The following is a 54,928-nucleotide window of genomic DNA, read 5'->3' as shown; positions in this document are numbered from 1 at the left end:
CGAAGAGCCCGCTCCCGCTCTGCTTGACGCACTCGTTGACGGCCTTGAAGTTCACGCCCGGGACGGGAATGTGCGCGCCCACCCGGAAGATCACCATGATGCCCAGCGTGAACAGCAGCTTCTTGCGCAGGTCGGGCGTCTTGAACGCCCGCGCGAACGCACTGAGCACGGGTGCCTCCTGCGCCTCCCGCACGTCGTCGGCGGGAGGGTCGGTCCAGATGGACGTGGTGTATGTCGGTCGGCCCCCGGGTTCCTCGACGCCCGGTCGGGGCGTCAAGATACAAGGGAACTCCAGGGACTCTAACAGCGTGTGGCCACTCGGCAGAAGCGCCGCAGCCCGGGGGTTGCCGAACGCACGGCCAGATGCCCGGTTTTGGCCGTGCTTGCACGGAAAAGCCGCCCCGATCACCAGATGAAACGCCAAGAGCCCCGTCCCTCTAACGAGGGACGGGGCTCAACGGCACTGACGTGCCGTCAGACCGCTTTTCTCATCTGCCCCGCCTCGGAAAAGAGGGGGCTCAGACGGAACGGGTCAGACCAGCTCGGTGACGGTGCCGCCGGCGGCCTTGATCTTCTCGGCGGCGGAGCCGGAGACGGCGTCAACCGTCACCTGCAGCGCGACCGAGACCTCGCCGGTGCCGAGCACCTTGACGAGGGAGTTCTTGCGAACCGCACCCTTGGCGACCAGGTCCTCGACAGTGACCTCGCCACCCTGCGGGTAGAGCTCGGCCAGCTTGTCGAGGTTGACCACCTGGAAGGTGATCTTGAAGGGGTTCTTGAAGCCCTTCAGCTTCGGCAGGCGCATGTGGAGGGGCATCTGGCCACCCTCGAAGCGCTGCGGAACCTGGTAGCGGGCCTTGGTGCCCTTGGTACCACGACCGGCGGTCTTGCCCTTGGAGCCCTCACCGCGACCGACACGGGTCTTCTCGGTCTTGGCACCCGGGGCCGGACGCAGGTTGTGGATCTTGATCGGGTTGTCAGACATGATCAGTCCACCTCCTCGACCGTGACGAGGTGACGGACGGTGTGGGCCATCCCGCGGATCTCGGGACGGTCCTCCTTCACGACCACGTCGTGCATGCGCTTGAGACCAAGCGAACGCAGGGTGTCACGGTGGTTCTGCTTGCTACCGATGTAGCTCTTGGTCTGGGTGATCTTCAGGCGAGCCATCAGACACCCGCCCCGGCGGTCGCAGCAGCGGCGGTGCCGGCGGCGCGGGCGCGCAGCAGGGCAGCCGGAGCCACGTCCTCAAGCGGCAGGCCACGACGGGCGGCGATCTCCTCGGGGCGCACGAGGCCCTTCAGAGCAGCCACGGTGGCGTGCACGATGTTGATCGCGTTGTCCGAGCCGAGCGACTTCGACAGGATGTCGTGAACGCCGGCGCACTCCAGGACGGCACGCACCGGGCCACCGGCGATAACACCGGTACCGGGGGACGCCGGCTTCAGGAGCACGACGCCGGCGGCCTTCTCACCCTGGATCGGGTGCGGGATGGTGCCCTGGATACGGGGGACCTTGAAGAAGTTCTTCTTGGCCTCCTCAACACCCTTGGCGATGGCGGCCGGAACCTCCTTCGCCTTCCCGTAACCGACACCCACGGTGCCGTCACCGTCGCCCACCACGACCAGCGCGGTGAAGCTGAAACGACGACCACCCTTGACAACCTTGGCGACACGGTTGATCGCGACAACGCGCTCGACGTAAGCAGTCTTCTCGACGGCGGGGGCGTTGCCCCGGTCGTCCCGCTTACGGTCGCGCCGCTCGCCACCGCCGGTGCCGCCGCCGGCGCCGCTACCGCGGCGCTGGGGTCCAGCCATTGGAATTACCTCTCTCGATTACGTCCGCCGACAGAGTCGACGAGCGGCTTAGAAGTCGAGCCCGGCCTCGCGGGCCGCGTCCGCCAGGGCGGCGATGCGGCCGGCGTACCGGTTGCCCGCGCGGTCGAAGACGACCGACTCGATGCCGGCGGCCTTGGCGCGCTCGGCGACCAGGCTTCCGACCTTCTTGGCCAGCTCGGTCTTGTCGCCCTCGACGCCCTTGATGGACACGTCGAGGGTGGACGCCGACGCCAGAGTGTGGCCCTTGGCGTCGTCGATGACCTGGGCGACCATGTGCCGGTTCGAACGCGTCACGACGAGGCGCGGACGCACCTCGGTGCCGGTGACGCGCTTGCGAACACGGATCGCGCGGCGCTTGCGGGCAGCAGCCTTGTAGCCGTTGCCCTTGCCGATCTTGACAGAGACGCTCATGGCTTACTTACCACTCTTTCCGACCTTGCGGCGGATGACCTCGCCCGCGTACTTGACGCCCTTGGCCTTGTACGGGTCGGGCTTGCGCAGCTTGCGGATCTTGGCGGAAACCTCGCCGACCAGCTGCTTGTCGATCCCGTCCACGTGGAACTTGGTGGGCGACTCGACCACGAAGGAGATGCCCTCCGGGGCCTCGATCAGGATCGGGTGGCTGTAGCCGAGCGAGAACTCCATCGCGGAGCCCTTCGCTGCGACTCGGTAACCAACACCGCTGATCTCCAGCGACTTGCGGTAGCCCGCGGTCACGCCGGTGATCATGTTCGCCACCAGCGTGCGGGAAAGGCCGTGGAGGGCCTTCGACTGACGCTCGTCGTTCGGGCGAGTGACGACCAGGGTGCCGTTCTCGTCCTTGCCGATCTCGATCGGCGCGGCGACAACGTGGGTGAGGGAGCCCTTGGGGCCCTTCACCGAGACCGCCTGGCCATCGATGGTGACGTCCACGCCGGCGGGAACCGGGATGGGCAGCCGTCCAATGCGCGACATTGCTGTACCTCCGTTTCCCGAATTACCAGACGTAGGCGAGAACTTCTCCGCCTACGCCCTTCTTGGCGGCCTGCTTGTCCGTGAGGAGACCCGAGGACGTGGAGATGATCGCCACGCCCAGGCCGCCGAGGACCTTCGGCAGGTTGGTGGACTTTGCGTAGACCCGCAGGCCCGGCTTGCTGATGCGCTTGATACCAGCGATCGAGCGCTCGCGGTTGGGACCGAACTTGAGCTCGATGGTCAGCTTCTTGCCGACCTCGCCCTCGGTCGGCTCCTCGACCTTCCAGCTGGAGATGTAACCCTCCTGCTGCAGGATCTGCGCGACGTGCGACTTGATCTTGCTAGCCGGCATCGCCACGGTGTCGTGGTACGCCGAGTTCGCGTTACGCAGACGCGTGAGCATGTCTGCGATGGGGTCGGTCATGGTCATGATGGCCTCAGGCCTCTCTCGCCGTGGTTTCTCCGCGCCAGGTCCCCCTGCCGCACTCCGGGGAGTGCGGCAGGGGCACAGACGCAGGGGACCTGCGGCGTTAGTAAGACTGGGTGCGAGCCCCTCCAAAGAAGGGCCGCGAGCAGCTATGGAGCTGCCGCGGCGGGGGCCCGACCCCACTACCTTACGGGAATCCGTACAGAGACCCAAAAGGGAGGGGCCGGGCACCTCTGCTTCGCAGTTGTGCGCCGAGGGCTACTGGCTTACCAGGAGCTCTTGGTCACGCCCGGCAGCTCGCCGCGGTGCGCCATCTCACGGAGGCAGACACGGCAGAGGCCGAACTTGCGGTACACCGAGTGCGGACGGCCGCAGCGCTGGCACCGGGTGTAGGCCCGCACGCCGAACTTCGGCTTGCGCTCGGCCTTCGCGATGAGGGACTTCTTCGCCATGTGGTTACGCCTCCTTGAACGGGAAGCCCAGAGCGCGCAGGAGCGCCCGGCCCTCGTCGTCGGTCTGGGCGGTGGTCACGACGGTGATGTCCATACCGCGCTGACGGTCGACCTTGTCCTGGTCGATCTCGTGGAACATGACCTGCTCGGTCAGACCGAAGGTGTAGTTGCCACGGCCGTCGAACTGCTTCGGGGAGAGGCCACGGAAGTCACGGATACGCGGCAGGGCCAGCGACACCAGACGGTCCAGGAACTCCCACATGCGGTCACCACGGAGGGTGACGTGGGTGCCGATCGGCTGGCCCTCGCGCAGCTTGAACTGCGCGATGGACTTACGAGCCTTGGTCACAGCCGGCTTCTGACCGGTGATCGCGGTCAGGTCCTTGATGGCACCCTCGATCAGCTTGCTGTCACGAGCGGCCTCGCCGACACCCATGTTGACCACGACCTTGACCAGGCCGGGGATCAGCATGACGTTCTCGTACGAGAACTCCTCCTGCAGCTGGCCCTTGATCTCGGCGTTGTAACGCGCCTTGAGGCGGGGGGCCACCTTCTCGACGTTCTCGATGGTCGTCTCAGACATCAGATGTCCTCACCGGTTCGCTTGGCAACGCGGATCTTGTTGCCCTCGTCATCGAAGCGGTAACCAACGCGAGTGACGACCTTCTTGCCGTCCTTCTCGACGACCAGCTGCACGTTGGAAACGTGCACCGGGGCCTCGACGGTGATGATGCCACCGGCGGTGCCCTGGCCGGGCTTGGTGTGCTTCTTGACCCGGTTCACACCCTCGACGAGGACCTTGTTCTCGGCGGGCATGGCCTGGATGACCTTGCCCTGCTTGCCGCGGTCCTTGCCGGTGATGACCTGAACCAGGTCACCCTTCTTGATCTTCATGCTGTTCGCCATGGGTTAGAGCACCTCCGGCGCAAGCGAGATGATCTTCATGAACTTCTTGTCACGCAGCTCGCGGCCCACCGGGCCGAAGATGCGGGTGCCACGGGGGTCACCGTCGGTGTTCTTGAGCACGACGGCGGCGTTCTCGTCGAACCGGATGTACGAACCGTCGGGACGACGGCGCGACTTCACGGTACGGACGACGACGCACTTGACGACGTCACCCTTCTTGACGCTGCCGCCGGGGATCGCGTCCTTGACGGTGGCGACGATGACGTCCCCGATACCGGCGTAGCGGCGACCGGAGCCACCGAGAACGCGGATGCAAAGGATTTCCTTCGCGCCCGTGTTGTCGGCGACGCGCAGTCGCGACTCCTGCTGGATCACAGCTTTCTCCTGATCGTCAACGAGAGTCGACGGGCCGGCCGCTGCTCACAGAGGCGTTCCCTGGGGAACCCGCTGCACATACGGCCGTACCTCATCGGCTTCGTTACTTGGCCTTCTCGAGGATCTCGACGACGCGCCAGCGCTTCGTCGCGGACAGCGGGCGGGTCTCCGCGAGGAGGACCCGGTCGCCCACGCCGCACGCGTTCTGCTCGTCGTGCGCCTTCAGCTTGTTCGTACGGCGGATGACCTTGCCGTACAGCGCGTGCTTGACGCGGTCCTCGACGGCGACGACGACGGTCTTGTCCATCTTGTCGCTGACGACGAGACCCTCACGGGTCTTGCGGAAACCGCGCGCCTCAGTGTCGTTGGTGGTGTTCTCAGTCATCAGGCGTTCTCCACCGTCTCGATGCCCAGCTCGCGCTCGCGCATCAGGGTGTAGATCCGCGCGATGTCCTTACGGACCAGCCGGAGCCGTCCGTGGTTGTCGAGCTGTCCGGTCGCCGCCTGGAAGCGGAGGTTGAACAGCTCCTCCTTGGCCTCGCGGAGCTTGGCAACGAGACCCTCGTTGTCCAGCTCGCGCAGCTCAGCAGCCTTGGTGCCGGCCGACATCAGCTCTCACCTGCCTCGCGCCGGACAATCCGGCACTTCATCGGGAGCTTGTGAGCAGCGCGGGTGAGCGCCTCACGAGCAACCTTCTCATTGGGGTAGGACAGCTCGAACATGACCCGTCCCGGGTGAACGTTGGCGATCCACCACTCCGGGGAGCCCTTACCGGAACCCATGCGGGTCTCGGCCGGCTTCTTGGTGAGGGGACGGTCCGGGTAGATGTTGATCCAGACCTTGCCACCACGCTTGATGTGACGGGTGATGGCGATACGAGCGGACTCGATCTGCCGGTTCGTCACGTAGGCCGGGGAAACGGCCTGGATGCCGTACTCGCCGAACGCGAGCTCGGTGCCACCCTTGGCAGCGCCACGGCGCTTGGGGTGGTGCTGCTTGCGGTGCTTGACCCGACGGGGGATCAGCATGAGGGTCAGGCCTCCGTTCCGGTGCTCTCAGCCGCCGGCGCCTCGGTCACAGCCGCGGCCGGAGCCTCGGTGTTCGCGGGACGACGACCGCCACGGGCGCCACCACGCTCGCCGCCACGGCCACCGCGCTCGCCGCCACGCGCGGGGCGGGCGTCGTTGCGGGCCGGACGGTTGCCCGAGCGGGCAGCAGCGTTCTCAGCGCGGACCTCGGCGATGTTCTTGACGTCGCCCTTGTAGATCCAGACCTTCACGCCGATGCGGCCGAAGGTCGTCTTGGCCTCGAAGAAGCCGTAGTCGACGTTCGCGCGCAGGGTGTGCAGCGGCACACGGCCCTCGCGGTAGAACTCCGAACGGCTCATCTCGGCGCCGCCGAGACGACCGGAGCACTGGACCTTGATGCCCTTGGCGCCGGACTTCATGGTGCCCTGCATGCTCTTGCGCATGGCACGGCGGAACGACACGCGGGAGGACAGCTGCTCCGCGACGCCCTGAGCCACGAGCTGGGCGTCCAGCTCGGGGTTCTTGACCTCAAGGATGTTCAGCTGGACCTGCTTGCCGGTCAGCTTCTCGAGGTCGCCGCGGATGCGGTCGGCCTCGGTGCCACGGCGACCGATCACGATGCCGGGGCGGGCGGTGTGGATGTCGACGCGGACGCGGTCGCGGGTGCGCTCGATCTCGACCTTGGAGATGCCGGCGCGCTCCATGCCCTTCGTCATCATGCGACGAATGGCGACGTCTTCCTTGACGTAGTCCTTGTACAGCTTGTCGGCGTACCAGCGGGACTTGAAGTCCGTGCTGATGCCGAGGCGGAACCCGTGCGGGTTAACCTTCTGGCCCATTACCGGGTCCCTTCCTTGCTGCTGACGACCACGGTGATGTGGCTGGTCCGCTTGCGGATCCGGTAGGCACGGCCCTGGGCGCGCGGACGGAACCGCTTCAGGGTCGGGCCCTCGTCAACGTACGCCTCGCTGATGACGAGGTCGTCCACGTTGGAGTGGTTGTAGTTGTGCGCGGCGTTGGCGATAGCGCTGTTCAGCACCTTGCCGACCGGCACGGTCGCGGCCTGCGGAGCGAAACGCAGGACCGCCTGGGCCTCCGTGGCACTCATGCCACGGATGAGGTCCACCACGCGGCGGGCCTTCATGGGCGTGACGCGGATGTACCGCGCCTGGGCCCTGGCTTCCATGGTTGTCCCCTTGCTGGTGTCAGTCATAGTCGTTGCTTTCAGCCGGCGACTAGCGACGCTTCGACTTGCGGTCGTCCTTGACGTGACCGCGGAACGTACGCGTCGGCGCGAACTCGCCGAGCTTGTGGCCGACCATCGACTCGGTGACGAACACCGGGACGTGCTTGCGGCCATCGTGCACCGCGATCGTGTGACCGAGCATGCTCGGGCTGATCACGGAGCGACGGGACCAGGTCTTGATGACGTTCTGAGTACCCGCCTCGTTCTGCGCGTCCACCTTCTTGATGAGGTGGCCGTCGATGAAGGGGCCCTTCTTGAGACTGCGCGGCATCTGACCTGCTCCTAGCGCTTCTTGTTGGTCTTGCGGCGGCGCACGATGAGGGCGTCCGAAGCCTTCTTGGCCTTACGGGTGCGACCCTCCTTCTGACCCCACGGCGAGACCGGGTGGCGACCACCAGAGGTCTTACCCTCACCACCACCGTGCGGGTGGTCGATCGGGTTCATGGCGACACCACGCACGGTCGGGCGAACGCCCTTCCAGCGCATGCGGCCGGCCTTGCCCCAGTTGATGTTCGACTGCTCGGCGTTGCCGACCTCGCCGATCGTGGCGCGGCAGCGCACGTCGACCAGGCGGATCTCACCGGAGGGCATGCGCAGGTGCGCCATGCGGCCCTCACGGGCGAGCAGCTGGATGCCGGAGCCGGCGGAGCGGGCCATCTTGGCACCGCCACCGGGACGCAGCTCCACCGCGTGGATGGTGGTACCGACCGGGATGTTGCGCAGCGGCAGGTTGTTGCCCGGCTTGATGTCGGCCGTGGGGCCGTTCTCAACCCGGTCACCCTGCGCGATGCCGCGGGGGGCGATGATGTAGCGCTTCTCGCCGTCCGCGTAGTGCAGGAGCGCGATGCGCGCGGTGCGGTTGGGGTCGTACTCGATGTGTGCGACCTTGGCCGGCACGCCGTCCTTGTCGTGACGACGGAAGTCGATCACGCGGTAGGCGCGCTTGTGTCCGCCACCCTGGTGGCGAGCGGTGATACGACCGGCGTTGTTACGGCCGCCCTTGCTGTGCAGGGGGCGAACCAGCGACTTCTCCGGCGTGGACCGCGTGATCTCTACGAAGTCGGCCACGCTGGAGCCACGACGGCCCGGCGTAGTCGGCTTGTACTTGCGGATGCCCATTTGGCTCTCTCGTCCTCGTCCTTATCGACGATCACGATCTCCGTTAGGAGACCGGACCACCGAAGATGTCGATGCGGTTGCCCTCAGCCAGCGTCACGATGGCGCGCTTGGTGTCCTTGCGCTTGCCAAAGCCCGTCTTGGAGCGCTTGCGCTTGCCCTGACGGTTGAGCGTGTTGACGGACTCGACCTTGACCGAGAAGACCGCCTCGACGGCCTGCTTGATCTGGGTCTTGTTGGCACCGGGCGACACGACGAACGTGTACTTGTTCTCGTCGAGGAGCGCGTAGCTCTTCTCGGAGATGACCGGCTTCACCAGAACGTCACGGGGGTCCGTGAAGGTCTTGCTCGTGATGTCTGCAGCCATCAGGCGGCGCTCCCTTCGAGCTCGCCCTCAGCAGCCACAGCCTTGGCGGACGCGACGGGACCCGCCACGAAACGCTCGAAAGCAGCCTGGGTGAAGACCACATCGTCGGAGACGAGCACGTCGTAGGTGTTCAGCTGACCCGCGTCCAGGATGTGAACGTGCGGCAGGTTGCGGGCGCTCTTCAGACCCAGCTCGTCGGCACGCTCGACGACGAGGAGGATGTTCTTGCGCTCGGTGATCTTGCCGAACAGGCCCTTGGCGGCCTTGGTCGACGGCGCCTCGGTCGCGGTCACGCCGGTGATGACGTGGATGCGCTCGTGGCGGGCCCGGTCGGTGAGCGCACCGCGCAGGGCGGCGGCGATCATCTTCTTCGGGGTCCGCTGCGAGTAGTCGCGCGGCACGGGACCGTGCACGACGCCACCGCCCGCGAACTGCGGCGCGCGGGTCGAGCCCTGGCGAGCCCGGCCGGTGCCCTTCTGGCGGTACGGCTTGCGGCCGCCGCCTCGGACCTCGCCACGGGTCTTGACCTTGTGGGTGCCCTGACGGGCCGCAGCGAGCTGCGCCACGACGACCTGGTGCATCAGCGGAACGCTGACCTTGGCGTCGAAGATCTCAGCGGGCAGCTCAAGGCTGCCGGCCTTGTCGCCGGAGGGCGACAGGATGTCAATGGTGCTCATATCCTTCACAGCCCCTTCGCCGCGGTGCGGACGAGGACGAGGCCGCCGTTCGGGCCCGGGACCGCACCCTTGATCAGGAGCAGACCCTTCTCCGCGTCAACCGCGTGCACGGTCAGGTTCTGGGTGGTCACACGCTCGTGACCCATCCGGCCGGCCATCTTGAGGCCCTTGAACACACGGCCCGGGGTGGCGCAGCCACCGATGGAACCGGGCGAACGGTGCTTGCGCTGCACGCCGTGACCGGCGCCGAGGCCCTTGAAGTTGTGACGCTTCATGACACCGGCGAAGCCCTTGCCCTTGGAGGTGCCGGTCACGTCGACCTTGACACCCGCCTCGAACAGCTCGGCGGTGATCTCCTGGCCCAGCGTGTACTCGGAGGCGTCCGAGGTACGCAGCTCGACCAGGTGGCGGCGCGGGGTGACACCAGCCTTGGCGAAGTGACCCGCGAGGGGCTTGTTCACCTTGCGGGGGTCGATGTCGCCGAAGCCGATCTGCACGGCGTCGTAGCCGGCAGCGCTGTCAGCGGTGTGGACCTGGGTCACGACATTGGGCCCAGCCTTGACGACGGTCACCGGAACGATCCGGTTGTTCTCGTCCCAGACCTGGGTCATGCCGAGCTTCTCGCCCAGGATGCCCTTAATCTGCTTAGCCATCTTCGGTGCGCCTCTCAGAGCTTGATCTCGATGTCGACACCAGCCGGCAGGTCGAGACGCATGAGCGAGTCAACCGTCTTCGGCGTGGGGTCGAGGATGTCGATCAGACGCTTGTGAGTACGCATCTCGAAGTGCTCGCGCGAGTCCTTGTACTTGTGCGGCGAGCGGATGACGCAGTACACGTTCTTCTCAGTGGGCAGCGGCACCGGGCCCGCGACCTGCGCACCAGTGCGAATGACGGTCTCGACGATCTTCTTCGCCGAGGAGTCAATCACCTCGTGGTCGTAGGCCTTGAGCCGGATGCGGATCTTCTGTCCCGCCATGGCTACTCAGTAGTCCTTTGTGTCGTCTGCTGCTTCTACTGCCGGATTGAGCCGGGTGGCTTGGTCCGGTGGCGGCCCGGGTGGTTCCCTCCGGTCCACGCGCTCGGGCGTGTCGCGCCTGCGCTTAAGAAAAGGGAAAGAACCCTCTTCAGTGGATCCTGGTCGGCCTTGCACCCATGGACGCCGGATCGAGGCCCCGCCCACGCTTCCCGGAAGATTCCCGTACGTCCGCCCCGCAGCTGCCGCGGTGTCGCTTACACACCACTACCCCCACATACTGTCCGTGGGGATATGAACGGCCATCACGGGAACGACGAGTACCTGGGACTCGCTTCCAGTCCTCCCGGCGGGAGGCGCGCAGCATCGGCACTCAACCGAGCAACTTGGCTATCTTGCCATATCAGAGGCGTTTGACGCCAATCAGGCAAGGGTACGCGGGCTGATCGCCTGTCAATTCCCCGGCCGACGGGGTCCATCGCCTCGTTCGAACATGCGAAAGGGTCCCGGACCCCGCTCTCGCGAGCGGGCTCCGGGACCCTTTTCGAGCTAGGCCTTCAGACCGTCAATTACTTGAGGATCTTGGTGACCTGGCCGGCGCCGACGGTGCGGCCACCCTCACGGATGGCGAACTTGAGGCCCTCCTCCATGGCGATCGGCTGGATCAGCACGACCGTCATGGCGGTGTTGTCGCCCGGCATGACCATCTCGGTGCCCTCGGGGAGGGTCACGACGCCGGTCACGTCCGTGGTACGGAAGTAGAACTGCGGGCGGTAGTTGTTGAAGAACGGGGTGTGACGGCCACCCTCGTCCTTCGACAGGATGTAGGACTGGGCCTCGAACTCGGTGTGCGGGGTGACGGTGCCCGGCTTGATGATGACCTGGCCGCGCTCGACGTCCTCGCGCTTGATGCCGCGGAGCAGCAGACCGACGTTCTCACCGGCCTGGCCCTCGTCGAGCAGCTTGCGGAACATCTCGATGCCCGTGACCGTGGTGGTGGTCTTGGTGGTCTTGATGCCGATGATGTCGACGGTCTCGTTGACCTTGAGGACACCACGCTCGATGCGGCCGGTGACGACGGTGCCACGACCGGTGATCGTGAAGACGTCCTCGATCGGCATCAGGAACGGCTGGTCGGTCAGGCGCTCCGGGGTGGGGATGTTCTCGTCCACGGCCGACATGAGGCCGAGGAGCTTCTGGCCCCACTCGGCGTCGCCCTCGAGCGCCTTCAGCGCCGAGACGCGCACGACCGGCAGGTCGTCGCCCGGGAACTCGTACTCCGAGAGCAGCTCGCGGACCTCGAGCTCGACGAGCTCCAGGATCTCCTCGTCGTCCACCATGTCGGCCTTGTTCAGGGCGACGACGATGTAGGGGACGCCGACCTGGCGGGCCAGGAGGACGTGCTCCTTGGTCTGCGGCATCGGGCCGTCGGTGGCGGCGACGACGAGGATCGCGCCGTCCATCTGGGCCGCACCGGTGATCATGTTCTTGATGTAGTCGGCGTGACCCGGGCAGTCGACGTGGGCGTAGTGACGCGCCTCGGTCTGGTACTCGACGTGCGCGATCGAGATGGTGATACCGCGCTGACGCTCCTCCGGGGCCTTGTCGATCTGGTCGAACGGCGTGAAGGGGTTGATCTCCGGGTACGCGTCGTGCAGCACCTTGGTGATGGCCGCGGTCAGCGTGGTCTTACCGTGGTCGATGTGACCGATGGTGCCGATGTTGACGTGGGGCTTCGTCCGCTCGAACTTCGCCTTCGCCACTGCAGTCCTCCTGAGGACAGTTCTGTACGCCGTACGACGTCAGTTGGTCTTTGATCGGGTTGTGGTACGGGGTGGTTCGACCCACCCCATGCCGTCCCGCGGATGGGGGGCGGAGGAACCGGCGGGGTCGGGTGGACCCCGCCGATTTGCCTCCTATCAGCCTAAGGCTTGCGATTCGTCCCGTTTCCGGGTGAATCACGGACCGGACCAGCCGGTCTTACTCGCCCTTGGCCTTGGCGATGATCTCCTCCGCCACGTTCCGCGGAACCTCGGCGTACGAGTCGAACTGCATCGAGTAGCTCGCGCGACCAGAGGTCTTGCTGCGCAGGTCACCGACGTAGCCGAACATCTCGGAGAGCGGCACCAGCGCGTTGACCACGCGGGCACCGTGACGCTCGTCCATGGACCGGATCTGGCCACGACGAGAGTTGATGTCGCCGATGACCTCGCCCATGTAGTCCTCGGGCGTGGTGACCTCGACGGCCATCATCGGCTCGAGCAGGGCCGGGGAGGCCTTCTTCGCGCCTTCCTTGAACGCCATCGAGCCGGCGATCTTGAACGCGAGCTCGGAGGAGTCGACGTCGTGCGAGGCACCGTCGAGCAGGATCACGCGGACGCCCTGGAGCGGGTAGCCGGCGAGCACGCCGAACTCCATGGCCTCCTGGCAACCGGCGTCGACCGAGGGGATGTACTCCTTCGGCACGCGGCCACCGGTGACCTTGTTGACGAACTCGTAGCCCTCGCCGGCCTCGATCGGCTCGATCGCGATCTGGATCTTCGCGAACTGGCCGGAACCACCGGTCTGCTTCTTGTGCGTGTAGTCGATCCGCTCGACGGCCTTGCGGATCGTCTCGCGGTACGCGACCTGCGGCTTGCCGACGTTGGCCTCGACCTTGAACTCACGCTTCATGCGGTCGACCAGCACCTCAAGGTGCAGCTCGCCCATGCCCGCGATGATGGTCTGGCCGGTCTCCTCGTCCGTGTTGACCTGGAAGGACGGGTCCTCCTCGGCGAGACGCTGGATGGCGACACCCAGCTTCTCCTGGTCGCCCTTGGACTTGGGCTCGATCGCGACGCGGATGACCGGGGCCGGGAAGTCCATGGACTCCAGGATGACCGGGTTCTTCTCGTCGCTCAGCGTCTCACCGGTGGTGGTCTGCTTGAGACCCATCACGGCGATGATGTCGCCGGCGCCCACCGACTCGATCTCCTCACGCTTGTTCGCGTGCATGCGGTAGATCTTGCCGATGCGCTCCTTCTTGCCCTTCACCGAGTTCAGCACCGAGGTGCCGGACTCCAGGCGGCCCGAGTAGACCCGGACGAAGGTGAGCTTGCCGAGGTGCGGGTCCGACATGATCTTGAACGCGAGCGCGGCGAGCGGCTCGTCGTCCGAGGCCTTGCGGACGATCTTCTCGTCGGCGTTGCCGGGCTTGGTGCCCTCGATGCCCTCGATGTCGAGCGGCGACGGCAGGTACTTCACGACCGCGTCGAGCAGGGGCTGGACGCCCTTGTTCTTGAACGCCGAGCCGCAGAAGATCGGAGTGAAGTCCGAGTTCAGCGTGCCCTTGCGGATCGCGGCGACCAGCATCTCCTCGGGGATGTCCTCGCCCTCCAGGGCGAGCTCCATCACCTCGTCGCTGACGTTCGAGACGGTGTCGATCAGGGCCTCGCGGTACTCCGCGGCCTTCTCGGCCAGGTCGGCCGGGATCTCCACGGTGTCGTACATCTCGCCCTTGGGGGCGTCCGCGGACCAGACCAGGGCCTTCATCTTCACCAGGTCGACGACGCCGGCGAAGTCGCCCTCGGCGCCGATCGGCAGCTGCATGACCAGCGGGGTCGCCTTGAGGCGGTCCACGATGGTCTGCACGCAGAAGTAGAAGTCGGCGCCCGTGCGGTCCAGCTTGTTGATGAAGCAGATGCGCGGGACGCCGTAGCGGTCAGCCTGCCGCCACACGGTCTCGGACTGGGGCTCGACACCGGCGACGCCATCGAACACCGTCACGCCACCGTCGAGGACACGCAGCGAACGCTCCACCTCGACGGTGAAGTCAACGTGGCCCGGGGTGTCGATGATGTTGATCGTGTTGTCAACGCCGTCGAGCGTCCAGTGACAGGTCGTCGCGGCCGACGTGATCGTGATGCCGCGCTCCTGCTCCTGCTCCATCCAGTCCATGGTGGCAGCGCCATCGTGGACCTCACCGATCTTGTACGAGACACCGGTGTAGAACAGGATCCGCTCGGTGGTGGTGGTCTTGCCCGCGTCGATGTGCGCCATGATCCCGATGTTGCGGACCTTGGCGAGGTCAAGGGAGGTTGCAGCCATGGTGGCTCGTTCTCTCTCTGTCTAGTGACGGGGTTGGGACTACCAGCGGTAGTGCGCGAAGGCCTTGTTGGACTCGGCCATCTTGTGGGTGTCCTCGCGACGCTTCACGGAGGCGCCGAGGCCGTTCGAGGCGTCGAGGATCTCGTTCATCAGACGCTCGGTCATGGTCTTCTCGCGACGGGCGCGGGAGTAGCCGACCATCCAGCGCAGCGCCAGGGTGCTGGCACGGCCCGGGCGGACCTCGACGGGCACCTGGTAGGTGGCGCCACCGACACGGCGGGACTTGACCTCAAGCGCCGGCTTCACGTTCTCAAGCGCGCGCTTCAGGGTGACGACCGGGTCGGAGCCGGTCTTCTCACGGACGCCCTCAAGGGCGCCGTAGACGATCCGCTCGGCGGTGGAGCGCTTGCCGTGCAGCAGGATCTTGTTGACCAGCGAGGTCACCAGCGGGGAGCCGTAAACCGGGTCGATGATGACCGGGCGCTTCGGGGCGGGGCCCTTACGAGGCATTCTTACTTCTCCTTCTTGGCGCCGTAGCGGCTGCGAGCCTGCTTGCGGTTCTTGACACCCTGGGTGTCGAGCGAACCGCGGATGATCTTGTAGCGGACACCAGGAAGGTCCTTCACACGGCCACCGCGGACCAGCACGATGGAGTGCTCCTGCAGGTTGTGGCCCTCGCCCGGGATGTAAGCGGTGACCTCGATCCCGCTGGTGAGGCGCACACGGGCGACCTTGCGAAGCGCCGAGTTCGGCTTCTTCGGGGTGGTCGTGTACACACGCGTGCAGACGCCGCGACGCTGGGGCGAACCCTTCAGGGCGGGCGTCTTGTTCTTCTCGACCTTGTCCTGCCGGCCCTTTCGGACCAGCTGCTGGATCGTAGGCACCGTTTCTCCGTTTTCTGTGTGCCAAGGCTTGGTGAAACTAACCTGCGGTGTTCCCGAGCGGACCGCCCAGCTCACGCCGACCCCCGAGGTCGGGTGTGTTGGGCCTCTCACCGGAGAGGATCACGCGGAATCCCATGGGCTGACGCACAGCGACGGCACGGGCAGGGCGGGTTGAACCTCGCCACTGCGATGGCCGGTGTGCTGGCACGCACAAGGACCCGGGGACACCCCAGGCACAAGGTCAGAGCGTACCTAGCGCATCGAGCGCGGTCAAAACAAATGGAGTGCCGCAGGTCGTGGCGGATCCGGCCGCCGCCCGGGAGGAGCCGCGGCCGGCACGGGCCGTGCCGGGCCGCTACCCGTGCGCCACCACGGCCAACATGCCGAGCAGGAGGAACATCGACCAACCGGCCAGCGAGAGGTAACCCAGAACCATCCCGAACGTCGCCATACCGTCACCGCTCTCCTTGGTGCGGCGGATCTGGCTGCGGGCGATGTGGCCGGTCACCACGGCCGGCAGGCCCGCGACGCCCATCGTCGGCACGCACAGCAGGCCGAGCACCAGGGAGGCGATCGCCACCGAGTTGTTCGGGGCCGGCCGGGTCGGCGGCGGCAGGAAGGTGGCGGGCACCGGGGCGATCGGCACGGCCATCGGCACGCCCACCGGGCCCAGGCCCGGACCGGCCGGCAGGTCGGCGACCAACTGGGCCAGCTGGCCGTACGTCTGCGCGCTCTGCGTCGCGTCGAAGCGCTCGCCGTACTCGGCGGCGGAGAGCCGGCCTTCGGCGTAGGCGGCCTTCAGCACGTCCACCGTGCGCTCGCGGTCGGTGTGCGCGGCGCGCATCCCGGCGTGCGGCGAGCCGAAGGCGGGCGGCGCCGGTGCGGCGTAGGGCGCGGGGGCCGGGGGTACCGGAGCCGCTGCGGGCTGCCGGGGCGGCCAGCCGCCGGACCACGACTGCACGTCACCCATCCGGACTCCTCCCTCGGTTCTCTCCCCAGCATGAGGACGAACGCGCCCGCGATCGGGTTCCGCCCCGACGCTCATCATGCCCGCTTCGCGGCTCCGGCATCATGGCCGGGTGAGCAACGATTCGAGCCAGACGGCGGTACGGCTGTGGGAACGGGCGCTGGACGGGCTGCTGGGTGCCCCGCCCAAGCGGGCCGACCGGGCCCTGGACGACGGCGCGTCCCTGCTCGCCGCCTCCGCCGACCAGTGGCCGCTGACCGGCCAGGCCCTGCTGGTGCTGGGCGAGCGCTCGCTGGGCTCGCTCTGGGCCCGCGGCTGGCGCCCGGCCGACCTGGCCCGGCTGGTCCGGCGTGACCTGGCGGGTGATCACCTCGCGCTGCTGACCGGCCTGGTGGCCGGCGAGGCCCGTCGGCACGCCCCGGCCGCGCTGGACCGCCGCTGGCGCGAGCAGCTGCAGGAGCTCGGTGCCGAGCAGACCTGGTGGGACGGCGACGAGCGGTTCCTGCCGGAGTTCGCCGAGCGGCACCGGCTGGACCGGTTCGCGCTGGCCACCACCGCGCTGGAGCTGCTGGCGCTGCTCGCCCGGCTGCCGGTGCTGGCGCCGGTCGGGCCGGTGCCGGGCGGTGCGCAGCGGGCCGAGCACCGTTCGACGGTGCCGTCGCCGGACGAGCCGCGGATGCTCGGACGGATCCGCGCGCTGCTGGCCAAGGCGGAGTCCACCGAGTACCCGCAGGAGGCCGAGGCGCTGACCGCCAAGGCCCAGCAGCTGATGGCCCAGCACAGCATCGACGAGGCGCTGCTGGCGGCCGGCCGGCCCCCGGGATCGGAGGGGAGCGCGACCCCGGGCGCGGTGCGCCTCGGGGTGGAGAACCCGTACGAGGGGCCGAAGGCGATGCTGCTGGACGCGGTGGCGGCGGCCAACCGGTGCCGGGTGGTCTGGGCGAAGGAGTTCTCCTTCTGCACCGTGATCGGCTTCGACCCGGACCTCGACGCGGTCGAACTGCTCTACACCTCGCTGCTGGTGCAGGCCACCGCGGCGATGCACAAGGCCGGCAGCCGCCAGCACCTGGACGGCGCCTCCCGCACCAGGGCGTTCCGGCAGTCGTTCCTGGTCTCGTACGCGGCCCGGATCCGGGAGCGGCTGACCGAGGCGACCGAGCGGACCACCCGGGAGGCGGCGGCCGGCCGGCACCTGCGCGAGGACGGCACCGCCGAGCAGCTGCTGCCGGACAGCCGGCTGCTGCCCGCGCTGGCCGCCCGGGAGCAGGCGGTGGACTCGGCCACCGAGCAGATGTTCCCCAAGCTCACCTCGCAGCGGGTCCGGGTGAGCGACGGCGAGGGCTGGGCGGCCGGCCGGGCCGCCGCCGACCGCGCCGCGCTGCACCCGCGCAAGCGGCTGCGCTGACCGGCCGTCAGTCCCAGAGGGCGCCGAGCGCCAGCAGCTCCGGGCGGTACTCGATCCGCTCCGCCCAGTCGGCCGGCCAGGCCGCAGCGCCCAGGTACGCACCGGCGAAGGCGCCGGTCAGGCAGGCCAGCGAGTCCGAGTCGCCGGAGGAGTAGGCGGCCCGGCGGATCGCCGTGACCGGGTCCTGCGGGAAGAGCAGGAAGCAGAGCAGCGCGGTGGCGAAGGCCTCCTCGGCGATCCACCCCTCGCCGGTGACCAGGCACGGGTCGGCCTCCGGGTCCGGTGCGGCCAGTGCCCGGTCCAGCCGGTCCAGCACGCCCAGGCACTCGTCCCAGCCCAGCGCGATGAACTTCTCCGCCGAGTGGTGGTGGGACCTGGTCCACAGGTCGCCCAGCCAGTCCTCGCGGTACCGGGTGCGGTTGGCCAGCGCGTGGGCGCGCAGCCGGGCCGGCAGTTCGGCCGGGGCGACGCCATCGACCAGCAGTCGCACGGTCAGCGCGGTCAGCTCACTCGCCGCCAGGCCGGTCGGGTGACCGTGCGTCAGGGCGGCTTGCAGCTGGGCCCCGCCGGCCAGCTGGTCCGCCGTCAGCTCGCGGACCAGCCCGAGCGGGGCCACCCGCATGTTGGCGCCGCAGCCCTTGGAGCCGATCCGGCTGGCGTCCTGCCAGAGCACCCCGCGCCGGCTCAGCTCGGCGCAGGCGCTCATGCAGGTGAAGCCCGGTGCCCGGTTGTTCTCCGGCGAGCGCCACCACTCGACGAACTCCGCGCGCAGCGGCTCGGTGAATAGCGCCGCGGTCAGTGGCCCCTGGGCCAGCGCGGTGCGCAGCGCCCGGCCGACCGAGAGCGTCATCTGGGTGTCGTCGGTGACGATCGCTTCCTTGCGCAGCGGGAGCTGCCGCCAGTCCGGGTAGCTGCGGGAGAGCATCTCGACGGACTGGAACTCGGTCGGGAAGCCGAGCGCGTCGCCCAGCGCGAGGCCGAGCATTGCGCCAGTGGCACGGAGCATCAGGTGGTCACCAGGAGTTCGGTCAGGCCGCGGATCACGTATCCGGGCTGCCACGCCGGTTCGCGCAGCAGCGTCAGGTTAGGCACCCGTCGCAGCAACGCGCCATAGGATTCCGCGAGTTCGAGCCTGGCCAGCGGGGCGCCGAGGCAGAAGTGGATGCCCGCGCCGAAGCTGATGTGCGGGTTGTCGGTGCGGCTGACGTCCAGTCGGTCCGGGTCGGCGAACCGAGCTCCGTCGCGGTTGGCCGAGCCGAACAGCAGGGCGAGCTGACTGCCCTTCGGCACCGTGCTGCCGGCCACCTCGATGTCCTCCAGGACCCAGCGGGTGAACATCTGCAGCGGCGTGTCGTAGCGCAGCAGTTCCTCGATCGCGGTGGGCAGCACGGTGTCCACGTCGGCCCGGAGCCGGGCCAGCTGGTCGGGGTTGCGGAAGAGCGCCCACCAGCCGTTGCCGGTGGTGTTGACGGTCGCCTCGTGGCCGGCGTTCAGCAGCAGCGCGCAGGTGGAGACCATCTCCTGCTCGGAGAGCTGGTCGCCTTCCTCCTGGGCGGCGATCAGCGCGGAGACCAGGTCGGGGCCTGGGGTCGCCCGGCGCTCGCGGATCAGCGCGCGCAGGTAGTCGGAGAACTCGACGCTGGCGTCCACCGCGCGCTTCGCCGCCTCTGGCGTGGGGCTGGGCTCGAACATCCCGGTGATCGCGGCCGACCAGGGCCGCAGCAGCGCCCGGTCGGCGGCGGGCACGCCGAGCATCTCGGCGATCACCGCCACCGGCAGTGGTTCGGCGACCGCGGAGATCAGGTCGCCGCCGCCCTCGGCGAGCAGGCCGTCCACCAGTTCGCCGGCCAGCCGGGCCACCGTCGGGCGCAGCCCCTCGACCATCCGCGGGGTGAAGGCCTTGGCGACCAGTCGGCGGATCCGGGTGTGGTCCGGGCCCTCCAGGTCGAGCAGGCCGTTGTCGTTGAGGGTGTGGAAGGGCTCGTGCGCCGGGTCGGGCGCGCTGCGGCCGAACTCCTGGTGGCTGAACCGGTGGGTGTAGACCCGGCCCAGCCGGCGGTCCCGCAGCAGGGCGCTGACGTCGGCGTGCCGGGAGACCAGCCAGCTCCCGGTGGCCTGGTGGAAGACCACCGGGGCGTCGGCCCGCAGCTGGGCGTACACCTCGTAGGGGTGTGCGACGAACTCGGCGGACCAGGGGTCGAATCGGGGCGTCATCCGGTCAGCGTAGCCACCAGGGCGGGCAGCGCCGTCGAGATGGGGTCCCGGACGACCTGCTCGGCCAGCTCGTCGTACGGGGTCGGCTCGGCGTTGACCACGATCAGCCGGGCGCCCGCCTCCACCGCCACGCCGACCAGGCCGGCCGCCGGGTGCACCTGCAGGCTGCTGCCGACCGCGACGAACACGTCGCACAGTTGGGCGATCTTGGCGGCGCGCTCCAGCACCACCGGATCCAGCGCCTCGCCGAACATCACGGTGGCCGGGCGCAGGATCCCGCCGCAGTCCGGGCAGGGCGGGTCCGCCTCGCCGGCCGCCACCCGCTCCAGCGCCCGCTCGGTCGGGCAGGTGAACTCGCAGTCCATGCAGCGCACCCGGCGCGCGGTGCCGTGCAGCTCCAGCACCCGGCTGTCGCGCAGGCCGGCCTTCTGGTGCAGCCCGTCGACGTTCTGGGTGAGCACCCGCATCGGCAGCTTCGCGTCCAGCTCGACCAGCGCCCGGTGGCCGGCGTTGGGCTCGGCCCGCAGCGCCCCGCCGTCCCGGCGCAGCAGCCAGGCCCGGCGGCGGACCTCGGGGTCGGCCAGGTAGGGGCCGATGGTCACCAGGTCCTGGGCGGCCGGGTCGCGCTGCCACAGGCCGTTCGGCCCGCGGTAGTCGGGGATGCCGGAGTCGGTGGAGATCCCGGCACCGGTGAGCACGGCGACAAGGGTTCGGCTGGTCATGCTCCGACCCTAGGCGCGCCGCACCGGCTGCCGCACCCGGTTTCGGAGTGGTCACAGCCCGCCGGGCTCAGACCTCCCCCGCCACCACTGCCCCCGCCTCGTACGCGAAGACCACCGCGTGCACCCGGTCGCGCAGCCCCAACTTGCTGAGCACGTTGGACACATGGGTCTTCACGGTGTGCTCGCTGACCACCAGTTCGGTGGCGATCTCGGCGTTCGACAGGCCCCTGGCGAGCAGCCGCAGGGTCTCCTGCTCACGGGCCGTCAGCTGCTCCAGCAGTCGGTGCTGCGGCCGTGCCGCGGCCGCTCCCCCGGCACCGCCCGGCCGGCGGGCGGCGAACTCGCTGATCAGCCGCCGGGTCACCGAGGGCGCCAGCAGCGCCTCGCCCCGGGCGACCAGCCGCACCCCGTGCGCCAGGTCGTCCCGGCGGACGTCCTTGAGCAGGAAGCCGCTGGCCCCCGCGTGCAGCGCGTCGTAGACGTAGTCGTCGATGTCGAAGGTGGTGAGCATCAGCACCTTGGTCAGCGGGTACTCGGCGCAGACCCGGCGGGCCGCGCCCAGCCCGTCCAGCACCGGCATCCGGACGTCCAGCAGCAGCACGTCGGGCCGGTGCTCGGCGACCGCCGCGATCGCCTGCTCGCCGTCGGCCGCCTCGGCGACCACCTCGATGTCCGGCTGGGCGTCCAGGATCATCCCGAAGCCGGCCCGGACCAGCTCCTGGTCGTCGGCCACCACCACTCGTATCACGCCGTGCTCCTTCACAGTGCCTCACCTAGCGAGGGCCGGGCGGTCCAGCGGGAGGTCCGCCCGGACCTGGAAACCCGTCCCGTCCGGGCCCGGACCGACCTCGGCCCGCCCGCCGCAGGCCGCGGCGCGTTCCCGGATGCCGAGCAGCCCGCGGCCGCCGTTCCAGCCGGCGGCGCCGGCGGGCGCCTCCGCGCCCGGCCCGCGCCCGTTGTCACGCACCGTCAGTTCCAGCCGTTCGGCCCGCTCGACCACCGCCACCTCGGCCCGGTCGGCGCCGGAGTGCTTGAGCACGTTGGTCAGCGCCTCCTGGACGATCCGGTAGGCGGCCGCCTCCACGTCGGCCGGCAGCGCGGGTGCCGGCTCGGGCAGCTCCAGCTCGACCCGCACACCCGCCGCGCGCACCCGGTCGGCCACCGCCGTGAGCTCCAAAAGCCTTGGCTGCGGCGCAAGTTGGGGAGCCTCCCCGACCTCCTTGAGCACCCCGAGGACCCGTCGCAGCTGCACCATGGCATCCCGCCCCGAGTCGGCGATGGTGTCGAAGGTGCGCACCGCGCGCTCCGGGTCGCGGTGCACCACCAGCGGCCCGGCCTCGGCCTGAATGACCATCAGGGAGACGGCGTGCGCCAGGATGTCGTGCATCTCCCGGGCGATCCGGGCCCGCTCCTCGGCCACCGCCCGGGCCGCCTCACTGGCCGCCTGGGCGCCGGCCTCGTGCGCCCGCTGCTTCTCGGTCGCCGCCTGCCGGCGCAGCTCACGGGTGATCGAGCCGAGGATGAAGGAGCCGACGGCGGTCAGCTCGCTGAAGATCAGCCCGTTCGGCGAGCGGGTGCCGAACACGTTGTAGACGACCAACCCGGCCAGGGTCAGCCAGCGCTGCCACTCCTTGCCGCGGTCCGCCAGGGTGTAGATGACCAGGATCCCGGCCAGCATGATCTGCGGCTGCGCGGAGTGCGCGAACAGGCTCAGGCAGAGCGAGGGGAGGCTGGAGAGCCAGAACACGGTGAACGGCGCCCGCCGCCGCCAGGGCAGCGGAGCCGCGGTGGCGGCGGCCAGCAGGAAGGTCCACAGCGGCCAGTAGCGGGAGTCGAAGAGCACCGCCCAGACCGCGATCGCCCCGGCCAGGAAGGCCAGCACGCAGTCCACCGCGAACGGCCGCCCCGCCACCGAGCGGATCAGCCGCCCCTGCCACGTACTCTCCACCCGTGCCCCCGTCGCTCCCCCGCCCACCAGCAGGGCGAGCGGCAGCCTAGCCGCCCGGTGCGGTAGCGGGAAGCCGGGCTCAGGCCCCCGTGACAGCGACATTGCCGGTCTCGGCGTGGGCGTCGATGGTCCGTCCGGCGGAGTCCTGCGGGACCGCCACGTTGACCGAGCCGGTCTGCGTGCCGGCCGAGACGGTGTAGCCGGTGCCGCCGGGCACGCTGATCCGGATCGAGCCGGTCTCGGCGTTGGCGTCCACCGCGGTCGGGGCGGTGTTGAAGCCGGCCGTGACGTTGCCGGTCTCGGTGCGCAGCTCGACCTTGCCGCCGGACAGCCTGGTCGCGTTGATGTCGCCGGTCTCGGTGGTGCCCTGCACGTCGGCGGTCAGCCCGGAGAACGCCAGCTCCCCGGTCTGGTCGGTCACCTTCACCACGGTGCCCGCGGGCACGTGGACCTCGTAGCCGACCCCGCAGTCCTGGCAGTGGTAGGCCAGCGTCAGGGTGCCGTCGGCGCTGACCTGGTGGGTGGTGGCGGGCTGCTGGTCCTTGTAGTTCTGGTGCTCGGTCACGGTGACCGCGTCCCCGCCGCCGACCACCCTGACGTTGCCGGTCTGGCCCTGCACCACCAGCGTCTTCACCGGCTGCCCGATCGCGTAGCTGACGTTGGTGTGCTTCTCCGAACCGGTCCAGTCGCAGGCCGTCATGGCGAGGATCACGATGCCGGTGATCGCGGCGTACACCATCACCCGGGTCAGGCGGTTGTTCATGTCCGGGCTCCCCCTCGAACTCGAAGCCGTCGGACCCGGACCCTCCGGGCCGACGCTCCAAGACTGCCCGCCGGGGCCCTGGTCGCGGATCGCTCGCCCGAGTGGTTTGCCGGCCTCCCCCGCACGGGGGAGGCAGCCGTTCCCGGGAGGGAGGAACGCCGCAGGGCGGCCACCCCACGAGTGGGATGACCGCCCTGCGGACGGAGAGCAGCGGGCTCAGCCGGTGTACGGACCGTAGTCGTAGTCGTCCAGCGGAACCGCCTGGCCGGAGCCGGCGCCGAACGGCGACAGGTCGTAGTCGTCGTAGCCGACGGCCGAGTACATCGCGGCCTTGGCCTCCTCGGTCGGCTCGACCCGGATGTTGCGGTAGCGGGGCAGACCCGTACCGGCCGGGATGAGCTTACCGAGGATGACGTTCTCCTTGAGGCCCAGCAGCGGGTCCGACTTGGCGTGGATCGCCGCGTCGGTGAGCACCCGGGTCGTCTCCTGGAAGGAGGCGGCCGACAGCCAGGACTCGGTGGCCAGCGAGGCCTTGGTGATACCCATGAGCTGCGGACGGCCGGAGGCGGGGTGACCGCCCTCGGAGACCACCCGGCGGTTCTCGGTCTCGAACCGGCCGCGCTCGACCAGCTCGCCCGGGAGCAGCTCGGCGTCGCCCGACTCGATGATCGTCACGCGGCGGAGCATCTGCCGGATGATGATCTCGATGTGCTTGTCGTGGATCGACACGCCCTGGGAGTTGTAGACCTTCTGGACCTCGGCCACCAGGTGGATCTGGACGGCACGCTGGCCCATGATCCGCAGCACGTCGTGCGGGTTCGTGGCACCCATGGTCAGCTTCTGGCCGACCTGGACCGCCTCGCCCTCGCTGACCAGGAGCTTGACACGCTTGGAGACCGGGTAGGCGATCTCGTCGGTGCCGTCGTCCGGGGTCACGACGATCTTGCGGGTCTTCTCGGTGTCCTCGATCCGCACCCGGCCCTGGGCCTCGGAGATCGGGGCCACACCCTTCGGGGTGCGGGCCTCGAAGAGCTCGACGACACGCGGCAGACCCTGGGTGATGTCGTCACCGGCCACACCACCGGTGTGGAAGGTACGCATGGTCAGCTGGGTGCCGGGCTCACCGATGGACTGGGCGGCGATGATGCCGACCGCCTCACCGATGTCGACCAGCTTGCCGGTGGCCAGCGAGCGGCCGTAGCAGAAGGCACAGGTGCCGACGGCCGACTCACAGGTCAGGATCGAGCGGACCTTGACCTCGCCGATGTTGTGGCGGATCAGCTCGTCGATCAGCACGTCACCGAGGTCGGTGTTGGCGGTCGCGACCAGCTTGCCGTCGATCGTGATGTCCTCGGCCAGCATGCGGGCGTACACGCTGGTCTCGACGTCCTCGGCCTTGCGCAGGACGCCGTCCTCGCCGACCGAACCGATCGCCAGCTTGAGGCCGCGCTCGGTGCCGCAGTCCTCCTCGCGGATGATCACGTCCTGCGAGACGTCCACCAGACGACGGGTCAGGTAACCCGAGTCGGCGGTGCGCAGCGCGGTGTCGGCCAGACCCTTACGGGCACCGTGGGTGGAGATGAAGTACTCCAGCACGGACAGGCCCTCACGGAACGAGGCCTTGATCGGACGCGCGATGGTCTCGTTCTTCGCGTTCGACACCAGACCACGCATACCGGCGATCTGACGCATCTGCATCATGTTTCCGCGGGCGCCCGAGTCCACCATCATGAAGATGGGGTTGGTCTTCGGGAAGTTCGCGTTCATCGCCTCGGCGACCTCGTTGGTCGCCTTGGTCCAGATGCTGACGAGCTCCTGCTTGCGCTCGTCGTTGGTCATCAGACCGCGCTCGTAGTTCTTCTGGACCTTCTCGGCCTGCGCCTCGTAGCCCTCAAGGATCTGGGGCTTGCTCGGCGGGACCACGACGTCCGAGATCGAGACGGTGACGCCCGAACGGGTCGACCAGTGGAAGCCGGACGCCTTCAGGTTGTCCAGGGTCGCCGCGACGACGACCTTGGGGTACCGCTCGGCCAGGTCGTTGACGATCGCGGAGAGCTGCTTCTTGCCCACCTCGTAGTCGACGAACGGGTAGTCGTCCGGGAGCAGCTCGTTGAAGAGCGCCCGGCCCAGCGTGGTGGTGAGTCGGAAGGACTCACCCTCGGTCCACGGCTGCTCGGTGTCGGCCCACTCGGGGTCGACGGCCTCGGGCGTCCAGCCGCGCGGCGGGACGGTGCCGATCGGCAGCCGCAGGTTGATCGGCGCCTGGAGGTCCAGCTCCCGGGCGTCGAAGGCCATGATCGCCTCGGCGGTCGAGGAGAAGGAGCGGCCGGCGCCCTTCACCGTCTCGCGGTCCGAGGTCAGGAAGAACAGACCGAGCACCATGTCCTGGGTCGGCATGGTGACGGGGCGACCGTCGGCCGGCTTCAGGATGTTGTTCGAGGACAGCATCAGGATGCGGGCCTCGGCCTGGGCCTCCGCGCTCAGCGGCAGGTGAACGGCCATCTGGTCGCCGTCGAAGTCGGCGTTGAAGGCGGTGCAGACCAGCGGGTGGATCTGGATCGCCTTGCCCTCGACCAGCTGGGGCTCGAAGGCCTGGATGCCGAGGCGGTGCAGGGTGGGCGCACGGTTCAGCAGCACCGGGTGCTCGGCGATGACCTCTTCGAGGACGTCCCACACCACCGGGCGCGCGCGCTCGACCATGCGCTTGGCCGACTTGATGTTCTGCGCGTGGTTCAGGTCGACCAGGCGCTTCATCACGAACGGCTTGAAGAGCTCCAGCGCCATGGCCTTGGGCAGACCGCACTGGTGCAGCTTGAGCTGCGGGCCGACGACGATGACCGAACGGGCCGAGTAGTCGACGCGCTTGCCGAGCAGGTTCTGACGGAAACGACCCTGCTTGCCCTTGAGCATGTCGCTCAGGGACTTCAGCGGGCGGTTGCCCGGGCCGGTGACCGGACGGCCGCGACGGCCGTTGTCGAAGAGCGCGTCCACGGCCTCCTGGAGCATGCGCTTCTCGTTGTTCACGATGATCTCGGGCGCGCCGAGGTCGAGAAGCCGCTTCAGGCGGTTGTTGCGGTTGATCACGCGGCGGTACAGGTCGTTCAGGTCGGAGGTCGCGAAGCGGCCACCGTCCAGCTGCACCATCGGACGCAGGTCCGGCGGGATCACCGGGACGCAGTCGAGCACCATGCCGTTGGGCTTGTTGCTGGTCTGCAGGAAGGCGGAGACGACCTTGAGGCGCTTGAGCGCACGGGTCTTCTTCTGGCCCTTGCCGGTGCGGATGATCTCGCGGAGGCGCTCGGCCTCCTCCGCGAGGTCGAAGGACTCCAGGCGGTCCTTGAGCGCCGCGGCGCCCATCGAACCGGAGAAGTAGGTGCCGAAGCGGTCGCGCAGCTCGCGGTAGAGCAGCTCGTCGCCTTCGAGGTCCTGGACCTTGAGGTTCTTGAACCGGGCCCAGACCTCGTCCAGACGGTCGATCTCGCGCTGCGCGCGGTCGCGCAGCTGCTTCATCTCGCGCTCGGCACCCTCGCGCACCTTGCGGCGCACGTCGGCCTTGGCGCCCTCGGCCTCCAGCTCGGCCAGGTCGGACTCGGCCTTCTTGGCGCGGGCTTCGAGGTCCGCGTCGCGGCGGTTCTCGACCTGCTGGCGCTCGACCGAGACGTGCGCCTCCAGGGAGGGCAGGTCGCGCTGGCGGCGCTCGTCGTCCACCCAGGTGATCATGTAGGCGGCGAAGTAGATGACCTTCTCCAGGTCCTTCGGCGCCAGGTCCAGCAGGTAGCCCAGCCGGGACGGAACGCCCTTGAAGTACCAGATGTGGGTCACGGGGGCGGCCAGCTCGATGTGGCCCATCCGCTCACGGCGCACCTTGGCGCGGGTCACCTCGACGCCGCAGCGCTCACAGATGATGCCCTTGAAGCGGACGCGCTTGTACTTGCCGCAGTAGCACTCCCAGTCCCGGGTGGGGCCGAAGATCTTCTCGCAGAAGAGCCCGTCCTTTTCCGGCTTCAGGGTGCGGTAGTTGATGGTCTCCGGCTTCTTGACCTCGCCGTGGGACCACTGGCGGATGTCGTCGGCGGTGGCCAGGCCGATGCGGAGCTCGTCGAAGAAGTTGACGTCAAGCACTGGTCGTCAAGCCCTCTTTCGTGAATCGAGAGTCTTTTTGTGGTCTGAGGGGGGCCTGGGGGCGGGCCGGCCGGACCTGTCGGTCAGGCCGGCCCAACCTCCGTCAGACCTCTTCGACGCTGCTCGGCTCGCGCCGGGACAGGTCGATGCCGAGCTCCTCGGCCGCGCGGAACACGTCCTCGTCGGAGTCCCGCAGCTCGATGTTGGAGCCGTCCGAGGACAGCACCTCCACATTGAGGCAGAGCGACTGCATTTCCTTGATGAGGACCTTGAAGGACTCGGGAATGCCGGGCTCGGGGATGTTCTCGCCCTTGACGATCGCCTCGTAGACCTTCACGCGGCCCAGGACGTCGTCGGACTTGATGGTGAGCAGCTCCTGCAGCGCGTAGGCCGCGCCGTACGCCTCAAGGGCCCACACCTCCATCTCACCGAAGCGCTGACCACCGAACTGCGCCTTACCACCCAGCGGCTGCTGGGTGATCATCGAGTACGGGCCGGTCGAGCGGGCGTGCAGCTTGTCGTCGACCAGGTGGTGCAGCTTGAGGATGTACATGTAGCCGACCGAGATCGGCATCGGGAACGGCTCGCCGGAGCGGCCGTCGAACAGCCGGGCCTTGCCGGTGGAGTTCACCAGGCGCTCGCCGTCACGGGTGAGCGTGGTGTTGTCCAGCAGACCGGTGATCTCGTCCTCGCGGGCGCCGTCGAAGACCGGGGTGGCGAGGTTGGTGCCGCCCTCGACCTTGTCCGCGCCGATCGCCTGCAGGCGGCGGGCCCACTCGTCGCCGAGACCGGAGACGTCCCAGCCCTGCTGGGCGAGCCAGCCGAGGTGGATCTCCAGGACCTGACCCGGGTTCATTCGGGACGGGACACCCAGCGGGTTGAGGATGATGTCGACCGGGGTGCCGTCCTCAAGGAACGGCATGTCCTCGACCGGGAGGATCTTGGAGATGACACCCTTGTTGCCGTGACGGCCGGCGAGCTTGTCACCGTTGGTGATCTTGCGCTTCTGGGCCACGTAGACGCGGACCAGCTGGTTGACACCCGGGGGGAGCTCGTCGCCCTCCTCGCGGTCGAACACGCGCACGCCGATGACCTTGCCGGACTCACCGTGCGGCACCTTCAGCGAGGTGTCGCGGACCTCGCGCGCCTTCTCACCGAAGATCGCGCGGAGCAGGCGCTCCTCGGGGGTCAGCTCGGTCTCACCCTTCGGGGTGACCTTGCCGACCAGGATGTCGCCGGTGACGACGTCGGCGCCGATCCGGATGATGCCGCGCTCGTCGAGGTCGGCGAGGACCTCCTCGGAGACGTTCGGGATGTCCCGGGTGATCTCCTCGGGGCCCAGCTTGGTGTCACGGGCGTCGACCTCGTGCTCCTCGATGTGGATCGAGGAGAGGACGTCGTCCTGCACGAGGCGCTGCGACAGGATGATCGCGTCCTCGTAGTTGTGACCCTCCCAGGACATGAAGGCGACGAGCAGGTTCTTGCCCAGCGCCATCTCGCCCTCGTCGGTGCACGGGCCGTCGGCCAGCACCTGGCCCGACTCGACCCGGGCGCCCTCGTCCACGAGCACCTTCTGGTTGAAGGCGGTGCCCTGGTTGGAGCGGGTGAACTTGGCGGCCCGGTAGGTGTTGTACGTGCCGTCGTCGTTGGCGACGGTGACGTAGTCGGCCGAGACCTCCTGGACCACACCGGCCTTCTCGGCGGTGATGACGTCCTGGGCGTCGACGGCGCAGCGGTACTCCATGCCGGTGCCGACCAGCGGCGCCTCGCTGCGCAGCAGCGGGACGGCCTGGCGCATCATGTTCGAGCCCATGAGCGCGCGGTTGGCGTCGTCGTGCTCAAGGAACGGGATCATCGCGGTCGCCACCGACACCATCTGGCGCGGCGAGACGTCCATGTAGTCGATCTCGGTGCCCGGGATGTAGTCGATCTCGCCGCCACGGCGGCGGACCAGGACACGCGGCTCGGCGAAGTGCAGGTCCTCGGTCAGCGGCGCGTTGGCCTGCGCGATGACGTAGCGGTCCTCCTCGTCGGCGGTCAGGTAGTCCACCTGCTCGGTGACCACACCGTCGACGACCTTGCGGTATGGGGTCTCGATGAAGCCGAAGGCGTTCACCCGGCCGTACGAGGCCAGCGAGCCGATCAGACCGATGTTCGGGCCTTCGGGCGTCTCGATCGGACACATGCGGCCGTAGTGCGAGGGGTGCACGTCACGGACCTCGAAGCCGGCCCGCTCACGGGACAGACCACCGGGACCCAGCGCGGACAGACGGCGCTTGTGGGTCAGACCCGACAGCGGGTTGGTCTGGTCCATGAACTGGGACAGCTGGCTGGTGCCGAAGAACTCCTTGATGGAGGCGACGACCGGCCGGATGTTGATCAGGGTCTGCGGCGTGATCGCCTCGACGTCCTGGGTGGTCATCCGCTCGCGGACGACGCGCTCCATGCGGGCCAGGCCGGTGCGCACCTGGTTCTGGATCAGCTCGCCGACGTTGCGCAGGCGGCGGTTGCCGAAGTGGTCGATGTCGTCGACCTCGACGACGATGTCGCGGCCCTCGTCGTCGCGCCACTCGGTCTCGCCGGCGTGCAGCTTCACCAGGTACTTGATGGTGCCGATGATGTCGGGCTCGGTGAGCACACCGGAGTCCAGCGACTCGGCGTTGCCGAGCTTGCGGTTCACCTTGTAGCGGCCGACCTTCGCGAGGTCGTAGCGCTTCGGGTTGAAGTACAGGTTCTCCAGCAGCGTCTGCGCGGCCTCGCGCGTCGGCGGCTCGCCCGGGCGCAGCTTGCGGTAGATGTCGAGCAGCGCGTCGTCCTGGCCCTGGGTGTGGTCCTTCTCCAGGGTGGCCCGCATCGACTCGTACTCGCCGAACTCCTCGAGGATCATCTCGTTGGTCCAGCCGAGGGCCTTCAGCAGCACGGTGACCGACTGCTTGCGCTTGCGGTCGATGCGGACACCGACCATGTCGCGCTTGTCGATCTCCATCTCCAGCCAGGCGCCGCGGGAGGGGATGATCTTGGCGGAGTAGATGTCCTTGTCGGACACCTTGTCCAGGGTGGAGTCGAAGTAGACGCCCGGGGAGCGGACCAGCTGCGACACGACGACACGCTCGGTGCCGTTGATCACGAACGTGCCCTTGTGGGTCATGAGCGGGAAGTCGCCCATGAAGACCGTCTGAGACTTGATCTCACCGGTCTCGTTGTTGGTGAACTCGGCCGTGACGAAGAGCGGGGCCGCGAAGGTGAAGTCGCGGTCCTTGCACTCGTCAATGGAGTTCTTCGGCGGCTCGAAACGGTGGTCGCGGAAGGTCAGCGACATCGACCCACTGAAGTCCTCGATCGGCGAGATCTCCTCGAAGATCTCCTCCAGACCGGACTTGGTGGGGACGTCCAGACCAGACTCCAGCGCCTCCTCGACCCGGGACTTCCAGGCCGCGTTGCCGAGCAGCCAGTCAAAGCTCTCGGTCTGCAGGGCCAGGAGGTTCGGGACCTCGAGGGGCTCCTTGATCTTCGCGAACGAGACGCGGAGCGGGGCGGTGGATGCGGCGGAATTGTTCGAGGCGTTGCGCGGCGCGGCCAAGAGGGGGGTCCTTCCGAGGGCTCGGAGCTCACTACGCGCGTACCGGCCGGGCCTTGCCGAGGGACTCATCCGGTGGAGAAATCCCAGGTCAGGGCAACGCCGACTCCGGGCGACGAGTCACGGAGCAGCTAACAGGCAGCGCAAAGGGACAGTGTAGCCAATGGCTGCACTGCTGTCCAGTCCTGATTCGGAGACCGAATCGGACTCTCCCTCCGTCACGTACCGCACCTACTGCACCGCGCACCGCAGCGGTGCCCAGCCCCTCGAAGAGGCAGGCACCGCGACTCACACTGAGTGAGTTCCCGCAGCGGCCCCGGGTTATGCATCCGGGGGCCACCCAAACTAACGGCCCACCGCCCTCGGGGTGTCGGCGCGCGCCTTGAGAATCGCGCGCCCGCCGCCGTTCGTCAAGGCCCGGCCGAACCGTGGACCTCGGGTTGTTCATCGCTGAAGACCCCTCAGGTGTTACAGCGGTGATCACCATACCCCGCACCGCCGACAGCCCGGCCCGAACGCAGACAGGCCGGGCCGGCCACCCCGAAGGGTGGCCGGCCCGGCCCGGCAGAGAACTCGCTAGGAGCTCAAAGTCACTTGACGGTGACCTTGGCGCCAGCGCCCTCAAGGGCGGCCTTCGCCTTCTCGGCGGCCTCCTTGGTGACCTTCTCCAGGACGACCGCACCGGCGGTGTCAACGAGGTCCTTGGCCTCCTTCAGGCCGAGGGAGGTCAGGGTGCGCACCTCCTTGATGACCTGGATCTTCTTGTCGCCCGGGCCATCGAGGATGACGTCGAACTCGTCCTGCTCCTCAGCGGCCTCGACCGGAGCAGCGGCGCCACCGGCGGCGGCGATCGCAACCGGGGCGGCGGCGGTGACGTCGAACTTCTCCTCGAACGCCTTAACGAACTCGGAGAGCTCGATGAGGGTGAGCTCCTCGAACTGCGCGAGCAGCTCGTCCTGGGTCAGCTTCGCCATGATGGCGTCCTTCCACTCATTCGGCAGGTGGTGCCGGGATGTACGGGTTGTGGCGGGCGCGGGCCCGCTGCGAGGGCGTGAGCCCGTCGCCGATCACTCGGCGGCGGCGTCCTCGGCGGGAGCCGGCGTACCGGCACCGCCCTGCTCGGCCTTCTTCTCGCGAAGCGCGTCCACGGTGCGGACGAGCTTCGAGGGCAGGGCCTGGAAGAGCGCGGCAGCCTGCGAGGGCTTGGCCTTCAGGGCACCCGCCAGCTTGGCGAGCAGCACCTCGCGGGACTCAAGGTCCGCGAGCTTCTTGATGTCGTCGGCGGTCAGCGCCTTACCGTCGAGAACACCACCCTTGATGATGAGGGCGGGGTTCTCCTTGGCGAAGTCACGCAGAGCCTTGGCCGACTCCACCGGGTCACCGGTGACGAAGGCGACAGCCGTCGGACCAGTGAACTGGTCGTCGAGCTCCGTGATCCCGACCTCATTGGCCGCGATCTTGGTCAGCGTGTTCTTCACCACGGCGTACTGGGCGTTAGCGCCCAGCGAGCGACGCAGGGTCTTGACCTGCTTCACCGTCAGACCGCGGTACTCGGTCAGCACGGCCGCGTTGGAGGCACGGAACTTCTCCGTGATCTCCGCGACGGCAGCAGCCTTGTCAGGCCTGGCCATAGGCTTACGCCTCCTTCCGTGATGTCGAGGTCGGCCGACCTTGGAACAGTCGACCTACGGTGCCTCGGACCACTGGAGCGGAGGGCAGCTCGCCAGGGGTATGAGAAAAGCCCCGGTGCGCAGAAGGCACGGGGCTCGGTACGACCTCGACAGACGCACGGAAACCGTGCGACCGGAAGTCAAAGCTCCAAACTCTCCTGCGCGGGCTGCCTGCGCTGAGCGCAGAACCTTCGGTCGTCCGGCCCGGGGGCGCGATACGACAACCAGCGGTCTTTGGCAGAGCTCAGCCTACGGTCAAGGGGGCGAGAACACCAAATCCCGCCCCCTTCACCGGGTCAGCCGAGCTTCGGGCCGAGCAGTTGGAGGGCCGCGCTCGGGTCGGCCTGGTCGCTCGCGGGCGGGGCGCTGACGGTGACCTGGACGCCGAGGTCGCTGTAGCCGGTGGTCACGGTGCCGCTGGTGGCCGCGCCGGCGCTCGGGCTCGCGGCGGCGGTCAGCGGCTGCTCGCGCTGCTGGACCAGCTCGTGCTTGGCGTTCAGCCAGAACTCGACCTTGACCGAGGTGTTGCCGTTCAGCTGGCTCTGCACGGCCGCGCGCTGGGCCGGGCTGAGGCCCTGCAGGCCCGCCAGCAGGTCGTTGACCGGCACGGTGCCGGTGTAGTGGTCGGCGGACGCGCCGGCCACCTGCTCGCTGCCGGCCTTGGTCATCTTGCCGCTCTGCGCGGCGGCGGTGAGCTGGGCGGCCGGGTCGAGCATCACCGGCAGGGACTGGAAGGCGGAGCTGGTGCCGCTGGGCAGCTGCACCCAGTGCTTGCCGCCGGGCAGCGGGCTGGGCTGCGCGGTGGTGCCCAGGTAGACCGCGTCGCCGAGCACCCGGACCCGCAGGTCCTGCCCGGACTGCTGCTCGGTGACGTCCAGCTTGGTGCTGCTCCCCCAGGCCAGCTCGCCGCTGGCGCTGCTGCCGGTGCCGGAGTCGGCGCCGGACACGGTGACCTTCGCACTGCCGGCCTTGGCCATCACGATCGCGGCGGCCAGCAGCTCGGCCTTGGCGTCGCCGCCGCCGGCCGCCGGTGCGGGAGTGCCGGCCGCGGCCGGGCTGCTGCCGCCGGCGGGCTTGCCCGCACTGTTGTCGGACGGCGACTTCGCCGAGCTGCCGCAGGCCGCGACGGCGACGGTGAGCAGGCCGGTGAGCGCGGTGGCCGCGACGGTGCGGGTGATCCGCATGGTGTCCCCCAAAGCTGTCGGTGTCACGGGAGAGGACACCGCTCGGCCCGCCCCCGGTTCCCGAACGCGTCAGGGCCCGCCTCCCGGACGGGAGGCGGGCCCTGACGGACGGTCAGTCAGACCTGGCTGCGGTTCAGACCGCCGCCGGGTCCTCCTCGACCAGGAGGTTGCGGGTGCGGTTCGGGTCCACCTGGATGCCGGGGCCCATGGTGGTCGAGAACGCGGTCTTCTTGATGTAGCGGCCCTTGGCGGCGGACGGCTTGGCCCGCAGCACCTCGTCGAGGGCGGCGGCGTAGTTCTCGACCAGCTGCTCGTCGGTGAAGGAGGCCTTACCGATGATGAAGTGCAGGTTCGAGTGCTTGTCGACGCGGAACTCGATCTTGCCGCCCTTGATGTCCGTGACGGCCTTGGCCACGTCCGGGGTGACGGTGCCGGTCTTCGGGTTCGGCATCAGACCACGCGGACCGAGCACGCGGCCGAGGCGGCCGACCTTGCCCATGAGGTCCGGGGTGGAGACGACGGCGTCGAAGTCCAGGCGACCCTTGGCGACCTCGTCGATCAGCTCGTCGGCACCGACGATGTCGGCGCCCGCAGCACGCGCGGCCTCGGCACGGTCACCGGTCGCGAAGACCAGGACCCGGGCGGTCTTACCGGTACCGTGCGGCAGGTTCACGGTGCTGCGGACCATCTGGTCGGCCTTGCGCGGGTCGACACCCAGGCGCATGGCGACCTCGACGGTCGAGTCGAACTTGGTGGTGGCGGTCTCCCGGGCGAGGCGGACGGCCTCAAGCGGGGCGTACAGGCGGTCGCGGTCGACCTTGAGGTCCGCGGCCTTGAGGGCCTTGCTGCGCTTCACTGCTGCTCCTGTGTTGGTGGAGTCGTGGTGTGGGCCGCGCGGGCCCTACCACTGGCTGTCCTCGATCAGTCCCTGGCGGGACGGGGAAAAGGGTGCTCAGCCCTCGACCGTGATGCCCATGGACCGGGCGGTACCCGCGATGATCTTCTCCGCGGCGTCCAGGTCGTTGGCGTTCAGGTCGGGCATCTTGGTGGTGGCGATCTCGCGCACCTGGGCCGAGGTCAGCTTGGCGACCTTGGTCTTGTGCGGCTCGCCGGAGCCCTTCTCGATCCCCGCGGCCTTCAGGATGAGGCGCGCGGCCGGCGGGGTCTTGGTGATGAAGGTGAAGGTGCGGTCCTCGTAGACCGTGATCTCCACCGGCACGACCATGCCACGCTGCGACTCGGTGGCCGCGTTGTAGGCCTTGCAGAACTCCATGATGTTCACGCCGTGCTGACCCAGCGCGGGGCCGACCGGCGGAGCCGGGTTGGCCGCACCGGCGTTGATCTGGAGCTTGATAAGCCCCGTGACCTTCTTCTTCTTGGGAGGCATGTCTCTCCGGGTCCTTCCTTCGATGGACGCGTGCACCGGACCGGGGCGACACCCGGCATGCAGTACACACAGCGGACCAGGTTAACGCGTGCGCGCTGCTGGTCCAAAACGGGTCCGGGGGCGGAGCCGCTCGGCCCCGCCCCCGGAAGGTCTGTACTAGTTCTTCTGGATCTGGTCGAAGGAGAGCTCGACCGGGGTCTCCCGGCCGAAGATCTCGACCAGGCCCTTGACCTTCTTGGAGTCCGGGTTGATCTCGTTGATGGTCGCCTGCAGGGTGGCGAACGGACCGTCGGTGACGGTGACCGAGTCGCCGACCTCGAAGTCCAGCACCTGGATCTCGCTCGGCTTGACCGGGGAGGGCTTGCCGGCCTCCTTGGCCGCGGCGCGCTCGACGTCCGGCGCCAGCATCTTGACGACCTCGTCCAGGGTCAGCGGGTACGGGTCGTAGGCGTTGCCGACGAAGCCGGTGACGCCCGGGGTGTTGCGCACCACGCCCCAGGACTCGGGGGTGAGGTCCATCCGGACCAGCACGTAGCCGGGGAGCTTGTTCTGCCGGATGGTCTTGCGGTCGCCGTTCTTGATCTGGACGACCTCCTCCTGCGGCACCTCGGCCTGGAAGATGTACTCCTCGACGTTCAGCGAGACGGCGCGCTGCTCCAGGTTCTGCTTCACCCGGTTCTCGTAGCCCGCGTAGGTGTGGATCACGTACCACTCGCCCGGCATGAACCGCAGCTCCTCGCGGAACTTGGCGACCGGGTCCACGTCCTCCTCGGGCTCCGGCTCCTCGGCCGGCTCCTCGAAGGTCTCGGCGGCCTCGGCCTCGTCCTCGCTCACCTCGCGCAGCGCGGCCTCCTCGGCCGGCACACCGGCCTCGGCCAGGTCCGCCGCCTCGACCTCGTCCTCGTCGCTGTCCGCGCCGTCGGTGATCTGCACGGCGTCCTCGACGTCGGCAGCCTCAGCCGCATCCAGCTCGGCGGCGACCTCATCCGCCTCGCGGACGGTCTCGTCGGCGTCGTACAGGGGGGACTCAGACACGGTGGCTGCTTCTTTCCTGGAGATGTGGAGATGTGTACTACGACCGGGCAAGCCTCGAACGGTCAAGCCTCAACAGTACCGAGTCAACGGTAGCGGGCCCGGCCGACGCCCGCCGACAGCTCGACCCGGGCGGTCCCCCTGTGGTGTGGGGGGCCGACCCGGGTCGGGTGGTGGTGCGTGGCGTGCGGTGGGATCAGCCGAAGATCCAGAAGGTCGCCTTGGCGAAGCCCCAGTCCATCGTGGCGACCAGGGTCATCACGACGGCGACGAAGACCACCACGACGCTGGTGTAGTTCATCAGCTCACTGCGGGTGGGCCAGACGACCTTGCGCAGTTCCGCGATGATCTGGCGGTAGTAGAGCCCGGCGCGGGCGAACAGGCCGCGCTTGGCGCGCTTGCCGCCGGACTTGGCGCCCTCGCCGCCCAGCTCCTTGTTGGCACGCTTGCGCTTGCGGCGGGAGAGGCTCTTGTCGTCCTCGGCCACACCGTCCTCGGACACGGCGTCGACAGCCGCGTCCTCGGCGGCGTCGCTGTTGCCGCTCTCAGGCGTTGCGGTGGAGCCCGTGGTCTCCGTCACTCGTCCTCACCTGAATCCGGGTCGTTTTGCTGGGCAAAGCGGACTGGTGCCCTCTCCGCATCAAGCCCGCTCGCTCTCGTGGAGCGAACGGGCTGGAATTGGTTCGTGCAGCAGGGCACGAGGGACTCGAACCCCCAACCGCCGGTTTTGGAGACCGGTGCTCTACCAATTGAGCTAGTGCCCTCCGACGCCTCGCGGCGTCCGAGTGGGCCCCAACCTACCGCATCCGACCGCCCGCGTGGTGAACGCTTCTGGTCAGCTGCCGGTTGGCCCGGGCCGTCGATCAGTGAGTGTACGGGTTCGGCGGCGTTTGGTCGAACCTCTTCAGCAGGTGGACCCGGCGAGTACGGATGGTGAAACCCGGACGCAGTAGCCCCCGGGGTTCTGCGACGATGCCTGTATGAGCGCTTCATCCCCCTCGTCCCCCGCCGAGCGCCGGGTCTCCGCCCGGGTCGGCGCCATCGCGGAGTCCGCCACCCTCGCCGTCGATGCCAAGGCCAAGGCCCTCAAGGCGGCCGGCCGCCCGGTCATCGGCTTCGGCGCCGGCGAGCCGGACTTCCCGACTCCTGACTACATCGTCGACGCGGCCGTGGAGGCCTGCCGGGACCCGAAGAACCACCGCTACACGCCGGCGGCGGGCCTGCCGGAGCTCAAGGCGGCGATCGCGGCGAAGACCCTGCGGGACAGCGGCTACCAGGTGGACGCCTCCCAGGTGCTGGTCACCAACGGCGGCAAGCAGGCCATCTACGAGGCCTTCGCGGCGATCCTCGACCCGGGCGACGAGGTCATCGTCCCGGCGCCGTACTGGACCACCTACCCGGAGGCGATCCGGCTGGCCGGCGGCGTGCCGGTGGACGTGGTCGCGGACGAGACCGCCGACTACAAGGTGACGGTGGAGCAGCTGGAGGCGGCCCGCACCGGGAACACCAAGGTGGTGCTCTTCGTCTCGCCGTCCAACCCGACCGGCTCGGTCTACACCGAGGCCGAGGCCGAGGCGATCGGCCGCTGGGCGCTGGAGCACGGGCTGTGGGTGCTCACCGACGAGATCTACCAGCACCTGGTCTACGGCGACGCGACCTTCACCTCGCTGCCGGCCCTGCTGCCCGAGCTGGCCGACAAGTGCATCGTGGTCAACGGCGTGGCGAAGACCTACGCGATGACCGGCTGGCGGGTGGGGTGGCTGATCGGCCCCAAGGACGTGGTGGCCGCCGCCGCCAACCTGCAGTCGCACGCCACCTCCAACGTCAGCAACGTGGCCCAGCAGGCCGCGCTGGCCGCGGTCAGCGGCGACCTGTCGGCGGTCGAGGAGATGAAGGCCGCCTTCGACCGGCGCCGCCGGACCATCGTGCGGATGCTCAACGAGATCGAGGGCGTCTACTGCCCCGAGCCGCTCGGCGCGTTCTACGCCTACCCCTCGGTCAAGGGCCTGCTGGGCAAGGAGATCCGCGGCAAGCGTCCGCAGACCTCCGGCGAGCTGGCCGCGCTGATCCTGGACGAGGCCGAGGTCGCGGTGGTGCCGGGCGAGGCCTTCGGCACCCCGGGCTACCTGCGGCTGTCCTACGCGCTGGGCGACGCCGACCTGGCCGAGGGCGTGCAGCGGATGCAGAAGCTGCTCGGCGAGGCCCGCGACTGACCCCGACTGACCCCGGCTGACCCCGCGTCAGCTCAGGCGGAACCGCCCCGTTCACCCCTTCGGGGGACCCGAACAGGGCGGTTCCCCTTTTACCGGGGTTTGCGGCAGGATTCGTGGATGGAACAGCGAGACGTCGCGGCACTGCCGAAGGCCCACCTGCACCTGCACTTCACCGGTTCGATGCGCCCCGCCACCCTGCTGGAACTGGCGGTCAAGCACGGGGTCCGGCTGCCCGAGGCGCTGAGTTCCGGCACTCCCCCGAAGCTGCGGGCCACCGACGAGCGGGGCTGGTTCCGGTTCCAGCGGCTCTACGACACGGCGCGCTCGGTGCTGCGGGACGAGTCCGACATCCGCCGGCTGGTCCGGGAGACCGCCGAGGACGAGGTGGCGGACGGCTCGCGCTGGCTGGAGATCCAGGTCGACCCGACCTCCTACGCGCCCCGGCTGGGCGGGTTGATCCCGACCATCGAGCTGGTGCTGGACGCGGTCCGGGAGGCCTCGGCGGCCACCGGGGTGGGGATCCGGGTGCTGATCGCGGCGAACCGGATGAAGTCCGAGATGGACGCCCGCACGCTGGCCCGGCTCGCGGTCCGCTACGCCGACCAGGGGGTGGTCGGCTTCGGCCTGTCCAACGACGAACGGCGCGGGCTGGCCCGCGAGTTCGACCGGGCCTTCGCGATCGCCCGGCGCGGCGGGCTGCTGGCCGCCCCGCACGGCGGCGAGCTGGCCGGTCCGGAGTCGGTCCGGGACTGCCTGGACGACCTGGGCGCCGGTCGGATCGGCCACGGGGTGCGGGCCGCCGAGGACCCGCGGCTGCTCCAGCGGCTGGCGGACCGTCAGATCACCTGCGAGGTGTGTCCGGCCTCCAACGTGGCGCTCGGGGTCTACGAGGCGCCGGGCGCGGTGCCGCTGCGCGCCCTCTTCGAGTCCGGGGTGCCGCTCGCGCTGGGCGCCGACGACCCGCTGCTCTTCGGCTCCCGGCTGGCCGAGCAGTACCGGCTGGCGCGGGAGGTGCACGGCTTCTCCGACCAGGAGCTGGCCGAGCTGGCCCGGCAGTCGGTGCGCGGCTCGCGGGCCCCGGAGGGGGTGCGCAAGGAGTTGCTGAGTGAGATCGATCTCTGGCTCACCGGGCCTGCGGCATGACAATCTGACGATCCATGAGCAGCCATTCGACGGTCACGCATACGACGCACACGACCCACACGAGCACCACGTCGCACACGACCCACGTCACGCATGTCACCCACGTGACCCACGTGACGCACAACTACTACTTCTGGCACTCCAGCCGGTCGATCGGGCCAGGTCCCGGCGGCGGCTTCATGTTCTGGCTCTTCATCCTCATCCTGCTCGTGATCGCGGTGGCCTACGGCGTGCGCCGGGCCCGCCGCTGACCGGGCGTCAGAGCTCGACGCCGACCATCACGGGCTCGTTGACGAGCTCGACGCCGAAGGCGGCGTGCACGCCGGCCCGGATCTCCCGGGCCAGCGAGAGCAGGTCCGCGGTGGTGGCCCGGCCCCGGTTGGTGAGCGCCAGGGTGTGCTTGGTGGAGAGGGTCGCGGGGCCGCTGCCGTAGCCCTTGCGGAAGCCCGCGTGGTCGATCAGCCAGGCCGCCGAGGTCTTGGTGGCACCGTCCGGCGCCGGGTAGGCGGGGGCCTGCCGGCCGTCCAGCCGGGCCAGGAAGGCCTGGTACTGCTCCGGCGTCAGCACCGGGTTGGTGAAGAAGGAGCCGGCCGACCAGGTGTCGTGGTCCGTCTCGTCCAGCACCATGCCCTTGCCGGCCCGCAGTTCCAGCACCGCGTTCCAGGCGGCGGCCACCTCGACCCGCCCGCCCGCCTCGACGCCGTAGTGCCGGGCCACCTCGGGGTAGCGGATCGGGGTGGAGAGGCCGCCGTGGTCCTCCAGGCCGAAGCGGACCCGGAGCACCACCCAGCGGTCCGGCTCGGCCTTGAAGCGGCTGTGCCGGTAGGAGAAGCCGCACTCGGCGTTGGTCAGGGTGACCAGTTCGCCGGCCCGCCGGTCGTAGGCCACCACCTCGGTGATGGTCTGGGAGACCTCCTGGCCGTAGGCGCCGACGTTCTGCACCGGGGTCGCGCCGGCCGAGCCGGGGATGCCGGCCAGGAACTCGATGCCGGCCAAGCCGTGCTCCAGCACCACGGTGGCGACCGCGTCGGCCCACACCTCGCCGGCGGCCAGCTCCAGCACGGTGCCGTCCAGGGTGCTGCCGGTGGTGGCGATCCGCAGCACGGTGCCGTCGAAGCCGGCGTCGCCGATCACCAGGTTGCTGCCGCCGCCGATCACCAGCAGCGGCTCGCCGACCGCGTCGGCGGCCTGCACCGCGGCGATCACCTCCTGGTCGGTGTGCGCGGTCACCAGCCGGCGGGCCGGGCCGCCGAGCCGCAGGGTGGTCAGCGGGGCGAGGGGCGCGTTCTCGGTCACATGCACCCGACCACGGTATACGGGCGGGGCGGATACCGACGGCACATGGAGACGTACAGTATCCATATGCGGATCGGCGAGCTCAGCAAGCGCACCGGGGTGCCGGTGCCGACGATCAAGTACTACCTGCGCGAGGGCCTGCTCCCGAGCGGCGAGCTGACCAGCCACAACCAGGCCCAGTACGGCGAGGAGCACCTGCGCCGGCTGAAGCTGATCCGCGCGCTCACCGAGGCCGGCAAGCTCTCGGTGGCCGCCGCCCGCGAGGTGCTCACCGCGGTGGACCGGCCCGCCGACGGGCTGCACGCGGTGCTCGGCGTGGCCCAGCAGGCGGTGACCCCCCAGGTGACCCCGGTCGACACGGCCGAGTGGGCCCGGGCCGAGCGGCAGGTCGACGAGCTGGTGGCCCGGCACGGGTGGCAGGTGACCGCGGAGAACCCGGCCCGCAGCGCGCTCGCCCAGCTGGTGGTGACCCTGCGCGAGCTGGAGCAGGACGACCTGCTGGAGCTGCTGGACGACTACGCCGCCGCGGCCGGGCGGCTCGCCACCGCGGAACTGGCGGCGATCGCCCGGCGCGAGGGGGTGGCCGGCAAGGTGGAGGGCGCGGTGGTCGGCACCGTGCTGGGCGACGCGCTGATCGCCGGGCTGCGCCGGCTCGCCCAGGAGGACGCCTCGCACCGGATCTTCGAGGCGCGCTGACGGCCGGTCAGTCCGCGGCCCGTTCGGCGGCCGCCGCGGCGAGCCGGCGGCGGGCCTCGGCCCAGTCGGCCGGCAGCTCGCCGACCGGGGCCTCCCAGAAGGTGAAGAGCGAGGCGGCCATCGCCGGGCGCTGTGCCCGCATCACGGTGCGGTGCGGCTCGGATCCGGCGAAGGCGTCCAGTTCGGCCCGGCCCTCCCAGGCGGAGAGGGTCCAGAAGGTGCGCCGCAGCGGCTGGGCGACCAGCGAGGCCCCGAGCGCGCCGGGCGCGCGGGAGACCTGACGCCAGATCCGCAGCGAGCCGAGGAGGAAGCTCGGGACGTCGCGCAGCGAGCGGACCTCGAAGCGGGAGGCCATCAGCAGCACCCGGTCGGCGCCGGGGCGGGGCGGGTTGGGAACGGTCCAGGGGAGCGTGGGCATGGCGCTGCCCTCCACATCGATTGCAGATAGTGGAACCTGTCGCTATCCATGCTACCCGTAAAGAGAGGCGCCACCCCTACAACGGGGACGGCGCCTCGGCGGGCGGCTCAGCCGAGCTGGACCACCGCGCGGGACATCCCGAGCACCTTCTGACCACCGCTGGTCGCCACCAGGTCCACCTGCACCCGGCGGTCCTCCAGCAGCTTGGCCACCTTGCCGGAGACCTCGATCACCGCGCCCACCCCGTCGTTGGGCACCACCACGGGGCGGCTGAACCGCACGCCGTACTCGACCACCGCGCCCGGGTCGCCGGTCCAGTCGGTGACCACCCGGATCGCCTCGGCCATGGTGAACATGCCGTGCGCGATCACGTCCGGCAGGCCCACCTCCAGGGCGAACTTCTCGTTCCAGTGGATCGGGTTGAAGTCGCCCGAGGCGCCCGCGTACCGCACCAGCGCGGCCCGGTCCACCGGGAACGACTGGGCCGGCAGCTCGGTGCCGACCTCGACCTCGTCGAAGCTGATCGCCATCGGGGTCACTCGCCCTTCGTCTCGTCGGCGGCGGCCGCGCGGGCGACCAGGGTCATGGTGGCCTTCGCCAGGTACTCGCCGCTGTCCTCCAACAGCTCCGCCGTGACGGTCAACACATCATTGCCGGCCAGCGACTTGATGTTGTCGATGGTCAGCACCGCCCGCACCCGGTCGCCGGCCCGCAGCGGGCGGGCGTAGCTGAACTTCTGGTCGCCGTGCACCACCCGGCTGAAGTCCAGCCCCAACTCCGGGTCCTCGATCACCTGGTCAGCGGCCGGCATGGAGATCACCACCGGGAAGGTCGGCGGAGCGATCACGTCGGAGTAGCCGAGCGCCTTGGCCGCCTCCGGGTCGAGGTAGGCGGGGTTCGGGTCGCGCACGGCGATCGCGAACTCACGGATCTTCTCCCGACTCACCTGGTACGGCTCGGTGGGCGGGTAGCTCCGCCCGATGAACGAGGGGTCGAGTGCCATGGAACTGCTCCTCAGTTATCCGGGTGTGTCAGTCATACCAGCACAGAAATGACTTCAGGCCGCATCCCGAATCGGGATACGGCCTGAAGTCAAGACCTGTCACGGCCAGGCCCGATGACTCCTTATGGGATCAACGGGTCTCGCGGTGCGCGGTGTGCGAGTTGCAGCGGGGGCAGTGCTTCTTCATCTCAAGACGGTCCGGGTCGTTACGCCGGTTCTTCTTGGTGATGTAGTTCCGCTCCTTGCACTCCACGCAAGCCAGCGTGATCTTCGGGCGGACATCGGTGGCAGCCACGGGAGTGCCTTCCTTGGACAACGGGGTGATGACACAACAAGAGTAGCCGATCGGGGTTGGTGTTCTCCCGACCGACTACGCGGGGTAGCGGTGACCGGACTTGAACCGGTGACACAGCGATTATGAGCCGCTTGCTCTACCAACTGAGCTACACCGCCTTGATGACAGATCACCACCGAGGTGGATCCCTCTCATCAGAGCCCCCATGCGGAATCGAACCGCAGACCTTCTCCTTACCATGGAGACGCTCTACCGACTGAGCTATAGGGGCGAACCGGTTGAACGAGGAAGAGATTACACGGTTCCCGGCCCAAGGTGAAATCCGTATCCCGGCCGGAAGATCCCAGGTCGGCGGCTTCGTACGGAAGGGCGTCGGTCGCGGTCGCGTTCGAGGGGCCGGCGGGCGCTTCCGCCCCGCGGTCAGCGCGAGCCTGCGCGGTCGGGGGGCCGGTGCGCCATAGGCTCGGCGGCCAGTGATCTTCAGGGAGGAGCCCGCGGATGAGCCCGGACAGTGCACCCCCCGACGGCCAGCAGCCGGGCCGGCCGGGATCGGGCCAGCCGGGATCGGGGGTGCAGGGCGGCAATCCGCTGGACCACGGGCCGGTGCTGCTGCTCGCCGGGGCCCGGCTGGTCGACGGCCGGCTGGTGGACGTGCGGATCAGCGGCGACCGGATCCAGGCCGTGGGCACCGCCGGCAGCCTCGGCCCGCTGCCGCTCTCCGCGCTGCCGGTCGGCGCCGGCACCGGGACCGAGCCGGTGGTGGCCTCCGGGGCCCGGATCGACCTGACGGGCTATCTGCTGCTGCCGGCACCGGCCGAGCCGCACGCCCACCACGACACCGCCTTCACCGCGCCGGACCCCGGCGGCCAGGCCCAGGACGGGACCGGCACGGTGCGCCGGGTGACCGAGGCCGCGCTCACCTCGCTCGGCTACGGCGCCACCGCCCAGCGCACCCACGTGCGGATCGGCGACGCGCTCGGGCTGCGCGAGCTGGAGGCGGTGCTCACCGCCCGGCAGGCGCTGCGCGGGCTGGCCCACCTGCAGGCGGTGGCGGTGCCCCGGGTGCTCACCGGCACCGCCGGGGCCGACGGGCGGGCCCAACTGCGCGAGGCGCTGCGGCTCGGCGCGGACGCGATCGGCGGCTGCCCCGAAGCCGACCCGGACCCGGTCGGGTTCACCGAGCTGGTGGCCGAGCTGGCGGCCGAGTTCGACTGCCCCGTCGACCTGCACCTGCGCGGCGCCGACCCGGCGCTGCTGGCCCGGCTGACCGCCCCGCTGGCCCCGCTGCGCCCCGGGGTCTCGCTCGGGCCGTGCGACCTGCTGACGGCCGGCGGCGGCGCGGTGCTGCGGGCCGCCGGGGTCCGGGTGGTCTGCCTGCCGCAGAACGGCGGCTGCGGCGCGCTGGCCGGGCCGCCGGCCGGCCTCGGACCGGCCGTGCTGCGCGAGCTGAGGGACCACCAGGTGCCGATGGCGGCGGGCAGCGGGGCGCTGCGGGACGCGGCCAACCCGGTCGGCCGGGCAGATCCGCTGGAGGCCGCCTACCTGCTGGCGGCCGGCGGGGTGCTCAGCCCGGCCGCCGCCTACGAGGCGGTCAGCGGGCAGGCCCGGCTGCTGATGGGGCTGGTCCCGGTGCGGGTGGACGCCGGCTTCCCGGCCGAGCTGCTCGCGGTGCGCGGCGAGCACCTGCCCGGGGCACTGGCCGGCGGGCACAGCCGGCTGGTGGTGCACAGCGGCCGGGTGGTCTCCCGGACCAGCGCGGTCCGGGAGTTCGCCGACACGGTGGCGCTGGCGCTGCCCCGGCAGGGCGGGCACCCGCACTGACGCGGGGCCGGCCCGGCCGCTGACGGCGGGTCAGGCGTACTCGCGCAGCCGGGGCCGCACCGCCAGCAGGGTGAGCACCAGCGCGGCGGCGGCCAGCGCTCCGAGGCCGGCGGCGGTGACCGCGCCGAGGTCGGAGTCGCTGCTCGCGATCGCCCGGTCGAAGGCCGACTGGTTGATCCCGATCACCTGGTCGAAGTCGTCGCTGAGCTGGTTGAAGTCGCCGTCCGACTGGCCGTGCCCGGTGCCGGTGTCGAAGGCGATCGCCTCGGCGAGCCGGCCCTGGCCCTGCAGCGCGCGGATCGTGGTGTCGTCGGCCTGGTAGGTCCGGTAGTCCTCCAGCAGCCGGTCGGCGGCCTGCTGCTCGCCGGGGAAGGTGATGTTGCGCAGTTCGTCGCCGAGGTAGCCCTTGAACGGGACGGCCGACTCGCTGCCGCGGTGGGCCGCCACCGCGTCGTTGAGCGCGGGCAGGTACTGCGGGTACTGGGTCACCGCGTCGAAGCCGGCGACCTGCTGACTCTTCGCCAGGTAGCTCTGCTCGTACTGGGCGGCCCGGGACGGGTCCAGCAGCCAGCGGCTCTCGTCGGCGTTGGAGTCGTAGGCCACCGCACGGGCCCGGCCGAGCGCGATCACCGAGTCGTAGGCGCTCACCTTGGCGGTGTGCAGCTGGTCGGCGGCCGCGGAGGACGCGGCCAGGCCCCAGACCAGGCCGGCCGCGGTGAACAGGCCGGCCAGCAGCAGCGGCGGGGAGAGCAGCCGGCGGAACCGGACCGCCAGCAGGCGCTGCAGCGCAGCCAGCGCGGCCAGCGCCAGCAGGCCGAGCGCCAGCAGCTCCCAGAAGCCGGCCGAGAGCGCCGAGTGCTCGTCGGAGTAGCTGTGGTCGACGGTGGCGGCGTTCGCGGCGGCCACCTGGTCGGCGCCCGGCAGCAGGGTGGTGCGCAGCAGGTCGGTGGCCTGCCGGTAGCTGGCCAGGGCGTCCGCCGGCGGGTGGCCGGGGCTCGCCTTGGCCGCGTTCTCCTGGTCCGTCAACTGGCCGACCAGCGCCTCGTAGTGGCCGAGGCCGTCCAGCTCGTCCTGGGCGGCCTTGCGGGCCTTCGGGTCGCCGCCGACCGCCTCGGCGGCCTGTTCGAGGTCGGCGTCGGCCTGCTTGCGGCGCTGCTCGTAGGTGGCCTGCACGGCCGGGCGCTGGGCCGCGTACTGGCTGTCCGAGCCGAGCAGCAGCAGGTTGGCGGCCTGCGCGTCCATGTCGCCGAGCGCGAAGTAGAGGTCGGCGGCCCGGACGGCCTGCGGGGCGGCCCGGTGGCCTATCTCGTCCGCGCTGTCCCGGGCGCCGGTGAGCACGCTCGCGGTGAGGCCGGCGAAGGCCAGCAGGGCGGCCAGGGCGAGGGCGGTGAGGGCGCGGATCCGGCGCGGGGTGGTCCAGTCCTCGACGCCGCGCAGCCGGGTGAGCGCCATGGTGGCCCACCAGCCGGTGTAGGCCCGGACCCCCGGGACGCGCGGCACGGCCGAGCCCTGCGCGGTACCCGGATCCGTCCCCCTGGACGGAGCCTCCCCCGGTACGGTCGCCGTTCTCTCTTCGACTGCCATCGCCGCGCGTCCTCCCCGTTCACAGCACCGCTCCGTCCGGCCCCCCAGCCGGCTCCCCCGGAGTAGCGCCGTTCCCGGTGTCGAAGCTAGACCGACCCGGGTGCGGCTGCCCCCGCCTTGACGCCCCCTTGGCGCCCGTGAGCACGGTCTTGACGCGTTGTTAACGCGTCTTGACGGTGGCTCAGGGCTCGTAGCGGTAGCCGATGCCCGGCTCGGTGATCAGGTGCCGCGGCCGGGCCGGGTCGCGCTCCAGCTTGCGGCGCAGCCCGGCCAGGTAGACCCGCAGGTAGTTGCCGCGCTCCTCGTGGCCCGGGCCCCAGACGGCGCGCAGGATCTGACGGCCCGGCAGCAGTCGGCCCGGGCTGGCCAGCAGCATGGTGAGGATCTTCCACTCCGTCGGGGTGAGCCGCACCTGGGCCTCGCCCTGGCCGGCACCGGACACGGGCAGTACCGTGCCGGCCGTCAGGTCCACCACGTGGTCGCCGATCACCGCCCGGGCCAGCGGGGCGGCCGTGCCCGGGCGGCGCAGCACCGCGCGCAGCCGGGCGAACAGCTCGTCCATCAGGAACGGCTTGGTGACGTAGTCGTCGGCGCCGGCGTCCAGCGCCTGGATCTTGTCGTCCGCGCCGCTGCGGCCGGAGAGCACGATGATCGGCACCTGGCCGCGGTCGCGCAGCCGGTGGATCACCTGCACCCCGTCCAGGTCGGGCAGGCCCAGGTCGAGCAGCACGGCGTCCGGCCGGCTGCGCTCGGCGGCGTCCAGCGCGGCGGCCGCCGTGTCGGCGGTGGCCACCTGGTACTGGCGGGCCCGCAGGTTGATCCGCAGCGCGCGCAGCAGCTGCGGCTCGTCGTCGACGATCAGGATCTGGCTCACGGGCCCTCCTCCGTCACGGTCTCCCCCGGCGCGACGGGCAGGGTGAGCAGCATGGTGGTGCCGCCGCCGGGGGTGTCCTCCACCTCCAGGGCGCCGCCCATCGCCTCGGCCAGGCCGCGGGAGAGGGCGAGGCCGAGGCCGACGCCGGTGGTGTTGTCGGTGTCGCCGAGCCGCTGGAACGGCAGGAAGACCCGCTCCCGGTCGGCGGCCGGGATGCCCGGGCCGCGGTCGGCGATCCGGATCTGCACCTGCCGGGCGGGTGGGCCGCCCGGCTCCGGGCGCGGGTAGGCGCTCGCGCTGACCAGCACCGGCGCGCCGGGGGCGTTGTGCCGCAGCGCGTTGGTGATCACGTTGGCCAGCACCCGCTCCAGCAGCGGCGGGTCGGCCAGCACGGCGGGCGAGGTCTCCAGGTCCAGCGGCTGCACCGGGGCGTCCGGGTCCAGCAGCGAGTCCAGCGCCCGGGGCAGCACCTCGTCCAGGTGCACCGGGGCGAGGTGCAGGGTGAGCGCACCGGCCTGCAGCCGGCTCATGTCCAGCAGGTTGTCGACCAGCCGGGTCAGCTTGAGCAGCGACTCGTCGGCGGTGGCCAGCAGTTCGGCCACGTCCTCGGGGGAGAACTCGACGTCCGGACTGCGCAGCGAGCCGACCGAGGCCAGCGCGGCGGCCAGCGGGGTGCGCAGGTCGTGGCTGACCGCGGCGAGCAGCGCGGTGCGCATCTTGTCGGCGGCCTTGATCGGCTCCACCTCGGCGGCCACCGCGGCCAGCCGGTCGTGCTCCAGGGCGGTGGCGACGTGCGCCGAGAAGGCGGCCAGCACCCGCTGCTGGTCGGCCGGCAGCCGGCGGCCGGTGAGGATCAGCAGCGCGTCCGAGCCGACCGGCACCGAGGTGCTGTCGGCGTCGGGCGCCGGCGGGCCGGAGGCGTCGCTGCGGTTCAGCACCTCGCCGGACTCCCGGGAGAGCAGCGCCACCGAGTCCAGCCCGAAGGTGTTGCGGGAGAGCTCCAGCAGGGTGGGGATCGCCGAGCCGTCGCTCTCCCGGCTGCGCAGCACGGTGCCGGCCAGGGTGGACAGACTCTGCGCCTCGGCGGTGGCCCGGGCGGCCCGGCCGGTCTGCCGGGTCGCCCGGTCGACCACCGTGGAGACGGTCAGCGCGACCACCGCGAAGACCACCAGCGCGATCACGTTGTTGGTCTCGCCGATGGTGAAGGTGTGCACCGGCGGGATGAAGTAGTAGTTCAGCAGCAGCGAGGCGACCAGTGCGGCGACCAGCGCCGAGACCGAGCCGCCGAGCAGCGCCACCGCGACCACGCCGAGCTGGAAGAGCAGCGCGTCGGTGGTCAGGTTGAGGTGGTGCAGCTGGGAGAGCAGCGCGGTCAAGCCGAACGGCACCACCAGGCCGGAGGCGAAGCCGGCCACCGTGCGCCGCTGGGAGTGCCGCCGGCCGAGCGAGGGCATCAGCCGGCCCCGGCCGGTGAACTCGTGGGTGACCATGTGGACGTCGATGTCCTCGGAGGCGTCCACGGTGGTCTCGCCGATGCCCGGACCGGTCAGGAACCGGGCGGTGCGGCCGCGCCGGCTGGTGCCGAGCACCAGCTGGGTGGCGTCGTTGGCCCGGGCGAAGCCGAGCAGCGCGGTCGGGATGTGGTCGCCGACCACCACGTGGTAGCTGCCACCCAGCGACTCGACCAGCCGGCGCTGGGCGGCCAGCGCGCCCGGGGAGGCGCCGGCCAGGCCGTCGCTGCGGGTGACGTGCACGGCGAGCAGCTGGCCGGCCGCCGTGCGGTCGGCGATCCGGGCGGCGCGGCGGATCAGCGTCTCGCCCTCGGGGCCGCCGGTGAGGGCGACCACCACGCGTTCCCGGGTCTCCCAGACCCGGTCGATGTTGTGCTCGGCCCGGTAGTCGCGCAGGCCCTCGTCCACCCGGCCGGCCACCCAGAGCAGGGCCAGCTCCCGAAGCGCCGTCAGATTGCCGACCCGGAAGTAGTTGGAGAGCGCGGCGTCCACCTTCTCGGCCTTGTAGACGTTCCCATGGGCCATCCGGCGGCGCAGGGCCTGCGGCGCCATGTCGACGAGTTCGATCTGGTCGGCCCGGCGGACCACCTCGTCCGGCACGGTCTCCCGCTGCGGCGTCCCGGTGATCTTCTGGACCACGTCGTTGAGGCTCTCCAGGTGCTGGACGTTGACCGTGGTGATCACGTCCAGGCCGGCGGCGAGCAGCTCCTCGACGTCCTCCCAGCGCTTGGCGTGCCGGCCGCCGGGGATGTTGCTGTGGGCCAGTTCGTCGACCAGCACCACGCCGGGGCGGCGGGCCAGGATCGCGTCCAGGTCCATCTCGTTGAAGTCGGTGCCCCGGTAGGACCGGGTCACCCGCGGCATCACGTCCAGGCCCCGGAGCATCTCCTCGGTGTGCTTGCGGCCGTGGCACTCGATGTAGCCCACCACGACGTCGGCACCGCGCTCCTGTCTGCGACGGGCCTCGTCCAGCATCCGGTACGTCTTGCCGACGCCCGGAGCCGAGCCGAGGTACACCCGCAACCGCCCGCGCCGTGGCGGGGCGGTGGCGGCTAGGTCGCGAGCCATTGCTTCCTCACTTCCGAGGGTGGGCCGAAGACGTGACCGGACCGGCCCGCGCGAGCGGGCCGGTCCGGGGCATCAGATCTGACGGGTCGTCACTTGAGTTCGCTCACTGCCTTGTTGAGCAGCACCACGTTGACGCCGGGGTTTCCGAGGAAGCCCAGCGAGCGGCCGTCGGTGTACTTGGCGATCAGCTGGTCGAGCTGGTCGGCGCTGACGCCGCGGGTCTTGGCCACCCGGTTGACCTGCTCCTTGGCGTAGGCCACCGAGATGTCCGGGTCCAGGCCGGAGCCGGAGGCGGTGACCGCGTCGGCCGGCACGGTGGACGGGTCCACGCCGTCGAAGGCGGCGATGGCGGCGCGGCGGTCCTGGACCGACTTGGTCAGGCCGGCGTCGTTGGGGCCGAGGTTGCTGGCCGCCGACAGGTGCGGGTCGTAGCTGGCCGCCGAGGGGCGCGGCTGGAACCACTTGGGGTCCGGCTGGGCCACCTCGTTGGCGTCGTTCGGGTTCTTCTTCGGCAGGTTGTAGTTCTGGCCCAGCAGGCTGGACCCGATCTGGGTGCCGTCGGCGGACTTCACCACCGAGCCGTTCGCCTTGTCGGCGAAGGCGACCTGGCTGATCCCGGTGACCAGCAGCGGGTAGGCGACGCCGAGGATCACCGTCATGACGAGCAGCATCCGCAGCGCGGTCCAGTAGGTGCGCACCGGGGCGGGCAGGGGCTTGGACATTCTCTTCTCCTCCTTCCGCTGCTCAGCGCAGACCGGGGATGAACTGGACGATCAGGTCGATCGCCTTGATTCCGATGAACGGCACGATCAGGCCGCCGATTCCGTACACCCCGATGTTCCGGGCCAGCAGGGAACTGGCGTTGGACGGACGGTACTTGACGCCGCGCAGGGCCAGCGGGATGAGGCCGATGATGACCAGGGCGTTGAAGATGATCGCCGAGGTGATCGCCGAGGTCGGGCTGTGCAGGCCCATGATGTTCAGGTGCCGCAGGCCCGGGTACACGCTGGCGAACATCGCGGGGATGATCGCGAAGTACTTCGCCACGTCGTTGGCGATCGAGAAGGTGGTCAACGCGCCGCGGGTGATCAGCAGTTGCTTGCCGATCTCGACGATCTCGATCAGCTTGGTGGGGTTGGAGTCCAGGTCCACCATGTTGCCGGCCTCCTTGGCCGCCATGGTGCCGGTGTTCATCGCCACGCCGACGTCGGCCTGGGCGAGGGCGGGGGCGTCGTTGGTGCCGTCGCCGGTCATCGCGACCAGCTTGCCGCCCTCCTGCTCCTTCTTGATCAGGGCCATCTTGTCCTCGGGGGTGGCCTCGGCGAGGAAGTCGTCCACGCCCGCCTCCTCCGCGATCGCCTTGGCGGTCAGCGGGTTGTCACCCGTGATCATGATGGTCTTGATGCCCATCCGGCGCAGCTCGTCGAAGCGCTCCTTCATGCCCTCCTTGACCACGTCCTTGAGGTAGATCACCCCGAGGACCCGGGCGGGGGCGTCGCCGATCTTCGTGGCGACGGTGAGCGGGGTGCCGCCGACCGCGGAGATCCCGTCGACCAGCTGGGCGATGTCGTCGCCGACCGTGCCGCCGTTCTCGGTGACCCAGTTGGCGACCGAGCCGGCCGCGCCCTTGCGCACCTGGTGCACGCCGCCCGCCCGTCGCCCACCACCACCCTTGTCCGAGTCGCTTCGCTCCGCCCCCATTTCCTCGGCCAGGTCCACGCCCGACATGCGGGTCTGGGCCGTGAACGGCACCCAGGTCGCGTGCGTCAACTCGCCCTGCTCGCGGGCCCGCAGACCGTAGTCGGTCTTGGCCAGCACCACGATCGAGCGGCCCTCGGGGGTCTCGTCGGCCAGGCTGGACAGCTGGGCTGCGTTGGCCAGCTCGTCCTTGGTGACGCCTTGGGCGGGCAGGAACTCGGCAGCCTGGCGGTTGCCCAGGGTGATGGTGCCGGTCTTGTCCAGCAGCAGGGTGTTGACGTCGCCCGCCGCCTCGACCGCGCGCCCGGACATGGCGAGCACGTTGCGCTGCACCAGGCGGTCCATGCCGGCGATGCCGATCGCCGAGAGCAGCGCGCCGATGGTGGTCGGGATCAGCGCCACGATCAGCGCGACCAGCACGATCATCGACTGCGGGGCGCCCGCGAAGGTCGCCATCGGCTGCAGGGTGACCACCGCGACCAGGAAGACGATGGTCAGGGAGGCCAGCAGGATGTTGAGCGCGATCTCGTTCGGCGTCTTCTGCCGGGCCGCGCCCTCGACCAGCGCGATCATCCGGTCGATGAACGACTTGCCGGGCTCGGTGGCGATCTTCACCACGATCTTGTCGGAGAGCACCTTGGTGCCACCCGTCACCGCGGAGCGGTCGCCGCCGGACTCGCGGATCACCGGCGCGGACTCGCCGGTGATCGCCGACTCGTCCACCGAGGCCACGCCCTCGACCACGTCACCGTCGCCGGGGATGACCTGGCCGGCCTCGATGACGACGTGGTCGCCCAGGCGCAGCGCGGTGCCGGGCACCTGTTCCTCGTCATTGCTGGCGGGCCAGTTGATCAGGCGTCGGGCCACCGACTCGGTCTTGGCCTTGCGCAGGGTGTCGGCCTGGGCCTTGCCGCGGCCCTCGGCCACGGCCTCGGCCAGGTTGGCGAAGATCGTGGTGAGCCACAGCCAGATGGTGATCGCCCAGGCGAACACCGACGGGTGCGCGATCGCGGAGACGGTGGTGACCACCGAGCCGACCTCGACCACGAACATCACCGGGTTCTTGAACATCACCCGGGGGTCGAGCTTCTTCACCGCGTCGGGCAGCGACTTGAGGATCAGCTTGGGGTCGAGCAGGTTGCTGGCGGCTCTGTGCGGGGCGGCGGCCGTCCCCTGGTCGGCCGGGGCGGGAGTGAGAGTGGTGGACATCAGTGCAGACCTTCCGCGATCGGCCCGAGAGCCAGGGCCGGGAAGTAGGTGAGGCCGACGACGATCAGGACGACGCCCGAGAGCAGACCGACGAAGAGCGGCTTGTGGGTGGGCAGGGTGCCCGCGCTGGCCGGCACCGGCTGCTGCCTGGCCAGCGAGCCGGCCAGGGCCAGCACGAAGATGATCGGCAGGAACCGGCCGAAGACCATGGCCAGGCCCAGCGCGGTGTCCCACCAGGGCGAGACGACGGTCAGTCCGCCGAACGCGGAACCGTTGTTGTTGGCCGCCGAGGTGAAGGCGTACAGCACCTCGGAGAAGCCGTGCGCCCCGGTGTTGCCCATGTTGGCCCGCTCGCCGCCCAGCGCCATCGCCACACCGGTGCCGACCAGCACGATGGCCGGGGTGGTGAGGATGTACAGGGAGGCGAACTTCATCTCCCGCCCGCCCAGCTTCTTGCCCAGGTACTCCGGGGTGCGCCCGACCATCAGACCGGCCACGAAGACCGCGACGATCGCCAGGACCAGCATGCCGTACAGGCCCGAACCGGTACCGCCGGGCGCGATCTCACCGAGCATCATGTCGAAGATCGCCACGCCGCCGCCGCCCGGGGTGAGCGAGTCGTGCGCCGCGTCCACCGCACCGGTGGAGGTCAGCGTGGTCGAGGAGGCGAACAGCGCCGAGCCCCACTCGCCGAACCGGACCTCCTTGCCCTCCAGCGCCGCGCCGGCCGCCTTGAGCGCGGTGCCGGCCGGATGGGTCTCGAAGAAGGTCATCGCGGCCGCGGAGCCGGCCCAGAACAGGCCCATGACCGAGACGATCGCGTAGCCCTGGCGGTTGTCGCCGACCATCTTGCCGAAGGTGCGGGGCAGCGAGAACGAGATCACCAGCAGCAGGAAGATCTCCAGCACGTTGGTGAAGCCGTTCGGGTTCTCGAACGGGTGGGCCGAGTTGGCGCCGAAGAAGCCGCCGCCGTTGGTGCCCAGCTCCTTGATGACCTCCTGGGAGGCCACCGGGCCGCCCGGGATGTTGACGGTGTCGCCGCCCAGGCCCGCCATGTCGTGGCTGAAGCCGTGGAAGTTCTGGATCACGCCGTTGGCCACCAGGACCAGGGCGAAGACGATCGACAGCGGCAGCAGCAGACGCAGGCTCACCCGGGTCAGGTCGACCCAGAAGTTGCCGACCCGGTCGGTCTTGCTGCGGGTGAAGCCGCGGATCAAGGTGGCGACCACCGCGATGCCGACGGCGGCGGAGACGAAGTTCTGCACCGCCAGACCGGCCATCTGGACCAGGTGGCCCATGGTGTTCTCGCCGCTGTAGTCCTGCCAGTTCGTGTTCGTCACGAACGAGATGGCGGTGTTCCACGAGCTGTGCGCGTTGACGGCCTTGTCGCCCAGGCTGAGCAGCAGGTGGTTCTGCAGCCGCTGGAAGCCGTAGAGGAAGAGCACGGAGACGGCCGAGAAGGCCAGCACCGAGCGCAGGTAGGCCGACCAGCGCTGGTCGGCGTCGCCGTCCACGCCGACGACCTTGTAGAGGCCGCGCTCGACTCTGAGGTGCTTGGCGGAAGTGAGGAGGTGGGCGATGTAGTCGCCCAGCGGGCGGTAGCAAAGGGCCAGGGCGCCGACGAGGGCGAGGGCCTGCAGCCACCCGGCGAGAGTGGAACCCATGTCAGAACTTCTCCGGGTGGATCAGCGCCACGACGAGATAGCCGATGAGCGCGACTGCGATGACCAGGCCAGCGATGTTCTCGGCACTCACAGCTTCTCCACCCCCTTGGCGATC

At 69.8% G+C, this 54,928-nt stretch carries 60 protein-coding genes and 3 tRNA genes (1 of these 63 running past the window's edge); 6 read left to right on the top strand and 57 right to left on the bottom strand.

The annotated features are described in order from the left end of the window. The 27 genes from secY to FHX73_RS16455 form a co-directional block, all read right to left on the bottom strand. A protein-coding gene (gene secY / locus FHX73_RS16585) for a preprotein translocase subunit SecY (protein WP_145905738.1) crosses the window boundary here: on the bottom strand, positions 1–169 show its 5' end (the start). The gene continues 1,139 nt to the left of window position 1, outside the view; 169 of the gene's 1,308 nt are visible here — the first part of the coding sequence; it begins with the start codon at positions 167–169; its stop codon lies beyond the left edge, outside the window. 363 nt (positions 170–532) lie between these two features. Then, on the bottom strand, positions 533–985 hold the full coding sequence (gene rplO / locus FHX73_RS16580; RefSeq protein ID WP_425461388.1) for a 50S ribosomal protein L15: 453 nt from the start codon (positions 983–985) through the stop codon (positions 533–535). A gap of 2 nt (positions 986–987) precedes the next feature. Then, the gene (gene rpmD / locus FHX73_RS16575; protein ID WP_030055835.1) at positions 988–1,170 is read right to left on the bottom strand and encodes a 50S ribosomal protein L30; all 183 of its coding nucleotides are present in this window, start codon (positions 1,168–1,170) and stop codon (positions 988–990) included. Continuing rightward, positions 1,170–1,817, bottom strand: coding sequence for a 30S ribosomal protein S5 (rpsE, locus tag FHX73_RS16570; protein ID WP_145905736.1), 648 nt, complete (start codon positions 1,815–1,817; stop codon positions 1,170–1,172). The genes rpmD and rpsE overlap by 1 nt, the downstream gene beginning before the upstream one ends. Positions 1,818–1,865: 48 nt before the next feature. Next, the gene (gene rplR, locus FHX73_RS16565; RefSeq protein WP_145905735.1) at positions 1,866–2,249 is read right to left on the bottom strand and encodes a 50S ribosomal protein L18; all 384 of its coding nucleotides are present in this window, start codon (positions 2,247–2,249) and stop codon (positions 1,866–1,868) included. Between the two features lie 3 nt (positions 2,250–2,252). Continuing rightward, complete coding sequence (rplF, locus tag FHX73_RS16560) at positions 2,253–2,792, bottom strand: 50S ribosomal protein L6 (RefSeq protein ID WP_145905734.1); 540 nt, start codon at positions 2,790–2,792, stop codon at positions 2,253–2,255. A 22-nt stretch (positions 2,793–2,814) separates the two neighbouring features. Then, on the bottom strand, positions 2,815–3,222 hold the full coding sequence (gene rpsH / locus FHX73_RS16555) for a 30S ribosomal protein S8 (RefSeq protein WP_145905733.1): 408 nt from the start codon (positions 3,220–3,222) through the stop codon (positions 2,815–2,817). Between the two features lie 263 nt (positions 3,223–3,485). Continuing rightward, positions 3,486–3,671 (bottom strand): type Z 30S ribosomal protein S14, encoded by a 186-nt coding sequence (locus FHX73_RS16550; RefSeq protein ID WP_030393303.1) that lies wholly within the window; start codon positions 3,669–3,671, stop codon positions 3,486–3,488. A gap of 4 nt (positions 3,672–3,675) precedes the next feature. After that, entirely contained in the window at positions 3,676–4,254 is a 579-nt protein-coding gene (rplE, locus tag FHX73_RS16545) for a 50S ribosomal protein L5 (protein ID WP_035848173.1), read from the bottom strand. Beyond that, a complete protein-coding gene (gene rplX, locus FHX73_RS16540) occupies positions 4,254–4,565 on the bottom strand; it encodes a 50S ribosomal protein L24 (RefSeq protein WP_035853973.1) in 312 nt (103 codons plus the stop codon). Before rplX ends, rplE begins: the two co-directional genes overlap by 1 nt. 15 nt (positions 4,566–4,580) lie before the next feature. Beyond that, positions 4,581–4,952 carry a 50S ribosomal protein L14 gene (gene rplN / locus FHX73_RS16535; RefSeq protein ID WP_030393301.1) on the bottom strand — a complete coding sequence of 124 codons (372 nt, stop codon included), beginning with the start codon at positions 4,950–4,952 and terminating at the stop codon, positions 4,581–4,583. A 103-nt stretch (positions 4,953–5,055) separates the two neighbouring features. Continuing rightward, positions 5,056–5,337, bottom strand: coding sequence for a 30S ribosomal protein S17 (gene rpsQ / locus FHX73_RS16530; protein WP_145905732.1), 282 nt, complete (start codon positions 5,335–5,337; stop codon positions 5,056–5,058). Beyond that, complete coding sequence (gene rpmC / locus FHX73_RS16525; protein WP_035848170.1) at positions 5,337–5,561, bottom strand: 50S ribosomal protein L29; 225 nt, start codon at positions 5,559–5,561, stop codon at positions 5,337–5,339. The genes rpsQ and rpmC overlap by 1 nt, the downstream gene beginning before the upstream one ends. After that, on the bottom strand, positions 5,561–5,980 hold the full coding sequence (gene rplP / locus FHX73_RS16520; RefSeq protein ID WP_145905731.1) for a 50S ribosomal protein L16: 420 nt from the start codon (positions 5,978–5,980) through the stop codon (positions 5,561–5,563). Before rplP ends, rpmC begins: the two co-directional genes overlap by 1 nt. Positions 5,981–5,985: 5 nt before the next feature. Then, positions 5,986–6,819 carry a 30S ribosomal protein S3 gene (rpsC, locus tag FHX73_RS16515; RefSeq protein WP_145905730.1) on the bottom strand — a complete coding sequence of 278 codons (834 nt, stop codon included), beginning with the start codon at positions 6,817–6,819 and terminating at the stop codon, positions 5,986–5,988. Further along, positions 6,819–7,166, bottom strand: coding sequence for a 50S ribosomal protein L22 (gene rplV / locus FHX73_RS16510; protein ID WP_057231334.1), 348 nt, complete (start codon positions 7,164–7,166; stop codon positions 6,819–6,821). The genes rpsC and rplV overlap by 1 nt, the downstream gene beginning before the upstream one ends. 49 nt (positions 7,167–7,215) lie before the next feature. Further along, the gene (rpsS, locus tag FHX73_RS16505) at positions 7,216–7,497 is read right to left on the bottom strand and encodes a 30S ribosomal protein S19 (RefSeq protein ID WP_035848164.1); all 282 of its coding nucleotides are present in this window, start codon (positions 7,495–7,497) and stop codon (positions 7,216–7,218) included. Between the two features lie 11 nt (positions 7,498–7,508). Next, positions 7,509–8,345 carry a 50S ribosomal protein L2 gene (gene rplB, locus FHX73_RS16500; RefSeq protein WP_145905729.1) on the bottom strand — a complete coding sequence of 279 codons (837 nt, stop codon included), beginning with the start codon at positions 8,343–8,345 and terminating at the stop codon, positions 7,509–7,511. A 43-nt stretch (positions 8,346–8,388) separates the two neighbouring features. Beyond that, a complete protein-coding gene (rplW, locus tag FHX73_RS16495) occupies positions 8,389–8,709 on the bottom strand; it encodes a 50S ribosomal protein L23 (protein WP_035848160.1) in 321 nt (106 codons plus the stop codon). Further along, on the bottom strand, positions 8,709–9,386 hold the full coding sequence (gene rplD / locus FHX73_RS16490; RefSeq protein ID WP_145905727.1) for a 50S ribosomal protein L4: 678 nt from the start codon (positions 9,384–9,386) through the stop codon (positions 8,709–8,711). The genes rplW and rplD overlap by 1 nt, the downstream gene beginning before the upstream one ends. A 5-nt stretch (positions 9,387–9,391) precedes the next feature. Continuing rightward, complete coding sequence (gene rplC, locus FHX73_RS16485; protein WP_145905726.1) at positions 9,392–10,039, bottom strand: 50S ribosomal protein L3; 648 nt, start codon at positions 10,037–10,039, stop codon at positions 9,392–9,394. Positions 10,040–10,053: 14 nt separating this feature from the next. Further along, complete coding sequence (gene rpsJ / locus FHX73_RS16480; RefSeq protein ID WP_012785157.1) at positions 10,054–10,362, bottom strand: 30S ribosomal protein S10; 309 nt, start codon at positions 10,360–10,362, stop codon at positions 10,054–10,056. 566 nt (positions 10,363–10,928) lie between these two features. Beyond that, on the bottom strand, positions 10,929–12,122 hold the full coding sequence (gene tuf / locus FHX73_RS16475; protein WP_145905725.1) for an elongation factor Tu: 1,194 nt from the start codon (positions 12,120–12,122) through the stop codon (positions 10,929–10,931). Positions 12,123–12,339: 217 nt separating this feature from the next. Next, a complete protein-coding gene (gene fusA / locus FHX73_RS16470) occupies positions 12,340–14,445 on the bottom strand; it encodes an elongation factor G (RefSeq protein WP_145905724.1) in 2,106 nt (701 codons plus the stop codon). 39 nt (positions 14,446–14,484) lie between these two features. Next, entirely contained in the window at positions 14,485–14,955 is a 471-nt protein-coding gene (rpsG, locus tag FHX73_RS16465; RefSeq protein ID WP_035848142.1) for a 30S ribosomal protein S7, read from the bottom strand. A gap of 2 nt (positions 14,956–14,957) precedes the next feature. Beyond that, a complete protein-coding gene (rpsL, locus tag FHX73_RS16460) occupies positions 14,958–15,329 on the bottom strand; it encodes a 30S ribosomal protein S12 (protein ID WP_014144289.1) in 372 nt (123 codons plus the stop codon). 355 nt (positions 15,330–15,684) lie between these two features. Then, positions 15,685–16,299 carry a DUF1707 and DUF4190 domain-containing protein gene (locus tag FHX73_RS16455; RefSeq protein ID WP_342795301.1) on the bottom strand — a complete coding sequence of 205 codons (615 nt, stop codon included), beginning with the start codon at positions 16,297–16,299 and terminating at the stop codon, positions 15,685–15,687. A gap of 109 nt (positions 16,300–16,408) precedes the next feature. Between FHX73_RS16455 and FHX73_RS16450 the strand changes: the two genes are divergently transcribed. Further along, a complete protein-coding gene (locus tag FHX73_RS16450) occupies positions 16,409–17,701 on the top strand; it encodes a DUF2786 domain-containing protein (protein ID WP_246213563.1) in 1,293 nt (430 codons plus the stop codon). A 7-nt stretch (positions 17,702–17,708) separates the two neighbouring features. On the opposite strand, the gene FHX73_RS16445 is transcribed toward FHX73_RS16450, so the two are convergent. From FHX73_RS16445 to FHX73_RS16365, 16 genes are all read right to left on the bottom strand, one after another. Then, positions 17,709–18,707, bottom strand: coding sequence for an ADP-ribosylglycohydrolase family protein (locus tag FHX73_RS16445; protein WP_145905722.1), 999 nt, complete (start codon positions 18,705–18,707; stop codon positions 17,709–17,711). Next, positions 18,707–19,915: a cytochrome P450 gene (locus FHX73_RS16440; RefSeq protein ID WP_145905721.1), complete on the bottom strand. Its 1,209-nt coding sequence runs from the start codon at positions 19,913–19,915 to the stop codon at positions 18,707–18,709. The genes FHX73_RS16445 and FHX73_RS16440 overlap by 1 nt, the downstream gene beginning before the upstream one ends. Continuing rightward, positions 19,912–20,637, bottom strand: a complete 726-nt coding sequence (locus FHX73_RS16435; protein WP_145905720.1) for an SIR2 family NAD-dependent protein deacylase — start codon at positions 20,635–20,637, stop codon at positions 19,912–19,914. Before FHX73_RS16435 ends, FHX73_RS16440 begins: the two co-directional genes overlap by 4 nt. Positions 20,638–20,704: 67 nt before the next feature. Next, positions 20,705–21,331: a response regulator gene (locus FHX73_RS16430; RefSeq protein ID WP_145908324.1), complete on the bottom strand. Its 627-nt coding sequence runs from the start codon at positions 21,329–21,331 to the stop codon at positions 20,705–20,707. A gap of 75 nt (positions 21,332–21,406) precedes the next feature. Continuing rightward, positions 21,407–22,585 (bottom strand): ATP-binding protein, encoded by a 1,179-nt coding sequence (locus FHX73_RS16425; RefSeq protein ID WP_246213562.1) that lies wholly within the window; start codon positions 22,583–22,585, stop codon positions 21,407–21,409. A gap of 79 nt (positions 22,586–22,664) precedes the next feature. After that, complete coding sequence (locus FHX73_RS16420; protein WP_145905718.1) at positions 22,665–23,348, bottom strand: DUF4097 family beta strand repeat-containing protein; 684 nt, start codon at positions 23,346–23,348, stop codon at positions 22,665–22,667. Between the two features lie 216 nt (positions 23,349–23,564). Further along, positions 23,565–27,470, bottom strand: a complete 3,906-nt coding sequence (locus FHX73_RS16415; protein WP_145905717.1) for a DNA-directed RNA polymerase subunit beta' — start codon at positions 27,468–27,470, stop codon at positions 23,565–23,567. 103 nt (positions 27,471–27,573) lie between these two features. Next, the gene (gene rpoB / locus FHX73_RS16410) at positions 27,574–31,050 is read right to left on the bottom strand and encodes a DNA-directed RNA polymerase subunit beta (RefSeq protein ID WP_145905716.1); all 3,477 of its coding nucleotides are present in this window, start codon (positions 31,048–31,050) and stop codon (positions 27,574–27,576) included. A gap of 587 nt (positions 31,051–31,637) precedes the next feature. Then, complete coding sequence (rplL, locus tag FHX73_RS16400; protein WP_145905715.1) at positions 31,638–32,021, bottom strand: 50S ribosomal protein L7/L12; 384 nt, start codon at positions 32,019–32,021, stop codon at positions 31,638–31,640. 93 nt (positions 32,022–32,114) lie between these two features. Then, positions 32,115–32,678, bottom strand: coding sequence for a 50S ribosomal protein L10 (gene rplJ, locus FHX73_RS16395; RefSeq protein WP_145905714.1), 564 nt, complete (start codon positions 32,676–32,678; stop codon positions 32,115–32,117). A 335-nt stretch (positions 32,679–33,013) separates the two neighbouring features. Next, positions 33,014–33,901: an SCO4651 family lipoprotein gene (locus FHX73_RS16390; RefSeq protein WP_145905713.1), complete on the bottom strand. Its 888-nt coding sequence runs from the start codon at positions 33,899–33,901 to the stop codon at positions 33,014–33,016. Between the two features lie 133 nt (positions 33,902–34,034). Then, positions 34,035–34,757, bottom strand: a complete 723-nt coding sequence (gene rplA / locus FHX73_RS16385) for a 50S ribosomal protein L1 (protein ID WP_145905712.1) — start codon at positions 34,755–34,757, stop codon at positions 34,035–34,037. Between the two features lie 96 nt (positions 34,758–34,853). Beyond that, a complete protein-coding gene (gene rplK, locus FHX73_RS16380; RefSeq protein WP_145905711.1) occupies positions 34,854–35,288 on the bottom strand; it encodes a 50S ribosomal protein L11 in 435 nt (144 codons plus the stop codon). 156 nt (positions 35,289–35,444) lie between these two features. Next, positions 35,445–36,323, bottom strand: a complete 879-nt coding sequence (nusG, locus tag FHX73_RS16375) for a transcription termination/antitermination protein NusG (protein WP_145905710.1) — start codon at positions 36,321–36,323, stop codon at positions 35,445–35,447. 193 nt (positions 36,324–36,516) lie between these two features. Further along, the gene (secE, locus tag FHX73_RS16370) at positions 36,517–36,900 is read right to left on the bottom strand and encodes a preprotein translocase subunit SecE (protein WP_145905709.1); all 384 of its coding nucleotides are present in this window, start codon (positions 36,898–36,900) and stop codon (positions 36,517–36,519) included. A gap of 111 nt (positions 36,901–37,011) precedes the next feature. Continuing rightward, a tRNA-Trp gene (locus tag FHX73_RS16365) sits at positions 37,012–37,084 on the bottom strand. Between the two features lie 216 nt (positions 37,085–37,300). Here FHX73_RS16365 and FHX73_RS16360 point away from each other — a divergent pair. The 3 genes from FHX73_RS16360 (at position 37,301) to FHX73_RS44695 (ending at position 39,927) form a co-directional block, all read left to right on the top strand. After that, entirely contained in the window at positions 37,301–38,533 is a 1,233-nt protein-coding gene (locus tag FHX73_RS16360) for a pyridoxal phosphate-dependent aminotransferase (protein WP_145905708.1), read from the top strand. A 117-nt stretch (positions 38,534–38,650) separates the two neighbouring features. Beyond that, positions 38,651–39,676 carry an adenosine deaminase gene (locus FHX73_RS16355; protein ID WP_145905707.1) on the top strand — a complete coding sequence of 342 codons (1,026 nt, stop codon included), beginning with the start codon at positions 38,651–38,653 and terminating at the stop codon, positions 39,674–39,676. A 14-nt stretch (positions 39,677–39,690) separates the two neighbouring features. Next, the gene (locus tag FHX73_RS44695) at positions 39,691–39,927 is read left to right on the top strand and encodes a hypothetical protein (RefSeq protein WP_170304940.1); all 237 of its coding nucleotides are present in this window, start codon (positions 39,691–39,693) and stop codon (positions 39,925–39,927) included. Positions 39,928–39,934: 7 nt separating this feature from the next. Here the strand turns inward: FHX73_RS44695 and FHX73_RS16350 are convergent, their stop codons facing one another. Next, the gene (locus tag FHX73_RS16350) at positions 39,935–40,978 is read right to left on the bottom strand and encodes a UDP-N-acetylmuramate dehydrogenase (protein ID WP_246213561.1); all 1,044 of its coding nucleotides are present in this window, start codon (positions 40,976–40,978) and stop codon (positions 39,935–39,937) included. Between the two features lie 39 nt (positions 40,979–41,017). Here FHX73_RS16350 and FHX73_RS16345 point away from each other — a divergent pair, with 39 nt between their 5' ends. Beyond that, the gene (locus FHX73_RS16345) at positions 41,018–41,668 is read left to right on the top strand and encodes a MerR family transcriptional regulator (RefSeq protein WP_246213560.1); all 651 of its coding nucleotides are present in this window, start codon (positions 41,018–41,020) and stop codon (positions 41,666–41,668) included. Positions 41,669–41,675: 7 nt separating this feature from the next. Here the strand turns inward: FHX73_RS16345 and FHX73_RS16340 are convergent, their stop codons facing one another. The 6 genes from FHX73_RS16340 to FHX73_RS16315 all read right to left on the bottom strand — a co-directional run bounded on the left by FHX73_RS16340 (position 41,676) and on the right by FHX73_RS16315 (position 43,655). Further along, complete coding sequence (locus FHX73_RS16340) at positions 41,676–42,086, bottom strand: DUF3291 domain-containing protein (protein WP_145905705.1); 411 nt, start codon at positions 42,084–42,086, stop codon at positions 41,676–41,678. A 107-nt stretch (positions 42,087–42,193) separates the two neighbouring features. Next, on the bottom strand, positions 42,194–42,616 hold the full coding sequence (locus tag FHX73_RS16335) for a MaoC family dehydratase (RefSeq protein WP_145905704.1): 423 nt from the start codon (positions 42,614–42,616) through the stop codon (positions 42,194–42,196). Positions 42,617–42,621: 5 nt separating this feature from the next. Then, positions 42,622–43,089: a MaoC family dehydratase N-terminal domain-containing protein gene (locus FHX73_RS16330; RefSeq protein ID WP_145905703.1), complete on the bottom strand. Its 468-nt coding sequence runs from the start codon at positions 43,087–43,089 to the stop codon at positions 42,622–42,624. Between the two features lie 130 nt (positions 43,090–43,219). Then, positions 43,220–43,384: a 50S ribosomal protein L33 gene (rpmG, locus tag FHX73_RS16325; RefSeq protein WP_006604855.1), complete on the bottom strand. Its 165-nt coding sequence runs from the start codon at positions 43,382–43,384 to the stop codon at positions 43,220–43,222. 85 nt (positions 43,385–43,469) lie between these two features. Further along, positions 43,470–43,542: transfer RNA gene (locus tag FHX73_RS16320), tRNA-Met, on the bottom strand. A 40-nt stretch (positions 43,543–43,582) separates the two neighbouring features. Further along, positions 43,583–43,655: transfer RNA gene (locus FHX73_RS16315), tRNA-Thr, on the bottom strand. Positions 43,656–43,882: 227 nt separating this feature from the next. Between FHX73_RS16315 and FHX73_RS16310 the strand changes: the two genes are divergently transcribed. Beyond that, positions 43,883–45,205 (top strand): amidohydrolase family protein, encoded by a 1,323-nt coding sequence (locus FHX73_RS16310; protein WP_145905702.1) that lies wholly within the window; start codon positions 43,883–43,885, stop codon positions 45,203–45,205. A gap of 30 nt (positions 45,206–45,235) precedes the next feature. Here the strand turns inward: FHX73_RS16310 and FHX73_RS16305 are convergent, their stop codons facing one another. The 7 genes from FHX73_RS16305 to kdpF form a co-directional block, all read right to left on the bottom strand. Further along, positions 45,236–46,705: a hypothetical protein gene (locus FHX73_RS16305; protein ID WP_145905701.1), complete on the bottom strand. Its 1,470-nt coding sequence runs from the start codon at positions 46,703–46,705 to the stop codon at positions 45,236–45,238. 265 nt (positions 46,706–46,970) lie between these two features. Further along, positions 46,971–47,663, bottom strand: coding sequence for a response regulator (locus FHX73_RS16300; RefSeq protein ID WP_145905700.1), 693 nt, complete (start codon positions 47,661–47,663; stop codon positions 46,971–46,973). Then, on the bottom strand, positions 47,660–50,242 hold the full coding sequence (locus FHX73_RS16295) for a sensor histidine kinase (protein WP_145905699.1): 2,583 nt from the start codon (positions 50,240–50,242) through the stop codon (positions 47,660–47,662). The genes FHX73_RS16300 and FHX73_RS16295 overlap by 4 nt, the downstream gene beginning before the upstream one ends. Before the next feature lie 89 nt (positions 50,243–50,331). Beyond that, on the bottom strand, positions 50,332–50,964 hold the full coding sequence (kdpC, locus tag FHX73_RS16290; protein WP_145905698.1) for a potassium-transporting ATPase subunit KdpC: 633 nt from the start codon (positions 50,962–50,964) through the stop codon (positions 50,332–50,334). A 22-nt stretch (positions 50,965–50,986) separates the two neighbouring features. Next, positions 50,987–53,149, bottom strand: coding sequence for a potassium-transporting ATPase subunit KdpB (kdpB, locus tag FHX73_RS16285; RefSeq protein WP_145905697.1), 2,163 nt, complete (start codon positions 53,147–53,149; stop codon positions 50,987–50,989). After that, on the bottom strand, positions 53,149–54,813 hold the full coding sequence (gene kdpA, locus FHX73_RS16280; protein ID WP_145905696.1) for a potassium-transporting ATPase subunit KdpA: 1,665 nt from the start codon (positions 54,811–54,813) through the stop codon (positions 53,149–53,151). Before kdpA ends, kdpB begins: the two co-directional genes overlap by 1 nt. 1 nt (position 54,814) lies before the next feature. Then, positions 54,815–54,904 carry a K(+)-transporting ATPase subunit F gene (kdpF, locus tag FHX73_RS16275; protein ID WP_145905695.1) on the bottom strand — a complete coding sequence of 30 codons (90 nt, stop codon included), beginning with the start codon at positions 54,902–54,904 and terminating at the stop codon, positions 54,815–54,817. Positions 54,905–54,928 lie beyond the last annotated feature (24 nt).

Origin of the sequence: Kitasatospora viridis (assembly GCF_007829815.1) — a bacterium.
Lineage (GTDB): Bacteria > Actinomycetota > Actinomycetes > Streptomycetales > Streptomycetaceae > Kitasatospora > Kitasatospora viridis.
This window is presented reverse-complemented; position numbering and strand designations above follow the sequence as displayed.

Excerpts from the sequence above, each read along its gene's own strand:
- rplJ (WP_145905714.1), bottom strand. The coding sequence starts at position 32,678 with ATGGCCAGGCCTGACAAGGCTGCTGCCGTCGCGGAGATCACGGAGAAG.
- kdpA (WP_145905696.1), bottom strand. The coding sequence starts at position 54,813 with ATGGGTTCCACTCTCGCCGGGTGGCTGCAGGCCCTCGCCCTCGTCGGC.
- rpsH (WP_145905733.1), bottom strand. The coding sequence starts at position 3,222 with ATGACCATGACCGACCCCATCGCAGACATGCTCACGCGTCTGCGTAAC.
- rpsE (WP_145905736.1), bottom strand. The coding sequence starts at position 1,817 with ATGGCTGGACCCCAGCGCCGCGGTAGCGGCGCCGGCGGCGGCACCGGC.
- rpsS (WP_035848164.1), bottom strand. The coding sequence starts at position 7,497 with ATGCCGCGCAGTCTCAAGAAGGGCCCCTTCATCGACGGCCACCTCATC.
- FHX73_RS16340 (WP_145905705.1), bottom strand. The coding sequence starts at position 42,086 with ATGCCCACGCTCCCCTGGACCGTTCCCAACCCGCCCCGCCCCGGCGCC.
- FHX73_RS16345 (WP_246213560.1), top strand. The coding sequence starts at position 41,018 with ATGGAGACGTACAGTATCCATATGCGGATCGGCGAGCTCAGCAAGCGC.
- rplO (WP_425461388.1), bottom strand. The coding sequence starts at position 985 with ATGTCTGACAACCCGATCAAGATCCACAACCTGCGTCCGGCCCCGGGT.
- FHX73_RS16455 (WP_342795301.1), bottom strand. The coding sequence starts at position 16,299 with ATGGGTGACGTGCAGTCGTGGTCCGGCGGCTGGCCGCCCCGGCAGCCC.
- kdpB (WP_145905697.1), bottom strand. The coding sequence starts at position 53,149 with ATGTCCACCACTCTCACTCCCGCCCCGGCCGACCAGGGGACGGCCGCC.
- FHX73_RS16550 (WP_030393303.1), bottom strand. The coding sequence starts at position 3,671 with ATGGCGAAGAAGTCCCTCATCGCGAAGGCCGAGCGCAAGCCGAAGTTC.
- rplV (WP_057231334.1), bottom strand. The coding sequence starts at position 7,166 with ATGGAAGCCAGGGCCCAGGCGCGGTACATCCGCGTCACGCCCATGAAG.
- rpsG (WP_035848142.1), bottom strand. The coding sequence starts at position 14,955 with ATGCCTCGTAAGGGCCCCGCCCCGAAGCGCCCGGTCATCATCGACCCG.
- kdpC (WP_145905698.1), bottom strand. The coding sequence starts at position 50,964 with ATGTCCAAGCCCCTGCCCGCCCCGGTGCGCACCTACTGGACCGCGCTG.
- rpsJ (WP_012785157.1), bottom strand. The coding sequence starts at position 10,362 with ATGGCGGGACAGAAGATCCGCATCCGGCTCAAGGCCTACGACCACGAG.
- rplD (WP_145905727.1), bottom strand. The coding sequence starts at position 9,386 with ATGAGCACCATTGACATCCTGTCGCCCTCCGGCGACAAGGCCGGCAGC.
- FHX73_RS16295 (WP_145905699.1), bottom strand. The coding sequence starts at position 50,242 with ATGGCTCGCGACCTAGCCGCCACCGCCCCGCCACGGCGCGGGCGGTTG.
- FHX73_RS16390 (WP_145905713.1), bottom strand. The coding sequence starts at position 33,901 with ATGCGGATCACCCGCACCGTCGCGGCCACCGCGCTCACCGGCCTGCTC.
- rplP (WP_145905731.1), bottom strand. The coding sequence starts at position 5,980 with ATGCTGATCCCCCGTCGGGTCAAGCACCGCAAGCAGCACCACCCCAAG.
- FHX73_RS16435 (WP_145905720.1), bottom strand. The coding sequence starts at position 20,637 with ATGACCAGCCGAACCCTTGTCGCCGTGCTCACCGGTGCCGGGATCTCC.
- rplR (WP_145905735.1), bottom strand. The coding sequence starts at position 2,249 with ATGAGCGTCTCTGTCAAGATCGGCAAGGGCAACGGCTACAAGGCTGCT.
- FHX73_RS16310 (WP_145905702.1), top strand. The coding sequence starts at position 43,883 with ATGAGCCCGGACAGTGCACCCCCCGACGGCCAGCAGCCGGGCCGGCCG.
- rpmC (WP_035848170.1), bottom strand. The coding sequence starts at position 5,561 with ATGTCGGCCGGCACCAAGGCTGCTGAGCTGCGCGAGCTGGACAACGAG.
- FHX73_RS16430 (WP_145908324.1), bottom strand. The coding sequence starts at position 21,331 with ATGATCCTGGACGCCCAGCCGGACATCGAGGTGGTCGCCGAGGCGGCC.
- rpsC (WP_145905730.1), bottom strand. The coding sequence starts at position 6,819 with ATGGGCCAGAAGGTTAACCCGCACGGGTTCCGCCTCGGCATCAGCACG.
- rplE (WP_035848173.1), bottom strand. The coding sequence starts at position 4,254 with ATGTCTGAGACGACCATCGAGAACGTCGAGAAGGTGGCCCCCCGCCTC.
- FHX73_RS16335 (WP_145905704.1), bottom strand. The coding sequence starts at position 42,616 with ATGGCGATCAGCTTCGACGAGGTCGAGGTCGGCACCGAGCTGCCGGCC.
- rplX (WP_035853973.1), bottom strand. The coding sequence starts at position 4,565 with ATGAAGATCAAGAAGGGTGACCTGGTTCAGGTCATCACCGGCAAGGAC.
- FHX73_RS16445 (WP_145905722.1), bottom strand. The coding sequence starts at position 18,707 with ATGCTCCGTGCCACTGGCGCAATGCTCGGCCTCGCGCTGGGCGACGCG.
- rplF (WP_145905734.1), bottom strand. The coding sequence starts at position 2,792 with ATGTCGCGCATTGGACGGCTGCCCATCCCGGTTCCCGCCGGCGTGGAC.
- FHX73_RS16355 (WP_145905707.1), top strand. The coding sequence starts at position 38,651 with ATGGAACAGCGAGACGTCGCGGCACTGCCGAAGGCCCACCTGCACCTG.
- rplW (WP_035848160.1), bottom strand. The coding sequence starts at position 8,709 with ATGGCTGCAGACATCACGAGCAAGACCTTCACGGACCCCCGTGACGTT.
- rplK (WP_145905711.1), bottom strand. The coding sequence starts at position 35,288 with ATGCCTCCCAAGAAGAAGAAGGTCACGGGGCTTATCAAGCTCCAGATC.
- FHX73_RS16420 (WP_145905718.1), bottom strand. The coding sequence starts at position 23,348 with ATGAACAACCGCCTGACCCGGGTGATGGTGTACGCCGCGATCACCGGC.
- FHX73_RS16360 (WP_145905708.1), top strand. The coding sequence starts at position 37,301 with ATGAGCGCTTCATCCCCCTCGTCCCCCGCCGAGCGCCGGGTCTCCGCC.
- FHX73_RS44695 (WP_170304940.1), top strand. The coding sequence starts at position 39,691 with ATGAGCAGCCATTCGACGGTCACGCATACGACGCACACGACCCACACG.
- rplL (WP_145905715.1), bottom strand. The coding sequence starts at position 32,021 with ATGGCGAAGCTGACCCAGGACGAGCTGCTCGCGCAGTTCGAGGAGCTC.
- FHX73_RS16330 (WP_145905703.1), bottom strand. The coding sequence starts at position 43,089 with ATGGCACTCGACCCCTCGTTCATCGGGCGGAGCTACCCGCCCACCGAG.
- rplC (WP_145905726.1), bottom strand. The coding sequence starts at position 10,039 with ATGGCTAAGCAGATTAAGGGCATCCTGGGCGAGAAGCTCGGCATGACC.
- fusA (WP_145905724.1), bottom strand. The coding sequence starts at position 14,445 with ATGGCTGCAACCTCCCTTGACCTCGCCAAGGTCCGCAACATCGGGATC.
- rplB (WP_145905729.1), bottom strand. The coding sequence starts at position 8,345 with ATGGGCATCCGCAAGTACAAGCCGACTACGCCGGGCCGTCGTGGCTCC.
- FHX73_RS16440 (WP_145905721.1), bottom strand. The coding sequence starts at position 19,915 with ATGACGCCCCGATTCGACCCCTGGTCCGCCGAGTTCGTCGCACACCCC.
- rpmD (WP_030055835.1), bottom strand. The coding sequence starts at position 1,170 with ATGGCTCGCCTGAAGATCACCCAGACCAAGAGCTACATCGGTAGCAAG.
- rpsQ (WP_145905732.1), bottom strand. The coding sequence starts at position 5,337 with ATGACTGAGAACACCACCAACGACACTGAGGCGCGCGGTTTCCGCAAG.